The 54493-nt window shown below is 66.2% G+C and carries 59 protein-coding genes and 2 pseudogenes (1 of these 61 cut by a window edge); 18 read left to right on the top strand and 43 right to left on the bottom strand.

Translation table 11 applies throughout. The features are described 5' to 3' along the window. Positions 1–43 precede the first annotated feature (43 nt). Positions 44–949 carry an ABC transporter permease gene (locus tag ADT71_RS14335; protein WP_054437843.1) on the bottom strand — a complete coding sequence of 302 codons (906 nt, stop codon included), beginning with the start codon at positions 947–949 and terminating at the stop codon, positions 44–46. A 96-nt stretch (positions 950–1045) separates the two neighbouring features. Here ADT71_RS14335 and ADT71_RS14340 point away from each other — a divergent pair, with 96 nt between their 5' ends. The 3 genes from ADT71_RS14340 (at position 1046) to ADT71_RS14350 (ending at position 3192) form a co-directional block, all read left to right on the top strand. Continuing rightward, positions 1046–1747, top strand: coding sequence for a GcrA family cell cycle regulator (locus ADT71_RS14340; protein WP_054437845.1), 702 nt, complete (start codon positions 1046–1048; stop codon positions 1745–1747). Between the two features lie 13 nt (positions 1748–1760). Then, entirely contained in the window at positions 1761–2447 is a 687-nt protein-coding gene (locus tag ADT71_RS14345; protein WP_054437987.1) for a peptidylprolyl isomerase, read from the top strand. 448 nt (positions 2448–2895) lie between these two features. Further along, on the top strand, positions 2896–3192 hold the full coding sequence (locus ADT71_RS14350; RefSeq protein WP_054437846.1) for a hypothetical protein: 297 nt from the start codon (positions 2896–2898) through the stop codon (positions 3190–3192). Between the two features lie 62 nt (positions 3193–3254). Here ADT71_RS14350 and ADT71_RS14355 read toward each other — a convergent pair whose 3' ends face one another. The 8 genes from ADT71_RS14355 to fliG all read right to left on the bottom strand — a co-directional run bounded on the left by ADT71_RS14355 (position 3255) and on the right by fliG (position 12010). After that, complete coding sequence (locus tag ADT71_RS14355; RefSeq protein ID WP_054437849.1) at positions 3255–3926, bottom strand: flagellar hook assembly protein FlgD; 672 nt, start codon at positions 3924–3926, stop codon at positions 3255–3257. Between the two features lie 12 nt (positions 3927–3938). Further along, complete coding sequence (locus ADT71_RS14360) at positions 3939–5345, bottom strand: flagellar hook-length control protein FliK (protein ID WP_054437850.1); 1407 nt, start codon at positions 5343–5345, stop codon at positions 3939–3941. A gap of 100 nt (positions 5346–5445) precedes the next feature. Beyond that, complete coding sequence (gene flhA / locus ADT71_RS14365; RefSeq protein WP_054437852.1) at positions 5446–7545, bottom strand: flagellar biosynthesis protein FlhA; 2100 nt, start codon at positions 7543–7545, stop codon at positions 5446–5448. Between the two features lie 23 nt (positions 7546–7568). Further along, complete coding sequence (locus ADT71_RS31405) at positions 7569–7904, bottom strand: helix-turn-helix domain-containing protein (protein WP_231635887.1); 336 nt, start codon at positions 7902–7904, stop codon at positions 7569–7571. A 106-nt stretch (positions 7905–8010) separates the two neighbouring features. Next, positions 8011–8373, bottom strand: a complete 363-nt coding sequence (gene fliN, locus ADT71_RS14375; protein WP_054437989.1) for a flagellar motor switch protein FliN — start codon at positions 8371–8373, stop codon at positions 8011–8013. Between the two features lie 11 nt (positions 8374–8384). Beyond that, complete coding sequence (gene fliF / locus ADT71_RS14380; protein WP_054437854.1) at positions 8385–9998, bottom strand: flagellar basal-body MS-ring/collar protein FliF; 1614 nt, start codon at positions 9996–9998, stop codon at positions 8385–8387. A 96-nt stretch (positions 9999–10094) separates the two neighbouring features. Then, the gene (locus tag ADT71_RS14385; RefSeq protein WP_231635888.1) at positions 10095–10754 is read right to left on the bottom strand and encodes a flagellar biosynthesis protein; all 660 of its coding nucleotides are present in this window, start codon (positions 10752–10754) and stop codon (positions 10095–10097) included. A 227-nt stretch (positions 10755–10981) separates the two neighbouring features. After that, positions 10982–12010, bottom strand: coding sequence for a flagellar motor switch protein FliG (gene fliG, locus ADT71_RS14390; protein ID WP_054437859.1), 1029 nt, complete (start codon positions 12008–12010; stop codon positions 10982–10984). A gap of 105 nt (positions 12011–12115) precedes the next feature. Here fliG and ADT71_RS14395 point away from each other — a divergent pair, with 105 nt between their 5' ends. From ADT71_RS14395 to ADT71_RS14410, 5 genes are all read left to right on the top strand, one after another. Beyond that, on the top strand, positions 12116–14821 hold the full coding sequence (locus tag ADT71_RS14395) for a hypothetical protein (protein ID WP_054437991.1): 2706 nt from the start codon (positions 12116–12118) through the stop codon (positions 14819–14821). A 12-nt stretch (positions 14822–14833) separates the two neighbouring features. Further along, positions 14834–15259 (top strand): flagellar biosynthesis protein FlgB, encoded by a 426-nt coding sequence (locus ADT71_RS14400; protein WP_054437862.1) that lies wholly within the window; start codon positions 14834–14836, stop codon positions 15257–15259. A gap of 178 nt (positions 15260–15437) precedes the next feature. After that, positions 15438–15731 carry a hypothetical protein gene (locus ADT71_RS31410; RefSeq protein ID WP_156336598.1) on the top strand — a complete coding sequence of 98 codons (294 nt, stop codon included), beginning with the start codon at positions 15438–15440 and terminating at the stop codon, positions 15729–15731. Positions 15732–15932: 201 nt separating this feature from the next. Beyond that, positions 15933–17051, top strand: coding sequence for a helix-turn-helix domain-containing protein (locus ADT71_RS14405; protein WP_082370352.1), 1119 nt, complete (start codon positions 15933–15935; stop codon positions 17049–17051). A gap of 148 nt (positions 17052–17199) precedes the next feature. Then, positions 17200–18480 (top strand): bifunctional diguanylate cyclase/phosphodiesterase, encoded by a 1281-nt coding sequence (locus ADT71_RS14410; protein WP_054437866.1) that lies wholly within the window; start codon positions 17200–17202, stop codon positions 18478–18480. 82 nt (positions 18481–18562) lie between these two features. Here ADT71_RS14410 and ADT71_RS14415 read toward each other — a convergent pair whose 3' ends face one another. The 8 genes from ADT71_RS14415 to flgC all read right to left on the bottom strand — a co-directional run bounded on the left by ADT71_RS14415 (position 18563) and on the right by flgC (position 23384). Continuing rightward, positions 18563–18985, bottom strand: a complete 423-nt coding sequence (locus ADT71_RS14415) for a flagellar biosynthesis protein FlgN (protein ID WP_054437868.1) — start codon at positions 18983–18985, stop codon at positions 18563–18565. Continuing rightward, complete coding sequence (locus ADT71_RS14420) at positions 18975–19286, bottom strand: rod-binding protein (RefSeq protein WP_054437870.1); 312 nt, start codon at positions 19284–19286, stop codon at positions 18975–18977. Before ADT71_RS14420 ends, ADT71_RS14415 begins: the two co-directional genes overlap by 11 nt. Positions 19287–19288: 2 nt before the next feature. After that, positions 19289–20401 carry a flagellar basal body P-ring protein FlgI gene (locus tag ADT71_RS14425; protein WP_054437872.1) on the bottom strand — a complete coding sequence of 371 codons (1113 nt, stop codon included), beginning with the start codon at positions 20399–20401 and terminating at the stop codon, positions 19289–19291. An 82-nt stretch (positions 20402–20483) separates the two neighbouring features. Beyond that, positions 20484–21554, bottom strand: coding sequence for a flagellar biosynthesis protein FlhB (gene flhB / locus ADT71_RS14430; protein WP_054437874.1), 1071 nt, complete (start codon positions 21552–21554; stop codon positions 20484–20486). Between the two features lie 3 nt (positions 21555–21557). After that, complete coding sequence (gene fliR / locus ADT71_RS14435) at positions 21558–22343, bottom strand: flagellar biosynthetic protein FliR (RefSeq protein ID WP_082370354.1); 786 nt, start codon at positions 22341–22343, stop codon at positions 21558–21560. Between the two features lie 4 nt (positions 22344–22347). Next, positions 22348–22611: a flagellar biosynthetic protein FliQ gene (locus ADT71_RS14440; RefSeq protein WP_054437876.1), complete on the bottom strand. Its 264-nt coding sequence runs from the start codon at positions 22609–22611 to the stop codon at positions 22348–22350. A 15-nt stretch (positions 22612–22626) separates the two neighbouring features. Continuing rightward, entirely contained in the window at positions 22627–22965 is a 339-nt protein-coding gene (locus ADT71_RS14445; RefSeq protein WP_054437877.1) for a flagellar hook-basal body complex protein FliE, read from the bottom strand. An 11-nt stretch (positions 22966–22976) separates the two neighbouring features. Next, positions 22977–23384 (bottom strand): flagellar basal body rod protein FlgC, encoded by a 408-nt coding sequence (gene flgC, locus ADT71_RS14450; RefSeq protein WP_054437879.1) that lies wholly within the window; start codon positions 23382–23384, stop codon positions 22977–22979. A 118-nt stretch (positions 23385–23502) separates the two neighbouring features. Here flgC and ADT71_RS14455 point away from each other — a divergent pair, with 118 nt between their 5' ends. Genes ADT71_RS14455 through fliP form a run of 3 tightly spaced genes read left to right on the top strand, consistent with a single transcriptional unit; the run spans position 23503 to position 24809 of the window. Then, complete coding sequence (locus ADT71_RS14455; RefSeq protein WP_054437881.1) at positions 23503–23736, top strand: FliM/FliN family flagellar motor switch protein; 234 nt, start codon at positions 23503–23505, stop codon at positions 23734–23736. A gap of 4 nt (positions 23737–23740) precedes the next feature. After that, positions 23741–24070 (top strand): flagellar biosynthetic protein FliO, encoded by a 330-nt coding sequence (locus tag ADT71_RS14460; RefSeq protein ID WP_054437883.1) that lies wholly within the window; start codon positions 23741–23743, stop codon positions 24068–24070. Next, positions 24063–24809, top strand: a complete 747-nt coding sequence (gene fliP, locus ADT71_RS14465; protein ID WP_054437884.1) for a flagellar type III secretion system pore protein FliP — start codon at positions 24063–24065, stop codon at positions 24807–24809. The genes ADT71_RS14460 and fliP overlap by 8 nt, the downstream gene beginning before the upstream one ends. Positions 24810–24871: 62 nt before the next feature. Here the strand turns inward: fliP and ADT71_RS14470 are convergent, their stop codons facing one another. From ADT71_RS14470 to motA, 14 genes and pseudogenes are all read right to left on the bottom strand, one after another. Beyond that, positions 24872–25504 carry a PilZ domain-containing protein gene (locus ADT71_RS14470; RefSeq protein ID WP_054437886.1) on the bottom strand — a complete coding sequence of 211 codons (633 nt, stop codon included), beginning with the start codon at positions 25502–25504 and terminating at the stop codon, positions 24872–24874. A 13-nt stretch (positions 25505–25517) separates the two neighbouring features. Then, complete coding sequence (locus ADT71_RS14475) at positions 25518–25955, bottom strand: hypothetical protein (RefSeq protein ID WP_324696765.1); 438 nt, start codon at positions 25953–25955, stop codon at positions 25518–25520. A gap of 27 nt (positions 25956–25982) precedes the next feature. Beyond that, positions 25983–26849: a flagellar motor protein MotB gene (locus ADT71_RS14480; protein ID WP_054437888.1), complete on the bottom strand. Its 867-nt coding sequence runs from the start codon at positions 26847–26849 to the stop codon at positions 25983–25985. A 12-nt stretch (positions 26850–26861) separates the two neighbouring features. Further along, positions 26862–27173: a hypothetical protein gene (locus tag ADT71_RS14485; RefSeq protein WP_231635889.1), complete on the bottom strand. Its 312-nt coding sequence runs from the start codon at positions 27171–27173 to the stop codon at positions 26862–26864. Between the two features lie 35 nt (positions 27174–27208). Next, positions 27209–27739: a chemotaxis protein CheD gene (locus ADT71_RS14490; protein WP_054437892.1), complete on the bottom strand. Its 531-nt coding sequence runs from the start codon at positions 27737–27739 to the stop codon at positions 27209–27211. Between the two features lie 5 nt (positions 27740–27744). Next, positions 27745–28134: a response regulator gene (locus ADT71_RS14495; protein ID WP_054437997.1), complete on the bottom strand. Its 390-nt coding sequence runs from the start codon at positions 28132–28134 to the stop codon at positions 27745–27747. Between the two features lie 12 nt (positions 28135–28146). Continuing rightward, a pseudogene (locus tag ADT71_RS14500) lies at positions 28147–29177 on the bottom strand (chemotaxis response regulator protein-glutamate methylesterase). Further along, a complete protein-coding gene (locus ADT71_RS14505; RefSeq protein WP_054437894.1) occupies positions 29174–30061 on the bottom strand; it encodes a protein-glutamate O-methyltransferase CheR in 888 nt (295 codons plus the stop codon). Before ADT71_RS14505 ends, ADT71_RS14500 begins: the two are co-directional and overlap by 4 nt. After that, positions 30061–30552 carry a chemotaxis protein CheW gene (locus ADT71_RS14510; RefSeq protein WP_054437897.1) on the bottom strand — a complete coding sequence of 164 codons (492 nt, stop codon included), beginning with the start codon at positions 30550–30552 and terminating at the stop codon, positions 30061–30063. Before ADT71_RS14510 ends, ADT71_RS14505 begins: the two co-directional genes overlap by 1 nt. After that, the gene (locus ADT71_RS35745; RefSeq protein WP_369818263.1) at positions 30549–31847 is read right to left on the bottom strand and encodes a chemotaxis protein CheA; all 1299 of its coding nucleotides are present in this window, start codon (positions 31845–31847) and stop codon (positions 30549–30551) included. Before ADT71_RS35745 ends, ADT71_RS14510 begins: the two co-directional genes overlap by 4 nt. A 5-nt stretch (positions 31848–31852) precedes the next feature. After that, positions 31853–32767: an Hpt domain-containing protein gene (locus tag ADT71_RS35750; protein ID WP_082370357.1), complete on the bottom strand. Its 915-nt coding sequence runs from the start codon at positions 32765–32767 to the stop codon at positions 31853–31855. After that, positions 32764–33129, bottom strand: coding sequence for a response regulator (locus ADT71_RS14520; RefSeq protein ID WP_054437898.1), 366 nt, complete (start codon positions 33127–33129; stop codon positions 32764–32766). Before ADT71_RS14520 ends, ADT71_RS35750 begins: the two co-directional genes overlap by 4 nt. Continuing rightward, positions 33126–33464: an STAS domain-containing protein gene (locus ADT71_RS14525; protein ID WP_054437901.1), complete on the bottom strand. Its 339-nt coding sequence runs from the start codon at positions 33462–33464 to the stop codon at positions 33126–33128. Before ADT71_RS14525 ends, ADT71_RS14520 begins: the two co-directional genes overlap by 4 nt. Further along, complete coding sequence (motA, locus tag ADT71_RS14530; protein WP_054437902.1) at positions 33448–34332, bottom strand: flagellar motor stator protein MotA; 885 nt, start codon at positions 34330–34332, stop codon at positions 33448–33450. Before motA ends, ADT71_RS14525 begins: the two co-directional genes overlap by 17 nt. A 140-nt stretch (positions 34333–34472) precedes the next feature. Here motA and ADT71_RS14535 point away from each other — a divergent pair, with 140 nt between their 5' ends. From ADT71_RS14535 to ADT71_RS14545, 3 genes are all read left to right on the top strand, one after another. Then, complete coding sequence (locus ADT71_RS14535; RefSeq protein ID WP_369818264.1) at positions 34473–34886, top strand: flagellar biosynthesis regulator FlaF; 414 nt, start codon at positions 34473–34475, stop codon at positions 34884–34886. A 185-nt stretch (positions 34887–35071) separates the two neighbouring features. Beyond that, entirely contained in the window at positions 35072–37771 is a 2700-nt protein-coding gene (locus ADT71_RS14540) for a PAS domain S-box protein (RefSeq protein WP_231635890.1), read from the top strand. Next, positions 37768–38388 carry a response regulator transcription factor gene (locus ADT71_RS14545; RefSeq protein ID WP_054437906.1) on the top strand — a complete coding sequence of 207 codons (621 nt, stop codon included), beginning with the start codon at positions 37768–37770 and terminating at the stop codon, positions 38386–38388. The genes ADT71_RS14540 and ADT71_RS14545 overlap by 4 nt, the downstream gene beginning before the upstream one ends. A 101-nt stretch (positions 38389–38489) precedes the next feature. Here ADT71_RS14545 and ADT71_RS14550 read toward each other — a convergent pair whose 3' ends face one another. From ADT71_RS14550 to ADT71_RS14575, 6 genes and pseudogenes are all read right to left on the bottom strand, one after another. Next, positions 38490–39920, bottom strand: a complete 1431-nt coding sequence (locus ADT71_RS14550) for an alginate export family protein (RefSeq protein ID WP_082370359.1) — start codon at positions 39918–39920, stop codon at positions 38490–38492. Between the two features lie 234 nt (positions 39921–40154). Next, a complete protein-coding gene (locus tag ADT71_RS14555) occupies positions 40155–41033 on the bottom strand; it encodes an RNA polymerase subunit sigma-70 (RefSeq protein ID WP_054437908.1) in 879 nt (292 codons plus the stop codon). A 169-nt stretch (positions 41034–41202) separates the two neighbouring features. Next, the gene (locus ADT71_RS14560) at positions 41203–42219 is read right to left on the bottom strand and encodes a hypothetical protein (RefSeq protein WP_054437909.1); all 1017 of its coding nucleotides are present in this window, start codon (positions 42217–42219) and stop codon (positions 41203–41205) included. Beyond that, on the bottom strand, positions 42216–42644 hold the full coding sequence (locus tag ADT71_RS14565) for a hypothetical protein (RefSeq protein WP_054437911.1): 429 nt from the start codon (positions 42642–42644) through the stop codon (positions 42216–42218). Before ADT71_RS14565 ends, ADT71_RS14560 begins: the two co-directional genes overlap by 4 nt. Further along, the gene (fliI, locus tag ADT71_RS14570; RefSeq protein WP_054437913.1) at positions 42641–44002 is read right to left on the bottom strand and encodes a flagellar protein export ATPase FliI; all 1362 of its coding nucleotides are present in this window, start codon (positions 44000–44002) and stop codon (positions 42641–42643) included. The genes ADT71_RS14565 and fliI overlap by 4 nt, the downstream gene beginning before the upstream one ends. A gap of 19 nt (positions 44003–44021) precedes the next feature. Next, a pseudogene (locus tag ADT71_RS14575) lies at positions 44022–44458 on the bottom strand (flagellar biosynthesis repressor FlbT). 179 nt (positions 44459–44637) lie between these two features. Here ADT71_RS14575 and flgE point away from each other — a divergent pair. The 3 genes from flgE (at position 44638) to ADT71_RS14590 (ending at position 49033) form a co-directional block, all read left to right on the top strand. Then, on the top strand, positions 44638–45945 hold the full coding sequence (gene flgE / locus ADT71_RS14580; RefSeq protein ID WP_369818265.1) for a flagellar hook protein FlgE: 1308 nt from the start codon (positions 44638–44640) through the stop codon (positions 45943–45945). Between the two features lie 72 nt (positions 45946–46017). Then, positions 46018–48114, top strand: coding sequence for a flagellar hook-associated protein FlgK (flgK, locus tag ADT71_RS14585; protein WP_054437915.1), 2097 nt, complete (start codon positions 46018–46020; stop codon positions 48112–48114). Between the two features lie 10 nt (positions 48115–48124). Next, positions 48125–49033 carry a flagellin gene (locus ADT71_RS14590; protein WP_054437917.1) on the top strand — a complete coding sequence of 303 codons (909 nt, stop codon included), beginning with the start codon at positions 48125–48127 and terminating at the stop codon, positions 49031–49033. 107 nt (positions 49034–49140) lie between these two features. Here the strand turns inward: ADT71_RS14590 and ADT71_RS14595 are convergent, their stop codons facing one another. Further along, the gene (locus ADT71_RS14595) at positions 49141–50907 is read right to left on the bottom strand and encodes a hypothetical protein (protein ID WP_054437919.1); all 1767 of its coding nucleotides are present in this window, start codon (positions 50905–50907) and stop codon (positions 49141–49143) included. Between the two features lie 49 nt (positions 50908–50956). Beyond that, a complete protein-coding gene (locus tag ADT71_RS14600; RefSeq protein ID WP_054437921.1) occupies positions 50957–51232 on the bottom strand; it encodes a hypothetical protein in 276 nt (91 codons plus the stop codon). A gap of 88 nt (positions 51233–51320) precedes the next feature. On the opposite strand from ADT71_RS14600, the gene ADT71_RS14605 reads away from it, so the two are divergent. Continuing rightward, positions 51321–51752, top strand: coding sequence for a hypothetical protein (locus ADT71_RS14605; RefSeq protein WP_231635891.1), 432 nt, complete (start codon positions 51321–51323; stop codon positions 51750–51752). A 112-nt stretch (positions 51753–51864) separates the two neighbouring features. Here ADT71_RS14605 and ADT71_RS14610 read toward each other — a convergent pair whose 3' ends face one another. The 4 genes in view from ADT71_RS14610 to ADT71_RS14625 are tightly spaced (each overlapping or abutting the next) and all read right to left on the bottom strand, a layout consistent with a single transcriptional unit that may run on beyond the window. Then, complete coding sequence (locus tag ADT71_RS14610) at positions 51865–52515, bottom strand: MotE family protein (RefSeq protein ID WP_231635892.1); 651 nt, start codon at positions 52513–52515, stop codon at positions 51865–51867. Continuing rightward, on the bottom strand, positions 52512–53123 hold the full coding sequence (locus ADT71_RS14615) for a DUF6468 domain-containing protein (RefSeq protein ID WP_054437923.1): 612 nt from the start codon (positions 53121–53123) through the stop codon (positions 52512–52514). Before ADT71_RS14615 ends, ADT71_RS14610 begins: the two co-directional genes overlap by 4 nt. Continuing rightward, positions 53120–54139, bottom strand: coding sequence for a flagellar motor switch protein FliM (fliM, locus tag ADT71_RS14620; RefSeq protein WP_054437926.1), 1020 nt, complete (start codon positions 54137–54139; stop codon positions 53120–53122). The genes ADT71_RS14615 and fliM overlap by 4 nt, the downstream gene beginning before the upstream one ends. Beyond that, positions 54136–54493: the 3' portion of a flagellar basal body-associated FliL family protein gene (locus tag ADT71_RS14625; protein ID WP_054438003.1), read on the bottom strand. 146 nt of this gene lie beyond the right edge of the window; the window shows 358 of its 504 coding nt (coding positions 147–504); its start codon lies off the right edge, out of view — the gene reads right to left on this strand; it ends in the stop codon at positions 54136–54138. The genes fliM and ADT71_RS14625 overlap by 4 nt, the downstream gene beginning before the upstream one ends.

The raw sequence follows: 54493 nt of genomic DNA on the forward strand, positions 1-54493 counted from the left end.
GTCCGAACGGGGCGTTTTCGCATGTGGCGAAGGGGAAAGGATGTCAGCCCTTGAGCTTCCAGCCCGAACGCAGGACCAGATAGATGATGCCCGCCAGCACCGCGTCCAGCAGACCCATCCCGATCGCGCTGTGGAGCACGGCCATGTTGGTATCGCCGATATCGCTGACACCCAGGAAACCGAACCGGAAGCCCGAGATCACGTAGAAGAACGGATTGAGGCGGCTGATCGCCTGGAAGGTGGGCGCCAGGTTGTCGATCACATAGAACGTGCCGGAAAGCAGCGAGAGCGGCGCGATCACGAAGTTGGTGACGGCGGCGTTGTGATCGAACTTCTCGGCCCAGATCGACGACAGGAAGCCGAGCAGCGCGAGGAATACCGAACCGGTGAGGCCGAACCAGATCACGGCCCAGGGATGCGCCATCGAAAGGCTCACGCCCGGCCACAGCAGCATAGCGCCCGACAGCGCGAGCCCGACCAGAACCGCGCGGGTCACCGCCGCGGCGACCATGGCCAGCATGAGTTCGCCTTCGCTCAGCGGCGGCATCAGGTAATCGATGATCGTTCCCTGGATCTTGCCCGCCAGGAACGAGAAGCTGGAATTGGCGAACGCGTTCTGCATCATGCCCATGACGATCAGGCCGGGCGCCACGAAAGTCGCGAAGTTGACGCCGAGCACTTCCCGGCCGCCGCGCCCCATCGCCACGGTGAAGATCACCAGAAACAGCAGGGTAGTGATCGCCGGTGCCCAGATCGTCTGGGTCTGGACCTTGAAGAAGCGGCGGACCTCCTTCATATAAAGGGTCTTGAGCCCCTCCCAGTTCACCTGGTGGATCAGGGGTTCTCCCTTCGCCGGGAAATGGCGGGCCGGGATCGTCCGGGGCACGATGTGTTCTGACACGCTCCCGTCCTGTGTCGGCAGTTCGGTCGAATTCGTTTGATCGGGCATGGACCGGCGAGTATCGGCTGCGGCTTTCCAAGGCAAGCCGCGCCACGGAATTTTGGGGCGATTCTTGGTTCGCCCGATGAAGAGATGGAACACCGAATGAGCTGGACGGACGAGCGGATCGAGAAGCTGACCAAGATGTGGGAGGGCGGAGCCACCGCCAGCCAGATCGCGGACGAGCTTGGCGGCGTCAGCCGCAATGCGGTGATCGGCAAGGCACACCGCCTCGGGCTCAAGGCACGCCCTTCCCCGGTCAAGGCCAACGAAAAGCCGGCCCGCCCGGCACCCGCCCCGAAGAAGCCCAAGCCCGTTGCCGAGGCCGCGCCAGCCGCGCCCGCGCCGCAGGTCGAAGCGCCCGTCGTGCGCGCCGCGCCGCAGCCGCCCGTGGCGCCGGCGCCCCGCAGCCCCGCTCCGGTGGCACCGCCGGTCGCCGCCAGCGAAGATGCCCCGGCCGCGCCGAAGGGCCCGCGCGTCGTCTCTGTCGGCCCCGGCGGCTTCCTGCGCCAGGGCCCCGGCGATCAGCAGCAGCCGATTCCGCCCGCGCCGCCCCGCCGCCTGGTGCCTGCCAAGCCGAGCGCGGAAATCGCCGACAAGACCAGCCTCCTCGACCTCAGCGACCGCGTGTGCCGCTGGCCGATGGGCCACCCCGGCGAACCGGACTTCCACTTCTGCGGAGAAAAGGTGAACCCCGGGTTCCCTTATTGCGTCGAGCATTGCGGCCGGGCCTATCAGGCACAGCTGCCGCGCGGCGCGCGCCGTCCTCCTCCGCCGCTTCCCTTCGGCGGCCCGCGGGTTCGCTGATCCGATGAAGACGATGGTGCGGCGACGGGCCCTGAATGCCTGGCTCATCGCCGCACCGTTCGTTCTGGCGCTCGCCGCCCCTGCCCTCGCGCAGAACGCTCCGCCCTCCGGCGAAACCGCCGCATCGAAGCCTGCCGAGCCCAAACCTGCAGAACATGTCTACGTTGCGCTGACGACCAGCGCCGGGACAATCACCCTCGATCTCGACAAGGCCCACGCCCCGCTCACGGTCGCGAACTTCCTCAAGTACGTCGACAGCCGCAGGTTCGACGGCGCCAACTTCTACCGCGCCATGCATCTCGACTGGGGCGACCAGCCCAACGGATTGCTGCAAGGCGGCCTGCAGGGCATCAACGTGCTGCCGCCGGTGCCTCATGAGCCCACCAGCGCCACGGGAATCACGCACAAGGCCGGCACCATCTCCATGGCCCGCTACGCGCCCGGCAGCGCCACGGCGGACTTCACGATCATGCTGAGTGACATCCCGTCCCTCGATGCGCAGCCCGCTTCGGACAATCCCGAAGCCCGCGCAGGTTTTGCCGCCTTTGGTCATGTCGTCTCGGGCATGGACGTGGTGCGCAGGATCTGGGACCAGCCCCGCTCGCCCACCAAGGGCGAAGGCGTCATGAAGGGCCAGATGCTCGAACCGCAGGTGAAGATCGTGAGCGCGCGCCGCGTTCCCCCGCCCGCCACGCCTTGAGACTTCCGGCGCCTGCCGCCATTTCCACAAAGACAATAGCGCTGTGCGTCGCCCTAGCGCGTAAAGCCGGCAGCCTGCCGAAGATTGTGGATTAAATTTCTGGCATCTCCCTGAACACAACCACATCGGCGTTAGCTTTGGGTAATGCCGCCGCCTGTCGATTCGCTCATAATCCGCGGGTTTCCGCCCTTATTCGGCGCTCCCCGTTTGCCAGACCAACTGTCTCGCCTTCCACGGTAAGAGAACATTTACCCAATCGCCAAATCGAATACGGGAAATCCCTTAGTTGGTCCCAGTGACCACGGGAGCCATTGAACTTTCAGGGGTTGTGGGACTCCCTCTCAGGTCCGGGGGCACGGACTGCATCTATTCGGTTCGATGTACTTTTGAGAGTGCGATGATAGAAAATTTACCTTGGAATTGCGCCGGCGAGGCCGGTCCAACTGTCGTGTCGCACGAAGAGTTCTGGTTCTCGCTCAAGTTGAGAGTTGAATCGACTTCTCAGCTTTGGCAGGCGGCCGCGCTTCGCTGCATGAGTCAATCGGACGTCTCCTATGAGGAGGTGGACGAACTGATCGGTCCGATCGACGATCCGTCGATCGCGGATTGCCTGATGATCCTGGCGTTGCCCGAACGTATTCCGGGCTGCACCAGGCTCGACGTCTCCCTCCAGTCGGCGGAGAGCGTGGAGCCGGCAACGGGCATCGGAAATGCCAACCGTCACAGCACGGTCGGCCAGGCCTGAAACGAGAAAGGCCCCTGAACCGGCTGGTTCAGGGGCCTTTCTCGTTTTCGGGGCCGTTCCGGTCAGCTATCGGTGCTGGCGCCGGCAGCCGCGAGGGCGACGAGGCCGGAGGCGGACATGCGGATACCGTTGACGCCCAGCATGATGTTGGTGCCGTCGGTCACCACGTCATCCACGATCGCCACCGAGTTGATCGTCGTATCCAGCGCATTGCCGGCGGCATTGGTGGCCGTGATCGACAGCGTATAGGCGCCGTCCGCGGCCTTCGTGCCGTCAGCCTTGGTTCCGTCCCACTCGTAGGAGCCCTGCGTGGTGGGATCGAGCGTCACGGTGTTCACCACGGTGCCCGAGGAATCCTTGATCGTGGCGGTGATGGTCGAAGGCGTGCCGTCCACGTAATAGGTCCAGTGGGCCGGTGCGCTGCCGAGCCCGGCAACCGGGGAATCGAAACGCGCCTCGCGCCCGATGTAGCTCGATGCCTGCGCCATCTGCTGCGAGGTGAGCTGGCTGAGGATGTCCTCCAGCTTGCCGGTCTGCTGGATCGACTGCTCCACCTGCGAATACTGCACGAGCTGCTGCGTGTATTCCGAGGTATCCATCGGATCGAGCGGATCCTGGTTCGTCATCTGCGTCGTCAGCAGCTTGAGGAACAGGTTGTAGTCAGTCAGCAGCCCCGAAGTGGAGGCCGCCGTGGTGTCGCTCGTGGTCGACGTCGTGCTTGAAACCGTGGTCATTGCTCTTGTGCCTTATGCCATGAGATCGACATGACCGCTGCTCCTGAGCGGTCGGTAGATCGGGTCGTCGCTCCCGCCGAATGTGTCGGACAGGCTGCCCTGCGCCTGCCGCTGCCCTTGCTGGTCACCCTGCCAGCGCTGTCCGCCCTGCCCGCCCGAGCGGCTGTCGAAGCGCAGGGACTGGCCGTCGGCACGGATACCGGCGTCGGCCAGCGCACGATTGAGATCGGTGCTTTCGCGTCGCAGCATGTCGAGCGCGGAAGAACTGTCCGCCGACATGACCGCGCGCAGGACGCCCTCGTGGTCGAAGGATAGGCGCACGTCGATCCGGCCCATGTGGCGCGGGTCGAGACGGATGAGCAGGTCGTCGCTGCCCTTGTCGAGGGCGCGGGCGATCTCCACGCCGATATCGGCGCCGAACTGGCCCTCCTGAACGGACACTGCCGCGCTCTGGGTCGCCGACTGCGTTGCCGGGTAAGGCAGCGCGGCCGGGCGCGCGGCCGTGCCGGTCAGCGTCTGCGACAGCAGCGGGGTCGAAAGATTACCTTCGCCCTGCGCGGCGGACTGATCCGGCGCGAAATCGGCCTGCTGCATCGCCGCCGAGCCGGCGCCCTGTCCGCGCGTTGCCGCCGGCTCCGGGGCGAGACGGTCGGCATTGCCCGCCGAACGGTCGGCAGCGGATGCCCTGCTCGCTAGCTTGCTGCCGGACTTGCCACCGATTTCGCCGCTCTTGGTGCCGCCTTCGGTCTTTTCGGCCTTCACGTCCGGGACCGCCTGCGGCGCCACCGCCAACGCGGGCTGCGTCGCAGCGGGCACGGGCATGTTCTGAACTTGCGCGGTCTGGACAAGGCTCGCCGGATCCACGTCCGCATCGCCGGCATCCGGCGCGCTGCCGTCCTCGGCAACCGGCGCATCGGCAGCCGCGCCATCGGCCGGTACTGCCGTGTCGGTGCCGGAGGGAACCTGCGAAGCGGCGGCCTGCGCCGCAAGCTGCGCCAGCGTGGTCTTTGCCGTTTCCGCCTGCGGAGCGAGCTTGTCGGCCACCGTCTTGTGTGCGGCCGCCGGCTTGGCGCCCTGTTCCGGCTTCCCGGCGAGCGCCGCGCCCGGTGTCGCTGCCACTGCCGCCTCTTCAAGCGAAGTCGCCGCGGTCCACGGCTGCTGGACGAGCTTGCCGTTCTCGGCAGCGTCAGTGGGAGCGGCCAGTGCCGGGTCGGCGGCGGGAACGGTTTCCGCTCCGGTCCCCGCCGCCTCGCCCGCGATCATGGCAGAAGCGGCAGGCGCGGTCTTGCGGGTCGCGCCGAGCAGGGTTCCGAACGCGACCGGCGCCTTCTGTCCGCTTGCGGCCAGGCTGTCGGCGCTCGTTGCGGCGCCTGCCGCCGGTGCGGAGGTGGGAAACAGGGCATTCATGGAAACCGGCATTATGGAGCATCCTCCGGCCGGCGATACGCGGCCATGTTGTTATCATAGAGGGTTTGCACCGGTCCCGGTCGCACCCTCGCCTTCACTCGGGCCTGCCGCTTCAGCCGATCGTGCCGAGGCTGCGCAGGCGCGCGCGCGGATGGATTTCGTTCTGCGAGAGCACCACCGTTGCAGGGCGGACGCGCTCGATGATCGAACGCACGAACGGCCGCAGCGGCGGGCTGGTGAGCAGGCAGGGAATTTCGCCCTGCGCGGCAAGGCGGTCGTAGCCCTCGCGGACGGCGGTAATGAAAGCCTGGAGATGCGAGGGCGCCATGGCGAGGTGGCGGTCGTCGCCCAGGCCGACGATGGCCTCCCCGAAAACCTCGTCCCATTGCCCGCTGAGCGTGACGATGGGGATCGTCCCGTCGAACGTCTGCTGGGCGGAGATCTGGCGCGAAAGGCGGGCACGGACGTGCTCGGTCACTTGCGTGAGGTTGCCCGACATCGCGGTTGCCTCGGCAATGCCTTCGAGGATCGTCGGCACGTCGCGGATCGACACGCCCTCGGACAGCAGGTTCTGGAGAACGCGCTGCACGCCAGAGATCGAGATCTTGCCGGGAATGATGTCGGAGATGAGCTTCTCCGATTCCTTGTGGACCTCGTTCAGCAGCTTCTGCGTCTCGGTATAGGAGAGCAGGTCGGCGATGTTGTCCTTGACGATCTCGGTCAGGTGCGTCGTCACCACGGTGCCGCAATCGACCACGGTAAGGCCGCGGAATCCGGCTTCCTCGCGCATGTCCCGGTCGATCCAGAGCGCCGGAAGCTGGAACACTGGCTCCTTGGTGGCCTCGCCCCGGATGCCCATGTCCTGGCCGGAAGCGTTGATCACCAGCAGCTTGCCGATGCGCAGTTCGCCGCGCGCGATCTCGGTCTCCTTGACGAAGACGATATATTCGTTCGGCTTGAGCGCCATGTTATCGAGAATGCGGACCGAGGGCAGCACGAAGCCGTAGTCGATCGCCATCTGCCGGCGCAGCGCGCGCACCTGGTCGTCCAGGCGCGGCTCGGCCTGCGAATCGTTAATGAGCGGCAGCAGGCCGTAGCCCAGCTCGATGCGCAGCGAATCGATCGCAAGCGTGCGCGAGATCGGCTCCTCGGCCTGCGCCTCCATCTGCTGCTGGTGCGTGAGCGCTTCCTGCATCCGCTCCTGCGCGGCCTTTGCCTCGGCCTTGCGCGACATCGACCAGGCCAGCCAGCCACAGGCCGCGCCAAGCGATGCGAACGGGAAGAATGGCAGGCCGGGCATGAGCGCCAGCACGCCCATCAGCACGCCGACGATGCCGAATGCCTTGGGATAGCGGCCGAGCTGCTCGCCGAGTGCGGCGCCGGTCTTGCCGACCACGCCGCCCTTCGAGACCAGCAGGCCCGCCGCCGTCGAGACGATCAGCGCCGGAATCTGGCTGACCAGACCGTCGCCGACGGTCAGGATCGTGTAAGTGGTGAAGGCCTCGCCGAAGGGCACGCCGTGAATGGCCACGCCGATGATGAGGCCGACGACGATGTTGATCGCGGTGATGAGCAGGCCGGCAACGGCATCGCCCTTAACGAACTTCGAGGCACCGTCCATCGCGCCGTAGAAGCCGCTTTCCGCCTCGATCTCGGCGCGGCGTTCGCGGGCCTGCGCCTCGGTGATGGTGCCCGCATTGAGATCGGCGTCGATCGCCATCTGCTTGCCGGGCATGGCATCGAGGCTGAAGCGCGCCGCCACTTCGGCGATGCGCCCTGCGCCCTTGGTGATGACCACGAAGTTGATGACGATCAGGATCGCGAAGATGGTGAGGCCGATCACGGTCTCGCCGCCCATCAGGAACTCGCCGAAAGCCGCGATAACGCCGCCCGCCGCGTGATGGCCTTCATGCCCGTGCCCCAGGATCAGGCGCGTCGAGGCAAGGTTCAGGCCCAGCCGCAGCATCGTCACGATCAGCAGGATCGTCGGGAAGCTGGAAAGCTGGAGCGGCTTTTCGATGAACAGCGCCGTCATCAGGATCAGGACCGAGGCCGTGATCGAAAGCGCCAGACCCATGTCGAGCATCCAGCCCGGCATCGGCAGGATCAGCATGGCGATAATCGCGCTGACACCCAGCGCCAGCGCCAGGTCGCGGCTGGGGCCGAGGCGCGTCAGGAACTGGTCGAGCCTTGCAGAGACGAGTGCGTTCATCGCTTCACCGGGTTCCGAAAGCTTCAGTGGCGGATCAGGCCCGGCGGCACCACGAGGCCGTCGGACAGGAAGGTTCGCAGCTTGTTGCGCATGGTCCGCACCGAGATGCCGAGCATGGACGCTGCGGTCGTGCGGTTGCCGCGGCAGCGTTCGAGCGTCTGCAGGATCAGCTCGCGCTCCACTTCGGCGATGTTCTGGCCCACCAGTTCCGACACCGCCATGGTGACGGACTGATTACCGGCCCGTTCACCACGCAGGCGCGCCATGACATCCTGAAGGTTCACCGCGATATCCACCACGACGATATCGCCGTTGGCACGGTGCCACGCTTCGAGCACGGCCGGGTTCGCGGTTCCCACCGCGATGCTCGCGGCGACCCGCGCACCATCTCGACCGCGAGGCCCATGGCGTTGCCAAGGTCGCCGACCAGCATCAGACGGGTCGGATCGTGATCGGACACGGGCATCATGCCTCCTGCCGCACGATTTCGGTCAGCGTGATGCCCAGCGTGCTGTCGATCAGGACAACTTCGCCGCGAGCGATCAGGCGATTGTTGACGAAGATGTCCACCGGCTCACCCACCCGGCGGTCGAGTTCGACGACCATGCCGGGCTTGAGGCGCAGCAGTTCGCCGATGTCCATGCGCGAGCGGCCAAGCACGGCCTGGACCTTCACCGGCACGTCGAACACGGCGTGCAGGTCGTCGGGCGTGGGCGGCGTGGTCGGGCGCGGGGACCGTTCGGTCGTTCCTTCGCCGCCCATGTCAGCGGGGTTCTCTTCGGTCAGGTGAGCAGGCGCCAGCTGGCGCGGCTCGAGCTCGTCGCTCATGGTCATACCTTTCAACTGTTCATCCACTGACGGATTACGGATGCGGATTCTGCGGGACTGGCCGAGATGGCGTCACCGATGCGGCGCAGGGCGGAAAGCTTGATGCGGCCATCGACCTGAGCAAGCGCGATCTCCTGGTCGAGCAGGGGTTCGCCCTCTCCAGCCCGCATTTCCTCGAGCTGCCGCATGGCGTCCTCGTCGCCGTCGGCCGCCCGTTCGCTCAGCGAGATCATCTCGGCATCCGGAGCGGGCAGGCGCTGTTCCACCACGCCTTCTACCAGCGGCGGTTCGCCGAGCTTGGGCTTCAGCATGCGGATGGCGAAGAGGATGATGCCGCCCACCAGCAGGATCTTCAGGACGTCGAAGATGCGGTCGGTGGTGATGCCGAAGGGCAGGCCGGAATCGGCGCCATCGAGATCGGTCGGCGCGTTGAACGCCATGTTCTCGACCACCACGCTGTCGCCGCGATCGGCATCGAAGCCCACGGCGTTCTCGACCAGCCGCTGCAGGCGCTGGACCTGCGCGGCAGGAAGGCCCTGCGGACCGCCGTCGACCATGACCGCAACGGTCAGGCGCTTGACCTGCCCCGGCGTGCGGACCGCGACCTTCTGGGTCCGGCTGTTCTGGTAGGTCGTGTCTTCAGACGTCTCGTTCTGCGCCGAACGGCGGTTTTCGCCGCCGTTGCCGGCCACGTTGCCCTGGTTGTCCGGCAACTGCGCGCCCACGGTCACGCCTTGCGCGCCGGCGGAGTTCTCGTCGTTCTGGTTGTTGGATTCCACCGTCACCTGATGGGCGACGACCTGGGTATCGGGATCGAAGACTTCCGATTCCTCGCGTACCTGATCGCGTTCGAGCACGGCGGCCACTTCGGCGCGCACCTTGCCCTGGCCGACGATCGGCTCGATCATCGATTCGATCTCGTTGCGCAGGCGCGCCTCGACGGCGTTCTGGCGATCCTCGAGATTGCCCGCGCCCGCATCGCCGCCCTCACCCGCACGCGCCAGAAGCGCGCCGGTCTGGTCGACGATCGACACGGCCTCGGGATTGAGATCGGGCACGGCGGAGGAAACGAGATAGCGGATCGCCTGGACCTGCTCGCCGGAAAGACGGCCATTGGTCTTTACCGTGACGGAAGCGCTGGCCTTGCGCGGTTCGGTCTCGAACATCGCGCGGTCGGGCATTACGACATGGACGCGTGCCTTGGCCACTTTCTCAAGGCTCTCGATCGAACGGACGAGTTCGCCTTCGATGGCGCGGGTCTCGTTGAGCTTGGCGCGCGAGGACGAGATGCCGAAAGGCTCCTCGGCATCGAGCACCTCATAGCCGATCTTGCCGCCGAGCTGCTCGGACGCCATCGACATGCGCAGTTCGGCCAGCTTGTCGACCGGCGCCATGACCGACGTGCCGTCCGCCGAAAGCTGGAAGGGCACGTTCTGCCCCTTCAGCTTCTCGGTGATCGACTGTGCGGCCGAAGGATCGAGATCGGTATAGAGGTAGCCCATCTCGGTCGTGGGGCTGCGAAAGGCCATCCACCCGAGACCCGCCAGCATGGCAAGGGCCACGCCCCCCATCAGCAGGGCCCGGCGCGGACCGATCTGCTCGATAAAGTTCCGCAACGCGTTCAAAAGTCGCCTCTTACATCAGCAGCGGCACCCCCCTGGCGTCGCTGCTGACATTATAGGATAATCGGCTAGGCAACTCTTGCCGGTAACAGGAAAAGTTTACGCAGCGCCTTCCGGCGCGAGGACGCCCGCGAGTTCGCCCATGACGGCGGCGCGGCGGGAAGCGGAATCGACGTTGAGGCCGCCCTCGGCCCAGCCGATATGGGCATCGTTCATCGGCAGCGTCTCGTCGTCGATCACGACGATCGCAAGCGCGCGGCGTTCACGGCTGCGGCGCTCCTCCACCAGACGCTCGATATCCTCGCGCATGGCGGGATTGGCCCGGATCGAAAGCGCGGTATCGCGGGAAACCTGATCGAGGGCGCGGGTCAGCGCTTCATCGATGGCGCGCGCGGGCTCGGCGGCGATGGCATGACCGGCGAGCAGTTCGGCGGCCTGGAGCGCAATCGCCCCGGCCTCGGAAATGACCTGGTCCATCACGGCATCGAAGCGTCGTTCCACTTCGTCCACCGAAGCGTGAAGTGCGTCGGTCGCCGCCAGCATCGCCTCCGCACGCTCGCCCCGCGCCTGCTCCAGCCCGGCGTCGAAGCCGTCGGACCTGGCCCTTGCGAGTTCGGCGACATGGTCCTCGTGAAGACGTTCGATGCGCGCCTGAAGCTCCGCGACATGCTCGCGCAGTTCCTCGTGCCGCCGTTCGTCCACGGGCTCATTGGTCGGGAATCGAAACACCCTGTCGAAACCGAATGGCTGAATGGTCATGGGATCCTCCATCATCGCCGCACCCTCGGAATCTCTATACGTCTTCATCAGGTCTAACTCATTAATGACGCCAGCGAGGCTTGCGCTGATCCATTCTGCCCCAAACCTCGACGGCCTCTTGGCGAGTTTACGACTTCGCCCGGACTTCCCCGCGCGGAACCGGCAAGCACCTGTTTCCGCGAAGAACTCTTCAGGAATATGACGCGCGTACAAAATCGGACATTTCATCAATAGATCATCGCATCGTCGCTCTTGGGATCGACCAGCATGATTTCGCCGCGATCGCCGAGCGACTTGGCAAGGCGGACCAGCGCGGTCTGCGCCTCCTCGCATTCGCGTGCGCGCACGGGGCCCATCGCCGACATGTCGTCGCGCATCAGCTTGGCGGCGCGTTCGGTCATGCCGTTGAAGAAGATCTTCTTCATCTCGTCCGGCGCGCCCTTCAGCGCCAGCGCCAGCTCGCGCTTGTTGCAATTGCGCACGATCGTCTGGATCGCACCCGGCAGCAGATTCGCCAGATCCTCGAAAGTGAACATCAGCGCACGGATGCGCTCGGCCGATTCGGGGGCCTTCTCGTCCAGCGCGCCGAGCATCGCTTCCTCGGTGGAGCGGTCGAGCGCGTTGAACATTTCGGCCATGGTCTCGTGCGGATCGCGGCGCTGCGCGCGTGAGAGGTTGGTCATGAACTCGCTCTTCAGAGTCTGTTCGACCTGGACGATCACGTCCTTCTGCACCGTATCCATGCGCAGCATGCGCATGACGACATCGGTGGCGAATTCGCGCGGCAGCTCGGACAGGACGCGCGCGGCGTGATCCGGGCGCAGCTTGTGGAGGATGACCGCCACCGTCTGCGGATATTCGTTCTTGAGATACCCCGCGAGCACCGCCTCGCTGACGTTGGACAGCTTGTCCCACATCGTGCGGCCGGAAGGACCACGGATGTCCTCCATGATTTCCTTGACCCGGTCCGCCGAAAGGATGCCTTCGAGCAGCCTTTCGGTAGTCTCGTAGGAACCGTGAAGCGTCGCCATGCTCGAGACCTCGCCCGAGAACTGGACGAGCAGATGCTCGACGACGACCGACGGCACCCGGCCGAGCTGGGCGATCGTGGAGGACAGCTCCTTGATCTCCTCGGTGGTGAGCTGCTCCCAGATCGGACCGCCATGATCGCGGCCGAGCGCGAGCATCAGCGCGGCAGCGCGCTGCATGCCCGAATACTTCTTGAGCTCCGGCGGCTCACCCACCGCGGCCATCATCGTCACTTCGATACCCCCGAAAAATTGCTCGGTCCCGTACGGTCAGGGCCTCGTTCCTTCTATTTATAGGAGCAAGGTCAGCGCAACCGCCCGATGGAGACACAATTGGCGATAAATTTAAACAATGGGTTGATAGGCCTGTCGGTTCTCGGCGGATCGAGCGCCTATTCCGCCCTGTCGTCGTCCCTCGCCTCCATGGACAGCGCGGCGGTTATGGCTGCGAAGAAGAACTTCACGCTGGAGGTGCCCGATACGACGCCTCCCTGGCAGGAGGACGCGGACACCAGTTCCGTCAGTTCGCAAATCCTCGCGATCAAGAAGATGCTGTCGATCGTGGACACCACCAAGGACAGCTCGCTGGAGGACCTGCCGGACGTCCAGACCGCCTTCACCACCTACAAAGCACTCGACAAGCTGCGCATCCTTGCCGAAAGCGCGGCCAAGACCACCACCTCCTCGACCGAGCGCGCCTCACTCCAGAAGGCCTTCGCGAAAGGCCTGGCCGATCTCCAGACCTACCTGGGTTCGGCTGACACCGACCTTGTCACGCTCAATTTCGGCACGCCGTCCAGCAATGCGACCTCGGTGGCGATCAAGGCCGCCAATTCCAGCGGCGCGGTGATCGGCGAAGGGGTGTCCACTTCGCGCGATGCCGCCATCGCCGGGATGACCGGCAGCGAAGTGCTCGAAATCAAGCTGACCAAGGGCAGCGCCGCACAGACGGTCACGGTGGACCTGTCGCAGACGACGCAGCCGCCCACGCTCGATTCCGTGGCCGCCGCGATCAACGCCGCGATCGGCGCCAGCCAGGCGACAGATACCAGCGGCAATCCGGTCGTCGATGCCGACGGCAATCCGGTCAGCAAGTGGAAGTCCAATTTCACGGTCGAGAAGAACGACGGCAAATGGGGCCTCGTCTTCAATCCGGCGGGAAGCGAAAAGGTCGCGATCGACCAGATCGGCGGCAGTGACGCGCTGATGGTCGCCAGCGGCGAAACCGCCTCCTCCGCGGTGACCGCCGCGCGGGTATACCGCATCGACGACCTCGACGCGTCGCTGTCCTGGCAGCGCCTCAGCAAGATCAACGCCGTGGACGGCGCCGCCACCGCAACCGCAGTGGCTTCCGCCTCGGCCGACGATTACGAGGACAAGGATTACACCGTCTCCTCGGCGACCCAGGCCAAGGCCATCGCCACTGACGCCGAAGGCTTCAGCTATGTCGTCGGCACGACCGCCGGCGACGTGGGCACGCATCTGACCGACGGTTCCGACGACCTGTTCCTCACCAAGGTCGACAGCGAGGGCAACGTCGTCTGGCAGCGCAGCCTCGGCGCCGCCGGCAGCGCGCAGGGCGCGGCCGTAACGATTGCCGCCAATGGCGATATCGTCGTGGCCGGCACCGTCAGCGGCGCCTTCAACGGCGGCGACGACAGCCAGACCGACATGCTCGTCGCGCGATACAACGTGAAGGGCGAGGAGCTCTCCGCCACAGTCATCCGCCAGGTCGGCAACGAAACGGCCAGCGCGGTCACCGTAGGCGACGACGGCAGCATCTATGTCGCGGGCAAGGCTTCTACCGGCGGCGGCGATGCCTTCATCGCCAAGCTGGACGCCACCGGCAAGTTCGTGGAACGTCGCACGATCGACAGCGGCGGCGCCGATTCCGTCACCTCGCTGGCCATCGACGAATCCGGCAACCTGCTGGCCCTGACCAGCGAGAACGGCGTGGCCACGATCCGGCGGATCGATTCCTCGTCCCTGTCCTCGGACCTTGGCTCGATCTCGCTCGGCAATGTCACCGCCCGCGCCATCGCGGTCTCTGACACCGGCGAAATCGCGGTCGTCGGCACCACCGCCAACGCGGTCAACGGCGCGCAGGTCAACAGTATCAACGGCGGTCAGGACGCCTTCGTCACGCGCATCGACGCGGCGATGTCCTCTGCCACCACGACCTATATCGGCACCTCGGCCACCGATCAGGCCGACAGCGTCACGTACCTGAACGGCACGCTCTACGTCGGCGGCCGCACGGCGGGCGACCTGTCAGGCGCGAAGACCGGTTCCGTCGACGGCTTCGTCGCCCGCATCGACGCTACGACCGGAGAGATCGAGAAGATCTCGCAATGGGGCATGCGCACCTCGACCACCGAGCCGGTGAAGATCTCGGCCGTTTCGGGCGGCTCCACCGTGCTGGGCGCGCTCGGCCTCAGCCGGGGTACGCTCAACCAGCAGGAATCGACCACCCTCACCTCGCAGACCAGCCTTCGCGCCGGGGACCAGTTCACCCTGCGCGTGGACGGCGGCGCAACGCGCACGATCACCATCGACAAGGACGAGACGATGGCCTCGCTCTCGCTGAAGATCCAGCGGATCACCGGCACCAAGGCGACCATCACCACACCCAAGATCGATGGCCAGACCACGCTCAAGATCCAGGTCAAATCGGGCTACAAGATCGAACTCGGCGCCGGAGCCGAGGGCAAGGATGCCCTTTCCAAGCTCGGTATCGATCCCGTCCGCCTCGTGGCCTCCAAGGCGGCCGATCCCGACGCGCCCAAGGTCACCCCGGGCGGCACTTACAGCCTCGCGCTTTCGGACACCCTCAACCTGTCCGATGCCAAGACCGCCGCGGTCGCGCTCTCCAAGATCAAGTCCGCGCTCTCGATGACGCAGACCGCCTATCGCTCGCTCTACTGGGACTCCACGAAGGCCTCGCTGGTGGACGGCACCGTGACCGGGGGCGGTACCGCCTACCAGCAGAAGCAACTCGCCAACTACCAGGCCGCCCTGTCGCGCCTGACCGGCTCGTAAAGGATCGCAAGCATGTCCTCTCTTCCCCCGATCTTCGACGGCATGGGACAGGCGATGAAGTTCATGGCCGAACACCAGCGCGTGATCGCCGAGAACATCGCCAATAACGAGACGCCGGGCTTCAAGGCCCGCACCGTCGAGGCGCCCGACTTCTCCTCCCTCGTCGCGCAATATGGCGAGGCGGGCGGCGCCCCGCGCGTGTCCCGGCCCAAGGTCGAACTGTCGGGCGGCATGACCGCGCTCGGCGCCCGTCCGCCGCAGGCCGGCAGCCACATCGTGCTGGACAGCGACACCAGCGAAACCAAACCCGACGGCAACAACGTCACGCTGGAAGACCAGCTTCTCAACCTCGGCGAAGTCCAGGCGGACTTCGCGGCCATGACCAATCTCTATCGCAAGCAGATCGGATTGATGAAGGCCGCCCTCGGCCGGGGCTGATCGCGCTTTCAGCCGGCTCGAAAAGGGGGGGCGCGCTCCAAGGCGGGGCGTGCCCCCCTTTCGTTGAAGGATGCCTGGCGGCAGGCTGAATTATTGGACTGATTTACAGGAACGAAATCGCCGCATCGTCGTTCAAGGATAAACGGGAGGATCCAAAGGTGAAAAGCACAGCCGTTCCATGCTCAACGGCATGATGAAAAGCCTCTTTCCGGGCTCTTTACCCGAAAAGCCGTTCATCCCCGCTTCAAACACATCCTGCTTCATCCCGAAAAATGCTCCGATCCCGAGGCAATTGCCCCGTGATGCGATCACAGGGCAATGGGAAATACAAAACTATATGTATTTCAAAAATTTAACTCCGCTCCTTTTAGAGCAGCAGCGAGGCGAGTTGCATGGCCGAAGTGGGAAAAATTTGCCTGCAATGAAGCTGAAATTCGCTGGAAACATGACAAGCTTAACCGTTCCGGCGTAAAAGTAGGAGCAATAACATCGGAATTTATTGCCGCATGCATTATTCCGACCCACTTTGGTACGACATGGATCATGGAATATTGACCAAATGGCAATTCCATGGAACAAATTCGCCAACCTTAGCTAAACAAGAGCTTCAATGACCCAAAAACCGCTTAGATCGCAAAAGCGGACTGGGAAGGGCCCTGCCGCGGCAGAGACCATGATCGAGATCGATGCTTACCGCACGCTGGTCTTTCCCAACCGGATCAGGAAATATCGCAAGCAGCTGAATATCGGATCGCTGCTGGAATTGTCGGAACAGCTTCCGACAATAACCTATATTCGCCTCTCGAAGATCGAGCGGGGCGAGATTTTCGCGCGGGCCGGTGAGCTTCGCGAAATCGCGCGGGCGCTGGGTATCGATCCGCAGGACCTGCTGATCGATGTCGACGACCCCGAGTTCGATATTGCCGCCTGGGCCGAACCGCTGCACGGCGCCGACCGCTCCGATCCCGAGGCGGAGCGCTTTGCCGTCCTGCTCGCCGCGGCCCTGCGCGTGCGCCGCGCGGGCGATCCCGCCCTGACGATCGCCACCCTCGAACACGAGCATGGGCTTGCGCCCGTGATCCTTTCGCGGATCGAAAACGCGCTGAAGCCCTACAACCGCTGGAACGACGATGTGCGCGCAACCTTGCGCCGCCTGTTCGATGTGTCCAACGACAGGCAGCTCGCCGAACACATTGCCGCCGTGCATTCGCGCGGCGAACTCGATGCGGTCCTGCCGATGATCGCCAATCCCGAACTGCGGATCGGCAAGACCCGCGTGCGGGTCGCCTCGCTGCGCGACGAACTGGATGCCGGTTCGGGTTCCATCATCGCCCGGCCGCGCAGGCTCAACATTCCTCACCCCTTGGGCGAACGCCTCATACCGGTCCAGGACGCCGCGCCGGCCGTTCTTGCCGACGATGCTGCCGGACATCGCATGGTCGCCGTTTTCGGCACACCGCTTCCCGATGGCCTGATCGCCAGGACGCCCGTCGATGCCCATGTCGAAGCGCCCCGCAATGCCGGCCCGAGGGCCTACGGGCTGCGCATGGGCCGGCCGACGCTGGGCGCAGGCCTGCCGGGGCGGGCCACGCTGATCGTCGATCCAGACCGGTTCCCGTCGGCCGGTGGGCTGGCCGTCATCACGAACGAACAGGGCCTGCGGGTACTGTCCGTCACGTTCGACCGCCATGGCCGGATGCTCGGCTACAGCGAAAATCCCGATCTCGAAATCGAGATCGACGGACTGGACCCTGCCAATGTCGCCACAGTACTGGCCGCCGTATTCGAATGACGTAAAAATACAAATAGTGTGACAGTCGGGCCGTTCGCCCGGTTATCCCGATATAATGGTATGAGTAATATGCCCGGAAGGCAGGATGCTCATACCCAGCCTTGTGAAATCGATCGGAAAGCGAGCGGGCCCGTCCCGCGCAGCCTCCATGCGCGTCCCCCCGTTGCGTCTCATCGAGCATGCAATCGCGCATCTTCGGGCACAGGCCGGCCGCGACCGAGCCCTGCCGATCTCCTTGCTGATCGTGAACGTCGATCGCTTCAAGCTGGTCAACGACTTGTGCGGACATGCCGCAGGTGATCGCCTGATCGAGCACATCCGCGATCGCTGCGCGCGGTCTTCCCGGAACCTTCAGGTCATTCATATCGGCGCGGACGAATTCGCCTGCCTGCTCCCCGTCACCGCATTCGATTCCGGCGATGGAGACCGCATCGCTGACAGGATCGCCGAGCGACTTCTGGAAGCGGTCGGCGATCCGGTCAGCCTTGGCCGCCACATCGTCCACCCCACAGCGTCCGTCGGCATCGCCACCGACCGTTTCGGAACGCTTTCGCCCGAGGAACTGCTGCGCGGCGCGTCGATCGCACTGTCCCACGCCAAGCAGGCGGGCGGCGGCACGGTGCAGCGCTTCTGTCCGGCCATGTTCGCAGACCTGAGCGACCGGGCGACGCTGGAAGACGACTTGCGCGGCGGATTGCTGCGCGGAGAGCTGCTTCCCTATTACCAGCCCATCGTGTCGCTCGGCTCGCGGAAGATCGCGCGGTTCGAGGCGCTCGTGCGGTGGCACCACCCCCATCGCGGCCTGCTGGGACCGGACCAGTTCCTGACGATCGCCGAGGAAGCCGGGCTGGACGACGATCTCCTGTTCTCGATGGTCCGCCAGGCCTGCCGCAACGCGGGCGAATGGGAGGGCCGGCTGGGCCTGTCGATCAACATGACGCCCCGTCAGGTCTGCGACCCCACCGTGGCCTTGCGCCTGCTGCGGATCGTCTTTGCCAGCGGCATGCGTCCGGATCGCTTCACGGTGGAGATCACCGAGGATGCGATGATGCACAATGTCGTCGCCGCGCAGGAGACCGTATCCACCTTGCGCGAAGCGGGCATCCGCATCGCGCTGGACGATTTCGGCACCGGCTACACCAGCCTCAGCCGCATCTGCCAGCTACCGCTCGACATGATAAAGATCGACCGTTCGCTGATCCAGTCGCTGGATACCGACGCCGGGCGCAAGCTGGTCAAGGTGGTCGTGGACCTCGGGCAGAGCCTTTCCATGCCGGTCACCGCCGAAGGCATCGAGACCCCGCGGCAGGCGCGCCTGCTGAACGAGATCGGCTGCACCTTCGGCCAGGGCTACCTGTTCGGCCGCGCCGCACCGGCATCGCTGGCCGCGCGTCTGGCCGGGGCAGCCCCGCTCGCGATAGCGTCCTGAATTCGCTCTCCGCCCCTGCGGCGGGCATGGAAAAGGGGGCAGGAGCGCATGGCCCCTCCCCCTCTTTTTCGATCTCGGCCGATCAGTATTCGGTGTTGAACGAGATCGGCGTCGTCAGGTCGATCCGCGCGAGATCGCCCTTGGCGCCGTAAGTGTAGGCACGGTTGCCCGAGAGCCGCTTGGCCTCGTTGGCGATGGCCCCCATCATTTCCATCGAAAGTTCGATCTGACGTTCGAGCAGGGCCGAATTGACCAGCGACGCGGCGCGCAGTTCGCCCAGCGCTTCCGCGAAACGCTCCCGCGTCTCGTCGTCCATCTGATCCGTCCATTCGGGTTCTAGCCGGTTCCGGCGCGCCAGAACTTCCTCCAGCGAGCCGACCAGACGGGCCTTGGCCGCCGCCAGTTCAGCAAGGTCAAGCGCCCGCTCGCGCCCTTCCAGCCGTTCCGTTTCCTCACGCATCACCATCGAGAGCGAGGTCATGATCTCGATCATTTCATTCGGCACGGCCGCTACCTCCCTGCAGACGGATGATCTGCGCCTCGACGGCGGATGCGATGCCGAGGCCCTTTCCATTGGCGATCTGGTTGCCGATCTGTTCGGCCAGCACGCCGCGGAAGATCTCCTCACCGTGGCCGCCGGAGAACTCTTCCCCCTGCTCCACGGTTTCGAGCATGATCTTGGTGACCTGCCCGGCGAAGACACCCTCGAACTGGCGTGCGACGGCAGCCGGGCTGCGATCGGGTGTCTGGACTGTCGTTCGCGCCGGCAGCGAGGCCGGGCCTTTGGGAAGAACGGAATCTGCCATCGTCACTGTACCGCTATTTCCGCCTGAAGCGCACCCGCCGTGCGGAGCGCCTGAAGGATGGTGATGAGATCGCGCGGGCTGACGCCCAGCGCGTTGAGGCCGGCAACCAGCGTTTGCAGCGAGGTGCCGCCGGTGAGCAGGGCCAGCGAGGCGCCGCTGCCGTCGTCCGCCTCGATGCGGGTGCGCGGCACGGTCGTCGTCTGGCCGTTGGAAAGCGGAGCGGGCTGCGAAACCACCGGCGTTTCGGTGACGCTGATGGTCAGCCCGCCCTGTGCGATGGCCACGGGGCTGACGCGTACGTCCGCCCCCATGACCACGGTGCCCGCCGCTTCGTTGATGACGATCCGCGCGGGTTGGTCCACCTGCACGGGGAGATTCTCCACCCGGGTGACGAGATCGATCACCGTACCGCCGTTCGGGGTGAGTTCGACCGTGCCGGGATCGAGCACTTGCGCCGAGCCGGGCACCTCGCGGTTGATGGTCGCCGCGATCTGCCGGGCGGTGGTGAAATCCGGGTTCTTCAGCGCCAGCTTGAGGCTTTGCGCCGAGCGCAGGTCATAGGCCACCTCGCGTTCGACGATGGCCCCGCCCGCGATCCGCGCCGTCGTCATCACGCCCCGGCTGAGCTTCGCCGCCGCGCCCTGCGCCTTGAAGCCGGAAACCGCGACGGGGCCCTGCGCCACGGCATAGATCTCGCCGTCGAGCGCGCGGAGCGAGGAAACCAGCAGGATGCCGCCCTGAAGGCTGGAGGCGTCCCCCAGGGCCGAAACCTGCACGTCGATGGTGGAACCCGCGCGTGCGAAAGGAGGCATCGTCGCCGTCACCGTTACCGCCGCGACGTTCTGGGTCAGCATCTGGGTGCCGCGAATGTTCACGCCCATGCGCTCCAGCATCGCCTGAAGCGTTTCCTCCGTGAAGGGGATGTTGCGGATACGGTCGCCCGTGCCTTGAAGACCCACCACCAGACCGTAGCCGACCAGCTGGTTGGTCCGCACGTTCTCGACATCGACGATGTCCTTGATGCGCGGCTGCGGCCCCGCGAGCGCCGCCGTGGGCGACAGCAGGGCCAGCCCCGCCGCGAAAGCGAGCGCGGAGGCGAAAATCGGACCTTGCATCCTCGATTTCAAAGGCTTGGGCATCACTGTCCTTATAGGAAGAAAGAGGCTGCGGGCGGCGGTGCGGGCAGGCATTTTCGCGCTACTTCCGGGCGCCGCGCGCCAGGCGCATGACGTAGCCGATGATCTCGGCGACGGCGGCGTAATGCTCGATCGGGATCGGGCGGTCGATCTCCACGGCGGCGAACAGCGCACGCGCCAGCGGCGGGCTCTCCACGATCGGCACGTTGGATTCGGTGGCGATCGCGCGGATGCGCAGCGCGATAGCATCCACCCCCTTGGCCACCACGACCGGCGCGGCCATGGCGCCGTGGTCGTACTTGAGCGCGACGGCATAGTGCGTGGGGTTGGTGATGATGACGCTGGCCTCGGGAACCGCCGCCATCATGCGCTTGCGGGAGCGCTGCATCTGGATCTGGCGGATCTTCGCCTTGATCTTGGGATCGCCGTCGCTCTGCTTGTGCTCGTCCTTCACCTCCTGAAGCGTCATGCGCATGCGCTGGAGGAAGGCCCGCCGCTGATAGATGAAGTCGAACAGCGCCAGCGCGACCACCAGCAGCACGACGGCGCGGATCGCCTCGTAGGCCATCTGCCCCGCCGCCGCCCCCACCGCCCCCGGCGCATAGCCGACAAGCTGGTCGAACCCGGTGAGGCGCGGTTTCAGGACCATGAAAACCACGATGCCGATGGCGCTGAACTTGGCGAGCGTCTTGGCGAATTCCACCAGGGCGCGCTGCCCGAACATGCGCTTGAACCCGCTTGCCGGCGACAGCTTCGACCACTTGGGCGCCAGGCGCGACCAGCTCAGCGTGGCGCGGCTCTGCAGGAAGATCGTGGCCAGCGCGCAGAGCAGGAGCACGCCGAAGATCGGCAGCAACGAAAAGGCGGCATGGCGCATCACGCCGGTAATCAGGTTCTGCGCGCCGCCGGAATCGAGCGGATAGTCCTCGGCACTGCCCCAGAGCCGCATGAGCATGGTGCCGAGATGACGGATCGCGGTAATGCCGAGCCAGCCGGTGACGATCAGCGCGCCGGTCATCATCGTGGCGTGGCGCACCTCCGGCGCCATCGCCACTTCGCCGCGCTTGCGGGCATCCTCCAGCTTTTTCTGGGTGGGCTCTTCGGTCCGCTGGTCCTTGTCGCTCTCGGCCATGGCTCAGAAGCTCCATCCGTTCTGCATGAAGGTGCCCATGGCGGTGGCGAAGGCCGTCAGCATCGTGCCGAGCGTCATCGCCAGCACCGAGAGGCCGAGCAGCAGGTTGAGCGGCTGAGTAATGAAGAAGACCTGGATCGAAGGCGCCACGCGGGCGGCAAGGCCGAGCCCGACGTTGAACAGCGCGCCGTAAAGGATCAGCGGCGCGGCAAGGCTGACGCCCAGCGACATCGCCTGACTGGTCACCTTCACGGCAAGATCCGCGAACTGGGCGGAGGGCGGAAGCCCGCCCACCGGGAACACCGCATAGGACTGGAAGATCGAGGCGATCCACAAGTGATGGACGCCCAGGCTCATGCAGACGATCACCGCGACGATGCCGAACAGGCGCGACAGCAGCGGGGCCTGCCCGCCCATCGACGGGTCGGAAACGAGGGCGGATGCAAGGCCCACCTGCTGGCTGGCGATCGAACCGGCAATGGCAGCCGCGCTGAACAGGATCTTCACGATCATGCCCATGGCGATGCCCACCAGCGTTTCGCCGATCACCAGCAACGGCAGGGAAACGTCGGACTTCACCGCCGGTGCGACGTGGCCCTGCAACATGCCGTAAAGCCCCGCGGTGAAGCCCAGCGACATCACCAGCCGGATCTGCGGCGGCACCGAATCCTCGGAGAAGGCCGGCAGCAGCATGATGACCGCCCCGACCCGGCAGAACAGGATCAGGAACGTCGCCGCATCGATCGGCAGTGCGGCCAGGGCAGCCATGTCCAGAGCGGCGGCGTTCATGACGCTATCCGGAAACGATGGCGTCGGCGATGCGGTCCATGAAGGCACCGAGGGCATGGCCGATCATCGGCAGGGACAACAGCATGACCACGCCGAGAACCAGGATCTTGGGCACGAAAGTCAGCGTCATTTCCTGCACTTGCGTAAGCGCCTGGAACAGGCCGATGACGACGCCGACGATCAGCGCCGCCATCAGCATCGGGCCGGCGATGGTCAGAACCAGCACCAGCGCGGCGCGCGCGATCTCGATGGCTTCGGAGGAGGTCATGACGCGCGGCTCCCGTCAGATCTGCATGCGCATGATTTCGGAGTAGGCGCTCACCACCCGGTCACGCACGGCAACGACCGTATCGAGCGCGGTCTCGGCGGCGCCCATCGCGGTGACCACGTCGATCAGGTCGCCCTTGCCGGCCACCTGCTTCGCGCTTTCGGCTTCCGCCGTGCGCAGCGAGGACGAGGCATCGGTCACCATGGATTCCACCATGCTGCCGAAGCTGCCGCCGGCGCCGCCAGCCGCGCCCGAACCGGCGCTCGCCATGTCGCCCAGACCGCCCATCGAGGGGCCAGCCGTCTTCATCGCGCGGCCATAGGCGGCCGCGGCGTCGAGTGCTCCGATTGCCATGAAGTGTTTCCTTACTTGAGCAGGTCGATGGTGCGCATGGTCATGCCGCGCGCGGATTCGATGGCGTTGAGATTGGCTTCGTAGGAGCGCTGCGCCGCCTTCATGTCGGCCGCCTCGATCAGCGGATTGACGTTGGGCTGGTCGACATAGCCCTGCGCGTCGGCAGCGGGGCTTCCCGGCTGGTAGATGCGCGGGAACTGGCTCTTGTCGCCTTCGATGGACTTGACCGCCACTTGCGTCGCGCCCGATGCGCGGTCGACTTCGGCGGTGAAAGTGGCGACGCGGCGGCGATAGGGATCACCTTCCGGCGTGGTCGCCACGGAATCGGAGTTCGCGAGGTTTTCCGCGATCACGCGCATCCTCAGCGACTGGGCGCGAAGGCCCGAGGCCGAGACGCCGATCGAATTCTGAAGTTCCATCAAGTCTGCTCCTGCCCCGCCTCTGCGGGGGACAGCATCCTTATAGGCATTTTTTGCCTAGCGGCGGCATGATCCTATAAATTTAATTCCTATAAGCAGGCTTGAAAGGAGACGCGCCATGTCCGTCCTCGAAGGCATTCCCATCGAGCTGTCGATCGTTCTCGGATCGACCAGCATCCCCATCCGGCAGGTCCTCAAGATGAGCCGCGGCGCGATGATCCCGCTCGACACCGGGCACAGCGATCCCACCCGCATCTACGTCAACGACCAGCTCGTTGCCGAAGGCAAGATCCTGGTGGACGGCGAGATCATGTCGCTGGAAATCACCCGGGTCGTCGAGCGAGAGCGCTGAGGCCATGGACCTGCTTTCCCTCCTGCGCACGATCGGCGCGCTGGGCGTGGTGCTCGGCATGCTGGTCGGCGCGCTCTGGGCGGTGCGCCGCTACGATCTCCGGCTTCCGCAGAAGTGGCTGAACGGTCAGCTTTTCGCAGGGCTTGGCCAATCGGGTTCGGAGCGCCGCCTCGAACTGGTGGAACGCCTCGCCATCGATCCGCGCCGCTCCGTCGTCCTGATCCGGCGCGACTACCGCGAATTCAGCCTGCTCATCGCGCCCGAAGGCGTGGTCCTGCTCGATTCAGCGCCCTGCATCGCCCCCGCAAATCCGAAAGCTCCCACTGATGCCTAAGCGTTATGCAGTCCTCGCCGCACTGGCCGGGGCGGCAATTCTTGCCGTGTTGCCCGAAGCGGCCATGGCGCAAAAGGCCGCCGCCGGCCCGCTTGGCGAAGGCGCGATGTCGGGCCGGGTGATCCAGCTCGTCCTGCTGATGACGGTGCTCAGCCTCGCGCCGGGCATCCTGATGACGATCACCTCGTTCACGCGCATCATCGTCGCCCTTTCGCTGCTGCGCTCGGGCCTCGGCGTACAGGGCGTGCCGCCGAACCCGGTGGTCATCAGCCTTGCGCTGTTCCTTTCCTTCTTCGTCATGGCGCCGACCTTCGACGCCGCCTGGAAGGACGGGATGGTTCCTTACAACCAGGGCCGCATCAACGAGACGCAGGCGCTGGAGCGGGCCAGCAAGCCGTTCCACACCTTCATGCTCAAGCAGGTCCGCGACGACGACGTGAAGCTGTTCGTCCAGCTTTCTGGCAAAGTTCCCGCCTCGCGCGCGGAACTGCCGATGACCACGCTGATGCCGGCCTTCATGATCTCGGAACTGCGCCGCGCCTTCGAGATCGGCTTCCTCTTGCTGCTTCCGTTCCTGGTGATCGACCTGGCCGTGGCGGCAGTGCTGATGGCCATGGGCATGATGATGCTGCCACCGGCGACGATCTCGCTGCCGATGAAGATCATCTTCTTCGTTCTGGTGGATGGCTGGGCGCTGATCGCCGGATCGCTGGTGAAGAGTTTCGGCGGGCCGGGGTAATTCCTTCTTCCCCCGGCAACGCTGGAAGGGCGCGTCCGAAACCGGGCGCGCCCTTTTTCGTGTCACGCGCGGTAGCGTTGACGATGGTCGATCAGCCACGGGCCGAATTCGGCGAAGGACAGCGGCTCCAGAAACGAAAGGCCGTGGGCGCCCTCGCCTACCCAGCGCACCGCGGCCTTGCGTTCGCCCAGTCCCGGCACGGCAAGGGCGATCAGGCTGTCTCGCTCCATCGGCGCGGCGCAGGAAAGGCGTGCACCACCCTGCGAAAGGTCTTGCAGGCGGGCCTCGTGCCACTGGTGCCGGGCAAAGACTTCCGCGCCGCAATCGACATCGAAGCGCGGGCCACGGGCCACGCCTTCCGGCCCCATGCGGTTGGCGACATGGGCAAGAAGCGCGCTGACATGGACCACTTCGCCGAACTCCACGCCGATCCGTCCGTTCAGCGACCAGCGCACCTCACCGCGCAGCACGTCGCCCGCCTTGAGAGTGATGGCCACGGCCTGGCCTGCCGCGTAGACTCCGTGGACCTCGGCCATGAGGCCGTTGTCCGAAATGTTGCGGATACGACAGATCGTCTCGCCGTTTTCGCTGGCGAGCTTGCCGATCAGCAGGATCGTGGTGACGCGTGGTCCACGTGGAACAATCGGGTTCGCCGCGCCCGCCGATGGCGACAGCGCGAAGGACGAATTCGGCATTTCCGCTTCCCCCTCAGACCGGCGCGGCCTGCGTGACGACTACGCGCCGCACCAGATCCTTGCCGTAGACCTCGACGGCGGCATCCATCACCACCCGGCGGAAGGCGTCGACGCTCGGGATCATGCCGTCCGGCCCGCTGGCGAGCGGCGTGCGGTAGGTCCGCATGTTGACCGCGTTGAGCAGGAGCGGAAGCTGGCCCGTCACATCCTCGGCCTTGCCCTTGACGACTTCCACCTGGCACTCGAACGAGACATAGCCGGCAAGCCGGCCATCCGGGAAAGTGAGCGGCGCAAGCATGGTGCCGGTGGGCACGAATTCGGTCTCCACCTTCACGGGGCCGAGATCGGGCATGACCTGCGGGAGGAACTGTCTGGCGGCATAGGCGCCGCCCACGCCGACCCCGGTGCCCACGACAAGGGCGACGAGGCCGATCACGATCCGCTTGATCACGGTAATCTCCAGTCTTTGCCCATCACGTCAGAACTTGAAGCTCGCATCGCGCGGAAGCGCGGAAGGCTCGGCCATGACGACGATGGTGATGCGGCGGTTTTCGGGGCGGTCCGGGCGGTCGGGATAGACCGGCTCGGTCCCCGCCTTGGCGACCACTTCGGCGAAGCGATCCGCCGGCAGTCCCGAGGCGACCATCGCCGCGCGCGCCGATAGCGCGCGCTGGGCGGAAAGGGTCCAGTTGGCCTCGCTCTGGCCGCCGGTGCTGTCGGTATGGCCCTCGATCGCGACCTGAGCGCCGGTTCCGGCGAGCTTGCGGGCGATCCGGCCAAGCAGGTTGCGGGCATAGTCGTTGAGCTCGGCAGTGCCGCCCTTGAACATGGAGCGGTTGGCATTGTCCATGAGATGGATGCGGAAACCGTCGCGATCGGGCTCGACGTCGATGTTGCGCTTGCCCTGCGAAGGGTCAACCGGCGGGTCGAGCGAGAGCTGCATTTCCTGGGCCATGACGCGCAGCGCCGCCTCGGGAATGTCGGCGGTGCCGCCGCGGGCCGCGCCCTTGGTGCCCGCTTCGGCCGAGGGTTCGCCCAAGGCCTCGCTGTCGGAGGACTGGTTGCGGCGGCTGTGCCCGCCAAGCCCGGCCTGCGAACCGGGAAGGCTGGTCAGCGTCGTGGCCGGGGAGGATTTTTCGGCATTGGGCGAGAAATATTCCGCCAGCCCCTTGAGCTGCTCCTTGTCCGGGTTGGCCAGCAGCCAGAGCAGCATGAAGAAGGCCATCATCGCGGTCACGAAGTCGGCATAGGCGACTTTCCACGCACCGCCGTGATGGCCGGCATGCGCGTGTTTCTTGACCTTGCGGATGACGATAGTGGGATGTTCGTCGTTGCCCCGTGCCACGCTCCGAATTCCTCAGTCGAGAGCGGCGCGAAGCCGGTCCTGCATCACGCTCAGGCGTACCTGGCCAACCGCGTCGCCCACGCTCTGCCCGCCCGCCACGCGGTCGAGCAGCGCGGCGCTCTCGTCCACGTGCTGGGCGATCAGGTCGAAGGCCTGGAGCTGGTCGATATAGTCGAGGACGAAACGCTCATCGGTCACGAGCACCCCGGCCAGTTGCTCCAGCAGTTCGCGGGCCACGCGCATCTCGCGCGCCAGGGCCTGCCAGAGCGGCGCGGCCGGCCCTTCGACCGATCCTGCCGCCAGCCCCTGATTATCCATTGTCATTGCTTCCCCCTGAATTTCCGTCCGCTGTGCCATGGTCAGAACAGCTCCAGTTCGCCGGTCGGCTGGAAGACCGGCATGGGCTTGGGACGGACGACCGGCGGCAGCGGCTGGTCCTTCACCAGCGTCGCGCGTACGCGGCCCTCGTAAGGCATGAATTCCACCTTGCGCGCCTGTGTGCCGCCAAGATCGCAGTGATCGAGCGCGATCCCTTCGGTCTGCATGAAGTTCCGCGCGAACTGCCCGTTCTTGGTGCCGATCCCGCCCAGTCCGGCCACGATGTTGGCGCCGCCGTAAAGGTGGCCCCGCAGGCGCGAACGCTGTGCGCCGCGCTTCATCAGGGCATTGATCAGCAGTTCCATCGCATGGACGCCATAGCGCTGCATGTCCGCCGGATTCACCGGCGCATCGGCGCCCGGCTCCCCCAGCAGGAAGTGGTTCATACCGCCCACCCGCGCGACCGGGTCTTGCAGGCAAGCCGATACGCACGACCCCAGCAGCGTCGAGATGACGACGCCGGGCTGGTTGACGACATGATATTCACCCTGGACGATGGCAACGCGGCGCATGTCGGTCAGACCAGTTCACCAAAGACGCGTTCGATCTTTTCCTTCAGCGCGGCAGGCGCGAAAGGCTTCACGACGTAGTTGTTCACGCCCAGTGCCGCAGCTTTCTGGACGACTTCCTTGTCCGCCGAGCCGGTGAGCATGATGAACACCGTCTTGCCGATCACCGGGTCCTGACGAACCGCTTCCAGGAACTCCAGCCCGTCCATGTCGGGCATGTTGTAGTCCGAGATGATGAGGTGAACCCGGTCGGACTTGATCGCGGCCAGCGCTTCCGCCGGCCCCGCCTTGTCGCGAATATCCTTGAAACCCAGATCCTGAAGCGTGCGACGGATCATCGCGCGCATACTCGTCTGATCGTCGACCACCATTACTTTTATTGCAGACGCTGCCGGCATGAACCGCTCCATTTACCGCCGACACGCGCCGAGGATAGCCTCGGGCATGGCGGACAAACTGAATTCCTTCTCGACCGCGCCCGCCTCGAAGGCGGCGCGCGGCATTCCGTAGACCACGCAGTTTCCCGGCTCTGGCCGAGCGTGCGGGCCCCGGCGTCGCGCATGGCCTTGAGGCCAAGGGCGCCGTCCGATCCCATTCCGGTGAGGATCACCCCGACCGCGCGCGAACCGAGCCGCGAAACCGACCGGAACAGCACGTCGACCGAAGGCCGGTGACCGCTGACGGTATCCCCCGCGACCAGCTTGACCTGGCCGCTGGTGCCGCCAAGCAGTTCCATGTGCTGGCCGCCGCCCGGAGCGAGGTAGACCGTGCCCCGGCGCAGGTTCATGCCGTTCTGGGCCTCGACGACCTGCACGCGCGCTGCCTTGTCCAGGCGCACGGCGAAGCTGCCGGTGAAGATCGCGGGCATGTGCTGGACCACCAGCACCGGCGGGCAATCCGGCGGCAGGGCGCCGATGATCGAGAACAGCGCTTCCACGCCGCCGGTGGAGGCGCCCACCGCGATCACCACGTCGCGCAAGCTGCCCTGCGCGGCGTTGACCGGCGTGGGCGGGCTCGCCGTGCGGCGCACCGAGGAGCGCGCCGCGGCCTTGACGATCTTGCGCAGCAGCGCACCGTCCTGCGCGATTTCCAGCGGATTGCCGGAAGGCTTGGCGATGCAGTCCACCGCACCGAGACGCATGGCCTCGATGGTCGCTTCCGTCCCGCGCGCGGTCAGCGTCGAACACATGACCACCGGCATCGGGCGCAGGCGCATGATGCGTTCGAGGAAGGACAGGCCGTCCATCCCCGGCATCTCGATATCGAGCGTGACCACGTCGGGATTGAGCGACTTGATCATCTCGCGCGCGGCATGGGGCTCGGGCGCCATGCCGACGACCTCGATGCCCGGATCCTGGCTCAGCAGCTTGTTCAGCAGCGCGCGCATCGCGGCGCTGTCGTCGACGATGAGGACACGGGTCTTTTCGGGCGCTACCGTCATGCGGCGCCTCCGTCGTTGCGGGCGTAGATCGTCTGGCCGACAGGCTTCATCAGCCGCGCGGCGGGACCGATCAGGCGTTCCGAATGGCCGATATAGAGATAGCCGCCGGGCGCCAGCATCTCGACGAAGCGCGCCTCCAGCTCGGCCTTGGCGGTATCGTCGAAATAGATCATCACGTTACGGCAGAAGATCACGTCGTACTTGCGCCGCATCGGCCAGGGCTCGAACAAATTGAGCACGCGGGCCGCCACCAGCTCGCGCAGCGGCTCGACCACGACGTGCTCGCCGCCGGCTTCCTCGCGCATCCAGCGCTTGCGATAGGTTTCCGGGATCGGCTCGACCGTGGCGGCGGGATAGCGCGCCTCCTGTACGGACTGCACGACATGCGGGGCAATATCGGTGGCCAGCAGGCGCACATCGCCCTGCCGCAGCCATGCCGCGCTGGTCGGGCCGTCTCCGGCAAGGCACATGGCGATGGAATAGACTTCCTCACCGCTGGAGCAGCCGGCCGACCAGATGCGCACCTTTTCGCCCCGGCGCGCGCGGTCCTGCAGCATCGGCAGGACATCGCGGCGCAAGTGGTCGAAGTGGTGGTTCTCGCGGAAGAAATGCGTGTGGTTGGTGGTCAGCGCCACCACCATGGCATGACGTTCCACGGCATCGCGCTGGACCAGCGCGACGTAGTCCACGAAGCTGGACAACCCATGCTCGCGCAGGCGGCGGCTCAGGCGCGAGTGGACGAGCGTCATCTTGGCCTCGACCAGATGGATGCGCGCCTCCCGCTGCATGATCGCGGCGATGTCGCGGAACTGCGCGGGGCGCAGTTCGGCCGTGCCGGACAGCGCGCTCCCGCTCATTCCTTCAGGGGCAGCCAGCGTGCTCATCAGGCCACGAAGTCCGGGACCTGCCGGGTCAGGCTCAGCGCGTCGAGGTCGAGCAGCAGGCACATGGCTTCGGCATTGGCCGCGTCATGCGTGCGGCGCTCGATCTTGACAAGGCCGGCGATGGCGCCCTGTTCGTTGATCTCGACATCCGGCGCAGGCTGGATCTCGCTGCCCTGGATCACGACGATGTCCTGCACTTCGTCCACCAGAAAGCCGGCGTGACGACCGGCAATGGTGACGACGAGGATGCACGAGCGCGAATGCAGTTCGCTCGGCGCCCAGCCCAGGCGCTCGGACAGGCCGACCACGGGAACCACCGAACCACGCAGGTTGGTCACGCCCTTCACGTAAGGCGGGACACTCGGCAGCGGGGTCGGTTCTTCCCACTCGCGGATTTCCAGCAGCGAACGCATGTCGATGCCGAACAGGCGGCTGCCCAGCGTGAAGGTGACGATCTTGCGTTCGTCGAGTTCGGTGTCTTCGGTGCTCATGCTGCCATTCCTTTCAGCGCATACTTGGAAGAGCCGCCGGTCGGCGCGACCAGGGCATCGATGTCGAGGATCAGCGCGATCGAGCCGTCGCCGAGGATGGTGGCGCCGCCGAGCCCGCGGATCGGGTGGAGGTTGTCCTCCAGGCTCTTGATCACGACTTCGCGGCGGTTATCGATCGTGTCGACCATGAGGCCGACGTTCCCGGCCGTCTCGCTTTCGACGATGATGACGAGCGATTCCTCGGGCGGACGGTTCGAACCGACGCCGAACATCTCTCCGACCCGGCGCACCGGCAGGTACTGGCCGCGCAGTTCGATGACCTCCGAGGTCGGCGAGGTCGCCTGCACCTGTCCCGGTTCGGGCTGGACGGTTTCCACCACGTTGGCGAGCGGCAGCACGAAGCGCTGGTCGCTCAGGCGCACGATCATGCCGTCGAGGATCGCCAGCGTCAGCGGCAGGCCCATCGAGAAGGTCGTCCCCTCTCCCGGCACCGAGTGGATTTCCAGACGGCCGCCCAGCGCCTCGACGTTCGAGCGGACCACGTCCATGCCGACGCCGCGACCCGAGATGTTCGAGATCGTCTCCGCCGTGGAGAACCCCGGCGCGCAGATCAGGCCGTCGATCTCCTCGTCGGAGATCTGGGCGTCCGCCGCGATGATGCCGCGCTCGATCGCCTTGGCGCGCACCCGTTCGCGGTTGATGCCGCGCCCGTCGTCACGCACGCGCACGATGATGCGCGCGCCTTTCTGCTCGGCCGAAAGGTGGATGGTGCCTTCGGCGGGCTTGCCGGCGGCGAGGCGCTCCTCGGCGCTTTCGATGCCGTGGTCCACCGCGTTGCGGATCATGTGAGTCAGCGGATCGCCGATCTTCTCGATCACACCCTTGTCCACCTCGGTCATCTCGCCGATGGTTTCGAGCACGACCTTCTTGCCGGTTTCGGCCGAAAGGTCGCGCAGCATGCGGGGCACGCGCGAGAACGCCTGCTTGATCGGCTGCGCGCGCAGCGACATGACGTTGTCCTGGATCTGGCGCGTCAGGCGCGACAGTTCGGGAAGCTCGACACGTTCCTGGTCGGCGGGCGAAAGCCGGTCCGACAGGATCGATCCCCGGATCACCAGTTCGCCCACGAGGTTCAGCAACTGGTCGAGCTTGGACAGATCGACGCGGATGGACTGCGCCACTTCGACGCTGGCCTGCCGCGCTTCCGCCTTCGGCTTCCCCGGCGCTGCCGCCGGCGAAACCGCCGCCGCCGGAGACACCGCAGCAGCCACCACGGGGGCCGGTTCGACCGGCACGAGCGTCAGCAGCTCTTCCGGAGCGGCAGCGGTTCGAACACGCCGAAGCCGTCGAATTCATCGGCGACGGATTGTTCCACCACCACCATGGTAACGACCGCTTCCTCGCGCTCGATCTCGATCAGCGAGTCCGGTGCCACGAAGTCGAAACAGTCGCGAATGTCCTGTTCGCCCACGGTGCCGGGAACGTGCAGGGTCCAGACGAAATAACTGTCCTCGGGGTCGAGGTCGCGCAGGCCGGGCAGCGTGTCCATCTCGACACCGGTAACGGCAGCGCCCATGTCCTCCAGTTCGCGGATCACCAGCATCGGCTCGCCGCCATTGGCCAGCGCGCCGCGCGACGGGCCGAAGCGAACCGTCCATCCGGCGGGTTCGGCGGGCTCGGCCGGGGCGAAGTCCTCAAGGTCGACCGCCACCGGCTCGAAGCCGAAGGGATCGAAGTCCTCGATCACCGCGGCAACCGGGGTGAAGCCGAAATCATCCGCCTCCGCAGCGGGAACGGGTGCCGCGACCGGCTCTGCCGCCGCGACCGCACCCTTGCTTTCCAGCACCGCGTCGAGCTGCTCGAGCATCGCGGCGTCCGCCGGCGGCTCGGTGCCGCTCTGCGCGGCGGTAACGTGGTCCGACAGGATATCGAATGCGCCCAGCATGATCTGGGTCACTTCGGCGCTGGCCGGGATGCGCCCGCCGCGCACTTCGTCGAGCACGTTCTCGAACCGGTGCGAGAAGGCGAGCAGCGCGGCATGGCCGAAGGCGCCCGAACCGCCCTTGATCGAGTGGACCGCGCGGAACACGCCGGCGATCGTCTCGGACGAGACATCGCCCTCGGCCATGGCCGAAAGACCCTGCTCGGCCACGGCGAGACCTTCGACACACTCCTCGAAGAAGATGCCCTGGATTTCGTCGAGTTCGTCGCTCACGGGCAGACGCGGCGCACCGCCGCCCCCAGTTTGGCCGCTTCGAACGGCTTGGTGATCCAGCCGGTGGCCCCTGCTTCGCGCGCACGGGTCTTCTTCTCGTCCGAGAATTCGGTGGACAGCACCAGGATCGGGGTCCCCCGGAATTCCGGCACCGCGCGCACCGCCTCGATCAGTTCGAAGCCGTCCATCTTGGGCATGTTGATATCGGTGATGAGCAGGTCCGGCTTCACTTCATGCATGCGCTCGAGGCCGTGCTCGCCGTCATCGGCGACTTCGACCTGGAAGCCCTGCGCAGCCAGCGAGGCCTTTAGAAGCATCCGCATCGAGGCGGAGTCATCGACGGTCAGGATGAGTTTGCTCACGACGGAAATTCCTCTTCAGAAAAGCCGACGGCTTCTGCCAGTCCGCAGGCCTGCACGCGCTCGACGAAGGCCGTGCTGGGATTGACGATCTCGAATTCATGGCCGGCCTCGCGCGCTTCGGCGCGGGCGGCGACAAGCAGTTGAAGCACCGCCTGTCCCACGGTCTCGACCTGGCTCGCATCGATGTGCATCGCGCCATCGAAGTCGCAGGCAAGGACCATGCGGACCCGCAGGTCCTCCGCGGTCACGGTGGACCCATGGACAGGCAGTTGCAGCGAGCGATCCTCGCTGGCCAGCCCGGCTTCGGGGCTGACGGTTTCAGGCAGGCTTGGCATTGAGCTGATCCTTCACTTCGTCGAGCGCGGTCTCGAGCTGCGTGAACGAGGGCGCGTAAGGCGAAGGGGTCATGCGGCGCGCCAGTTCGATGGCGACTTCCGTAGGCTGGCCCTGCGCGTGCCCGACGATGGCGGTCTTGACGATGAGATATGGCTTGAAATCGGAATCGATGATCTGCTGCAGCTTCTGCGCGATCGGGCCGACGAGACAGTAGGCCAGAAGAACGCCCAGGAAGGTGCCGACCAGGGCGCCGCCGATCATCGCGCCGAGGATCTCGGTGGGCTGGTCGATCGAGCTCATGGTCTTGATGACGCCGAGAACGGCGGCCACGATGCCCAGCGCAGGCAGGCCGTCGGCCATCATCTGGAGCGCGTGCTGCGGCGCCATTTCCTCGGCGTGGTGGCGCTCGATATCGCCTTCCATCGCTTCGGCAAGCTGGTGCGGGTCCTCGAAGTTGACCGTCATCATGCGCAGGTAGTCGCATGTGAATTCAATGAGGCCCCGGTCGTCCAGCAGACGGGGATAGCGCATGAAGATCGGGCTTTCCTCCGGCGCGTCGAGATGCTTCTCGATCGAGTTCGCGCCTTCCTTGCGGAAGGTGGCAAGCAGCGCGAACAGCAGCGCCAGCAGATCGCGGAAGTCCACTTCGGTCCAGCGACCGCCCTGGAACACGCGCTTCACGCCGGCCCAGGTCTTCTTCACCGTGGTCATCGAATTGCCCAGGATGAAGGCGCCGACCGCCGCGCCGGCGATCGCCAGCATTTCGTGCGGCAAGGCATGGAAGATGACCATGATATTGCCGCCCGACATCAGGAAGCTGCCGAATACGCACAGCAGGATGACGACGAGGCCGATGGCGTTGAGCATGAAAAAGGTCCGCGAATGGTGGCCGCAAAAGGTTAGGAGGCTCTCGCCTTGCGTTAGTTATAGGATGCTTGCGCCGGGGCCGGTGCCACACCACCGGATTTTCCCGAGGCCATGCGGCTCACCGCAAACCCGCGACCGTTTTGCCCCGCTTCGTCCTATATGGAGAAGGCAGTCGTCCTCGCGGGAGCCAACATGTCACTCAATGCCTATCAGCGCGTGCAGCAGATCGCGGCCACGCCACGCCGGAACGAATACCGGCTGATGAGCCAGATCACCGGCGAGATGATCGCCGCGCGCGATGCCGGCCTTCGCGGCGCGCGCTCGCGCCGTCCCTGCACCGCAACCGTCAGGCGTGGACCACGTTTTCGACGATGTGTGCAACCGAAGGCAATCAACTTCCCGATGACTTGCGCGCCCGGATCATTTCTATCGGAATGTGGGTAGAGAAGTACACATCGCAGGTCATTACCGGCCGCGATACCATCGACGATCTCATTGTCGTTAATCGCGCGATTATCGAAGGACTTGCAAACGAGAACGGGACCGGCAACTAAGGAATCATACTTATCCGCGGTTAGTAATTTTTTCGAAAAGATTATCAATCGCTTACTGGCTGCCCCGGGGAGATTGGCCGAGGACCGTCTACCCCGTCTATTTACAAACACGTCCAAACCCTTAATGGCCCGAACGTCCTGATACTGGAAAGTCAGGGCGCAATAAGCGGGTCGGAATGCAGGAATTGAATCCTCCGCCACAGCGCATGGGCGGGTCGCTTCCTGTAAGGATGGTTCCGGCCGTTCCCGTCTTCGTCGCCGTGGCGCACCTTGTTTGCGTGATCGTCCTGTCCGGCTGGTATCTCGGGAAACCGGGCCTTGCCGGATTGGGCGGAAGCGACTTCCTGATGCAGCCGCAGACGGCGGTTTCCTGCCTTGTCATCGGCATATCCGTTATTCTCGCCGGTCTGGGCAGGCGCGACGCCAGCCGCTGGGTTCTGGCGCTTCCCCTGCTTATAGGATCGGCGGCCCTCGTACAGGAATTGTCAGGGTACTCCTTCGGGACCGACCCCTTGCTCTTCCCGGAGAGCATCCGCCACCAGTTGCGCCCCTTCCCCGGCCGCCCCGGCATGCTGCCCGCCATCACGATCGTGCTGGTCTGCCTGGCCGCCATGGCAGTGGCCTCCCGCAGCGGCATGTTCCGCCGGATGACCGTCACGTTCGCCTGCGTGGCGATCGCCATCGCCGCTATCGCCGGAAGCCTGGTCCCGCTGGGCATCAGCAACCTCGCGCCCGCCACCCGCCATGCGCTCATGTCGATCCCGACTGCTCTTGCCCTCAGCCTGCTGGCCATCGGCATCATCGCGCTGCGGCGCCAGTACGCCTGGCCCCGCAACCCCGCCTGCGGGTTCGGTTCGGGCACGCTCCAGTGGTGCCTGATCCTGTGCGTCTCGGTGCCGGTAATTTCCGCGCTGCTCCGCTTCTGGGGCGAACGCTCGGGCCAGATCGGGCCGGAGCTTGCCCAGATCGTCCAGGTCGTGGCGCAAGTCACGCTGTCCTGCGCGCTGATCGCCTGGGCCTGGATGCGGATCGCGCGCGAAAGCGGAGCGCGCTGGGCCGTCAATCTCGCGCTGGACGAAGCCCCGATCGCGATCACCGATCCTGACGGCAAGATCCTGCGCTGGTCGCGCGGCTGCGAGCGTCTCTACGGCTGGTCGTCCGAACAGGCGCTCGGCCGTTTCGAACACGAGCTGACCGGCGCGCCCCCGCTTTCGCCCGGGGAAGAGGAGAGCCTGCTCGGCGGCCAGCGGCAGGAGTGCGAAATCAACGCCTTCCACGCGGACGGCACATCCCTGCGCATCCTGCTGGGGCGTCAGGCCGTGCAGCCCCGCTCGGACCTGCCGGCAATGGTGGTCCTGTCGATGACCGACATCACCGCCCGCCAGCAGGCCGAGGATGCCATGCTGGCCAGCGATGCCCGCCTTTCTCTGGCGGTGGACCTGCATGAGCTGGGCATCTTCGAATGGTCCAGCAAATCCGATTCCTTCGTCTTCCACGGCCATGCAGAACGCCTGTTCGGAGTGGAGCCCGGCGCCTTCCAGGGCGGCATGTCGGACTGGATCGGCCACCTCGCCACCACGTTCGACACGACATTCCTGCCGCCCGCCACGCCCGAACACTGGCAACCGGGACGCCATGCCTTCCGCTTCCGCTCGATCCGGCCGGACATGCCCGACATCGTGGAGGGCACTGTCCACATCCACCGGGGCGAAGCGGCATGGGACGTTTCGATGATCGGCATCGTGATGGATGCCAGCGAGCGAGAGCGGCATGCGGAAATGCTCCGCTCCCGCGAATCCGAGCTGCGCTCGATCCTGGAGACCGTGCCGGAAGCGATGATCACCATCGACGGGAACGGGCAGATCCGCTCCTTCTCGGCCACGGCGGAAACACTTTTCGGCTATGCCGCGCATGAGGTGCTGGGCAAGGATGTGCGGATGCTGCTGCCGCAATATGTCCGTCCTTCGCCCGAACCGGCGCTGCGCAGCCTCACGCCCCCGGCGCCGCCCCGGATCACCGCGGGGCTGGACCGCGAAGGCAACGAACTTCCGATCGAGATCGCGGTCGGCGCCGCGAACATCGGCAACGAGCGCATTGCCATCGCCTTCATCCGCAACCTGCGGGAGCAGCTGGCGACACAGGCGCGCCTGAACGAATTGCGCGAACAGTTCCTCCACGCCTCGCGGGTCAGTGCGATGGGCGAGATGGGGGCCGGCCTTGCGCATGAGCTCAACCAGCCGCTGACCGCGACGTCGAACCTGCTGGGCGCCGTGGACCTCCTGATGGAGCGTGACGGCGATCCCCGGCAGCTTCGCTACATGCTCGACCTCGCACGGCAGGAGGTGCTGCGCGCCGGCGCGATCATCCGCCGCATGCGCGCCTTCGTCACGCGGGGAGAACTGGATATCCGCGCCGAACCGCTGGAGGACGTGATAGCCGAGACGCTCCAGCTCGCCCGGGCCCGCAGCCGTGCGCCGGGCGTTCGCCTGCACTACCTTCCTCTCGGCGCGGCACCTTGCATCCTTGCCGATCGCATCCAGATTCAGCAGGTTCTGGTCAACGTCATCAACAATGCCTTCGACGCCCTCGAAGGCCATAACAACGAGTCGCCCGAAATCACCATATCCACCCGCCAACTGCATGATGGCCACATCATGGTCAGTGTTGCCGACAACGGCCCCGGAATGCCCGAGGCCATCATCAGCCGCCCCTTCGAAGCCTTTGCCTCCACCAAGGCCAACGGCATGGGACTGGGGCTTTCGATCTGCCGACGTATCGTGGAAGCGCATGGCGGGCGCTTTTCGGTGCGCAATGTCGCGGGCGGCGGCGCGGCGGTCGACTTCACCCTGCCCACTTATTCAGAGCTGGAGCTGAAGACCGGATGACGTCGCGACGCATCTATATCGTCGACGACGATCTCGCCGTAAGGACCTCGCTCGAATACCTGCTGTCGATGATCGGCAACAGCCGGATCACCAGCTTCGATTCCGGCGACGCCTTTCTGGAGGCGGCGGCCACGCTCGAACCGGGGTGCCTGCTGCTGGACCTGCACATGCCGGGTACCACCGGCATCCAGGTCCTGAGCACCGTGGGCGGGCGCCCCACGCGCTTCGTGCCGATCGTGCTCACCGGGGAAGGCGACGTCTCGGTGGCGGTTCAGGCCATGAAGCTGGGTGCGGTGGACTTCATCGAGAAGCCCTGTGACCATCTCAAACTGATGGGGGCGGTGGAATCGGCATTTTCCCAGCAGGCGGCCTCCACTGTGGAGGAGCGGCGCAAGGAAAAGGCGATCTCCCTGCTGGAGCAGCTTTCACCGCGCGAACTGGACGTGCTCAAGGGATTGATCGACGGTCAGTCGAACAAGGTCATCGCCCACGATCTCGACATCAGCCCGCGCACGGTGGAAATCTACCGCGCCAAGCTGATGGAAAAGCTCCAGGTGCGCAGCCTGTCCGAAGTGCTCCGTATCGCTTTCGCGGCCGGGCTCGTACCGATGGACTGAGGCGGCAGCGCTGGCTCAAGAGGAACCGTGGAAGCGCCTGCTCCGCCCGGCTCAGGAGAGTGACGGGCGGAGCAATGCTCGGGGTACGGTTCTATTATAGGTCAGAAATCGAAGTAGAGATCGACGTAGCCATATTTCGTGTCGCCGCTCTGCGGTGCATTGGGCGCCTCCTTCAGGAAACGACCCTTGGCGAGATAGGCCACACCGGTATCCACACGCAGCACATCGGGGATCAGGGTGCGGCGATAGCGCGCCTCGATCTGGTGCCCGCCGAAGCGACCGCTCTCTCCCGCCGCGTCACGCACGCCTGTCGAGGAGAAGCTGTCCGTCTTCGAATCCAGCCAGAGCGCGCGGTACATGACCATGATATCGGAAACCTTGTCCGGCTTCACTTCGCCGCGCACGCCGCCCGACATCAGGTTGAAGCGGCCGATCGCGCCATAGAGGCTGGTGGGGCCGAAATCGAAGCGACGCGCGCCGAACAGGGTGTCGAAGCGGTTGTAGCTTTTCGATCCCGCCTTGTCGCCGCTGCCCAGGTCAAAGTCCGCCGAAAGGCGCGGCTGCCAGCCGCCGCCGAAGGTGCGCCCGAACTCGGCATGGATCAGGTAGGCGGAAACGTCGAGGTCGGTCACGTCGGCGCCGGAGGTCGTCAAGCGGGTGGAGCCGAACTGGTAGGCGCCTTCCAGGTCGTAGTCGAACTTGCCGGCGGTCGGCTTGCGCCATGCCCGCAGGCCCGGCGTGTAGAGATGGCGGTTGCGGGTCGGCCGGTCGGCTCCGTCGCGCTCGTCGAGGCCATAGGCGTAGACTTCAAGCGTACCGCCCAGAACTCCGCCCTTGGTGAAGCTGGCGCCGTAGAACTGGAGGCCGGTGGTCTCCTTGTCCCACTTGACCGAATTGTCGTGGATGCCTTCGCGATCATCGGGCAGGCGCAGTTGCGGCATCGCCCAGAATGCAGTGAACTGATCGCCGCCGTGGCCCTTCCACTGGAAGTTCGCCCCGGTGAAGGCATTGGTGGTGTTGCGGAAGGCCTGCCGCGCAACCAGCCGGCGCGAACCCACGTTCATGGTGAAGCGCCCGGCAGTCAACTGTCCCTTGGTGCCGCCCGCCATATCGAAGTCCAGCCCGACATAGGCCTGGACCAGTTCCATCGCATCGACCTCGTTGGTGCCCGCCGAAGAGTTCGACTTCTCGCCATAGGCGCGCGCATCCCACAGTTCCCCGCCAACACGCCATGGGCCGCCGTCATATTCCACCTGGAGCGTGGTCTTGAGCGCGAGCAGCGCATCGTCCTGCGCCGCGTTGGGGCGGAACTGCCCGTCGATCCCTTCGACGCGGGCGCGCACTTCGCCCTTGACCGTCAGCCCTTCGGGCGCACCGAGCGCCGTTTCCAGCCACCCCTGCGCCAGCGCGGCACCGGCGTTCCCGGCCAGCAGCACACCGCCGCCGACCACCGCCAGCGCAGTGCGGCCGGCCCCGGACAGCAGAAAGGAAACCCGGCCCTTGCGGACCGGGTCGGGGAAACCGAAAATCATGAAAAACCTCCCGATACTTGCGGTCCATTATAGAGAATGGACGATCATCTACCGGGCTGGAAAGCGCAATTTTGTCCCGATCCATGGAAGGCCTGAGTATAGAACCGAAATTCCGGCCTGATCCCAGTTACTTGCAAGGAACCAATAGTTTGCAGGCGGCGTAAGCGCCCCGTACAAGGCCGCACATCAGCGCGGCGGCGAGATCCGGCCTTGCCGGATCTCGCGGGAAATCCATCAGTGCGCGGAAGCCGGTGCCACCATGGACTGGCGGTATTCCGCCATCATCAGGAAGCGCGGATCGGCGCCGGCAAGGTCGCTCATGGTCTTGGCCGCGCGCTTGGCGATCTGGCGGACACGCTCCTTGGCAACGCCGGTCTCGTCCTCGATCATGTCCAGCGTGGCGATGTCGAACAGGCGCCCTTCCACGACCTTGCGGTTGTGCTCCAGACGCTCCTCGAGTTCGGCCAGTTCCACCGGATCGATCGCCGCCTTGCCCGTGCGCCAGACCGAACGCCGGGTGCCCGCTTCTGCCCGCACCGCCTTCTTCGGCTGGGCGCGGCGCTGGATGCGCTCGATGCCGATATTGCGCAGATGCTCGACGTAGCTTTCCGTCAGCGAGGCCATGGCCGAGCGCGCGAGATAGTCCGAAGCACCGGCTTCGGTGCGGTTCAGAGCGTCCTCATCCTCGATCGAGGCGACGATCGACTGGCCTTCGCCGTCCTCGCCCACGCTGATCGCGTCGAGAGAAACCGTGGTCGCCTCCACCTTCCGCGCCGAAGGGCGCTGGTCGGTCATAAGGCGGAAGCGCAGGCTCTGGAGTTCGCCCCGGATCTGCCAGTTCACGAAAGTGGTGAATTGCGCCTTTTCCGGTTCATAGGCCTGGATCGCGCGGTGAACGGCGATCGCACAGACCTGTTCGGCATCGTCCCAGTGAGCGACGAGCCCGTACTGGCGGATGAAGTGGCGGATGCGCGGTGCGATCAGCTTGATGATCCGCCCGAAGGCGCGATCGACGACGACCCGCTGGCGCGGTGACTGCGCCTCGCCCTCGGCCGGCATATTGTCCCGGACGGTCGCAACCGCGGCTTCCAGAGCAACAGTGATCTTCGACATGGTGAACCCCCGGTCAGTCGGGAAGCGCCGGGCGCCCATCGCCGCCGCTGCCCCTTCAACGAGACCGTTGTCTCGTGAATTTCTGAACGAGAGGTTAATCCTATATCGGTTTTCCTATATTTCCTATATTTTCTGCCGCAACCGGAGCACGGCGCAGCCGGGAAAGGCTTCAACCGGCAAACTTTTCCGGCCTGATGTTGCGCCCTACATAATCCATTAACCACGAGCGGTGCGCGGCAACCGCGCTTCCGGCCATCTCGATTCGGTGAGTCGCGCTGGTCGTGCCGACCTGGGCATTGAGCAGCTTGCGCGCACGCCCGGGATCGAGACCGCCCTTGAGGAAGCGAACCGCGTCGCCCAGCCCCAGGTGGTGACCGAGATAGGCCGACTGTGCGAGTTCCACGACGCTGCCGCCGATGCGCACGCCCGAGCCGCGCAGGGCATCCAGGTTGGCCCGCGCATAGTCCGCCGTCGTCTCGATCGCGGCCTGCGGATCGTAACGCAGCGCCAGCAGCGCGCCGCGACTTTCGCCGCGCACATGGCCCCGCTCGTTGAGCCAGCCGTTCTGCTGCGCCATGGCGTGGAGCCAGGTCCCTTCGCGTTCGGCCTGCCCCTCCCAGGTACCATTCAGGAATTGCCCGAGACCGGCCGCGCTGGAGCGGGGATTGCGGGAATAGGGCAACCAGCGCCCGTCCGCGCCCTTGGCCGCTTCGGCGTTGACGATCGTGGCGAGCGCCGCCGCCGGTATGCCGGTGCGCGATGCCGCCGCCCCGAGAATACCGGAATATCGGGCGTTCGGTCCGCCCTGCATCGCCAGTGGGCCGCCGCCGTCGGAACCCGCATCCGCGCCGTCCCCGCCGCCATCGCGGCGCGGGCCGCGCTCCCCGTCCTGCCAGTCTTCGGAAGCGCCGGAACAGGAAGGCTGCCGCTCCGCAGCAGGCACGGCCACAGGCTGCGTCGCCGCTTTCGTGCGTTCGTCCAGCAGGGCCAGAAGCCCGTCGAGACCCAATGGATCGGAGCGCTTGTCGACCAGGCCGGCGGCCTTCTCGTCGTCGCCGCCGCCCAGCGCCGCACGCCAGAGCCGGCCGGACAGTTCGCTGCGGGCCTGGGTATAGATCACTTGCGCCTTCTGCGCGGGCGTAAGCCCTTGAAGCGCCGCGCCCTGAAGCGCCGTACCTTCGATCATGCCGGACGCCCGCGCCGCCGGGCCTTGATGAACGAAATCGCGGAGAAATCGTCGATCCCGGCCTGTTCGGCATTGGCGATCACGCGCTCGGCATCCTGACGATAGCCGTCCGCCGCCGTCTCGATCGCACGGAAAGTGCCATAGGCATCCACCGCCATGTCGCGCAATTGTTCGAGCCGGGCCTTCAGTTCGGCCTGCCTGACGGAAAGCTGCCGCCGCTCGCCGCGCATGCGCTGGAGATAGGCGTGCGAACAGACGCCAAGGTCACCCGCCGCCAGATCGGCCTCGCGCCGCATCGACACCGAGACCCGCTCGCGCGCCTGTTCGACTTCGCCGAGCGCGCCGGCCTGGGTGCTGATCGCCCTGCTCATCTCGTCGATCTCGCGCTGCTGCACGCGCAGCGCGGCGTCGTAAGGGGTCTTCATGCGATTTCTTCCTCGGGCGCGTCTTCGGAGGCTTCACCGGGCGGGGCCATGAGCGATGCCAGCATCTCGAAGCTCTCCTGCGCGAAGCCCCGCTCTCCCTTGCCCTGCTTGAGCAGTTCCTCGATCATCGGGGCAACCGCCACGGCGCGGTCCACCTCGGCGCTCGATCCGGCGCGGTAGGCGCCCAGCCGGACCATTTCCTCCATGTCGTTATACGTCGCCATTTCGCGCCGCGCGGCAAGGCGGATGCGATTTTCCTCATCGCCCAGCGCGTGCGGCAAGGTGCGCGAGACCGACTTGAGCACGTCGATCGCCGGATAGCGACCGCGCTCCGCGATCTTGCGGGTAATGACGATATGCCCGTCGAGAATGCCGCGAACGGCATCGGCGACCGGCTCGTTATGATCGTCGCCGTCCACCAGCACGGTGAACAGGCCGGTGATCGCGCCCTGCCCCGGCAGTCCGGGCCCGGCGCGCTCCAGCAGGCGCGGCAGTTCGGCGAAGACGGTGGGCGTATAGCCCTTGGTGGCGGGCGGCTCGCCGCTGGCCAGGCCGATCTCGCGCTGCGCCATGGCGAAGCGGGTGACCGAGTCCATCAGGCACAGCACGTTGAGCCCCTGATCGCGGAAATGCTCGGCCACGGTCAGCGTGGTCCATGCGGCCTGGCGGCGCATCAGCGCAGGCTCGTCCGAAGTGGCGACGACGACGACGCTGCGGGCAAGGCCTTCCTCGCCGAGATCGTCCTGCACGAATTCCTGGACCTCGCGGCCGCGCTCGCCGATCAGGCCGATCACCGCGACATCGCATTCCGTCCAGCGCGCCAGCATCGAGAGCAGCACGGACTTGCCGACGCCGGAACCGGCGAAAAGTCCGAGGCGCTGGCCCCGGCACAGCGGCGCGAACAGATCGAGCGCGCGAACGCCGGTGGAAAGGCGCGAGCCCACGCGCGCGCGCGCGGAGGCGGGGGGCGGCGAGGCCTTGATCTTGCGCAGCATCGCCCCTTGTTCCAGCGGCCCCTTGCCGTCGATCGGCCGGCCGAGCCCGTCCACCATGCGGCCGAGCCACTGGCTGGAGGGACGCAGGGCGAACTGGCTGGCGGAAAGGTCCGCGCGGGAACCGGACGCGATGCCCTGCGGCTCGCTGAAAGGCATGCAATGGGCGATCCCGCGGTCGAGCCCGGTCACTTCCGCCTCGACCGTGCCGGTGGGCGAATTCAGAGTGACGCGCGAACCGATCTGGGCGGCGCCCGAAAGCCCCTCCACCTCGATCAGCGCCCCGCGCACGGCAACCACGCGGCCATAGCGCTGGTCAGGCGTGAGCAGGCGCAAACCGGCGGCGGCGGCGGCAAGACTGGCCATGGGGCGGGTCCTGCGCCGGTCAGGCAGCGGAAACGGAAACGGGCTCGGCGGCGGCCTGCGCCGTCGATTCGAGCCGCGCCAGGGCGTCGGTCTCGTAGCCGATCAGCCAGCGGCAGTCGGCCAGCGCCGCATAGAACTGCCCGGTCGCCACTTTCTGCGCGAAACGGATGCACACCGCTTTCGCTCGTGCGACTGCAAGGCGTCCATCAGCGTCTCCAGCCGCTCCAGCAGCGCCTGCTGGTGGCGCGGCAGGTCGGCCTGGTCGATATAGGCCATCATGCAGGCGAAGTAGAGCTGGCGCGCCGGGGTGTCTGCCTCCTCGGGCTTCATCACGTCGCGCCCGCGCAGGATCGTCGCCCCGTTCTCGACCATGAGATCGGTACGGCCAACCGCGCGCAGAACCGCGCCGTTGACGATAACCGGCTCGCCATTGCGAAGCGAAATGCGAAGAGTCATGCCGAAAGCCCCCGTGACATCTTTCTCCGTTATAGGATGACCTGCGACAGTACGGCGGCAGTCGGCACAATTTTTCACGCCATCACGCACGGTTGCCCCTCCATTTCTTCCTACAATGGCACTGTTCGGTGGCCGGTCCAATGCGTTGACCTCCCGGCCGACACGCACAGGAGAATGACATGAGCCTTTATTCCGCTCTCTATGCAGGCGTATCGGGCCTCGGCGCGCAGGCGAGCGCGATGGCGACCGTTGCGGACAATATCACCAACGTGAACACCATCGGCTACAAGGGCGTCTCGGCACAGTTCCAGACCCTCGTCACCGACGGCAACATCAAGAGCAGCTATTCGGCGGGCGGCGTCACCGCGGCCCCCAAGGCTCTCATTTCCAAGCAGGGCCTGCTCCAGGCTTCGAGCAGCCTGACCGACATCGGCATCGACGGCGCCGGCTTCTTCGTCGTGCGTTCGAGCGCCGACGCCAGCGGCGCCATCGCCTATACCCGCGCCGGTTCGTTCACGCCGGACTCCGACGGCTACCTGCGCAACACAGCAGGCTACTACCTGATGGGCTGGCCGCTCGATTCCGACGGCAACTACGTCAACAACGGCGGCACCGGCGCGATGGAGGCGATCCGTCCCGGCGCGCTGACCGGCGCGGCGCAGGCCACCACCAAGATCCAGCTGCGCGCCAACCTGCAGTCGACCGCGGAACCGATCACCGGCACCTATGTCGCCGGTTCGATGACCTCGGGCGCGCTTTCGCCGCAGTTCTCGCGCTCGGTCGAAGTCTTCGACGCGCAGGGCACCTCGCACACCCTGACGTTCAACTTCGTCAAGACCGCCGCCAACGAATGGGCCGCCGAAATCTCGGGCGATCCGTCCGAGATCTCCACCATCGGCGGCGCGGCCGTCACTGACGGCCTGCTGGCCAGCGGCACGGTGAAGTTCAACGCCGACGGCAGCCTCGACCTTGCCGGTTCGGACGCCTCGCTGTTCTCCAACCTCGATATCGGCTGGACCAACGGCGCGGGTTCGAGCCCGATCCGCCTCAACCTCGGCTCGGATGACGGGCTTGACGGCCTGACCCAGTTCGGCAGCGATTCCGCCCTGCTCTCCTCCAGCGTCGACGGCGGCATGCTGGGCACGGTGGCCTCGGTGAACATCTCGGACACCGGCATCGTCAGCGCCGTGTTCGATGACGGCACCACGCGCGCGATCTACCAGCTTCCGATCGCCACCTTCCAGAACCCGGACGGCCTGACCCGCGTCAGCGGCAATGCCTACGTCGCCTCGCAGCAGTCGGGCAACGTGGCCATCAACGAGCCCGGCGCATTCGGCGGCGGCAACATCTCCTCGGGCGTGCTCGAAGCTTCCAACGTCGACCTGGCGCAGGAATTCTCGAACATGATCCTGTTCCAGCGCGCCTACAGCGCCTCGTCGAAGATCATCACCACGGTCGAGACATGCTCCAGGAAGTCAGCAACCTGAAGCGCTGACCGGGCGCGCCGGGTTCCGGCGCCCCATAATCCCAGAACGACGACTTGATAGGAAACCGAGCCAGTGTCCCTGAATGAAATCCTCAATTCCGCCATGTCCGGTCTTGCGGCCTCTCAGGCGGGGATGCGCTCGGTTTCTAACAACGTCGCCAACGTCGGCACCGCCGGTTATGCCCGCGAGGCGGTTTCGCTCAGCACCGGCGTGGCCGGCGGCCGTGTCAGCGGCGTCATCATAGGCGAGCCTTCGCGCGTGGCGGACAAGTTCCTGGAGAACGCGGTCTACCAGCGCGCGGGCAATGCCGGTCGCACCGAAGCGGTGTCGGGCTATCTCGACCGCCTGCAGGCGCTGCTCGGCTCCTCCGATTCCTCGTCCGGCCTTTCCGCCCGCCTCAGCGCCATCACGTCCTCGGTGAACGAGATCGCCGGCCTGCAGGGCTCGGCGCAATCGGTCGCGCTGTTCACCGGCAATGTCGCCGACACGATCGACACCCTCAACCAGTTGCAGGACGATGTCTCGAACCTGCGCGGCGATGTCGAGACCGAAGTCGGCTACACGGTCGACCGCGTGAACGTGCTGCTCCAGAGCATTCACGACCTCAACAACGAAGTCGCCAGCCTTCAGGGCCTGGGGCGCAGCACCGCGGGTCCGGCGGACCAGCGCATGTCGGCGCTGGAAGAACTCAGCGGGCTGATGAACGTCACCGTGCGCGAGCAGTCCGACGGACGCGTCACCATCGACACCGCATCCGGCCAGGTCCTGCTCGACAAGCGGCTGCGCCAGCTCAGCTATCCGTCCGGCGCAGGCGCTTCGCAGGCGACTTACCCCGCGATCGACATCCGTTTCGCCTCCGACAACGGCACCATGGGCGCCTCCACCGGCGAAAAGATCGATTCCACCGCGATCGGCGGCAAGCTGGGCGGCCTCATCGACATGCGCGACCGCGCGCTTCCCAATTTCTCCGAACAGCTCGGGCAGCTGTTCTCCGGCCTCGCCGAAACGCTGAACAAGGCCTCGAACGAAGGCACGACGATGCCGCCGCCGCAGACGCTGACCGGCGAGAAAAACGGCCTGATCGGCAGCGACCGGCTCGGCTTCACCGGCAAGGCGACCTTCGCGGTTGTCGCCAAGGACGGCACGCTCGTTTCCAAGACGACGATCGATTTCGACGCGCTCGGCCCCACTGCCACCGTCGATGACGCGGTTGCCGCCATCAACGCCCAGCTTTCGCCCGATGCCACCGCCAGCTTCGTGAACGGCGTCCTTTCGTTCAGCGCCGCATCGAGCGCCAACGGCGTGGCGGTGGCGCAGGATGCCGACACCCCCAGCGACCGTGCGGGCGTGGGATTCTCCCAGTTCTTCGGGCTCAACAACCTGGTCCGCTCGGACAGCAGCGCACTGGCGCCTTCGGGCTTCACCGAAAGCGATCCCCACGGCTTCGGCACCGGCGAAACCGCGCAGATCGTGCTGCGCGACCCGACCGGCAAGATCCTCGCCAACTATACCATGACCGGATCGGTCGGCTCGACGTTCGGCGACCTCGTGACCGAACTCAATGCCAGCCCGCTCGCGGCATTCGGCAGCTTCGCGCTCGACGACAAGGGCCGCATGGCCTTCACGCCGACCGCCAGCGCTTCGGGCTCGACAATCTCGATCCCCTCGGATTCGACCAACCGCAACGGCACCGGCCTGTCCTTTTCGGCGCTGTCCGGGCTGACCGGCGCGGCCAGCGGCCTCAACAAGGCCGAAGTCAGCCCCGGCGTCCTGTCCGACACCACCAAGCTGCCGCTGGCGCGCCTGCAACTCGATGCGGCCGTTGGCGAAAAGGCGATCGGTTCGGGCGATATCCGCGGCGCCACCGCCTTCGTCGACGCGCTTTCCGGCCTTGTCGATTTCGGCAAGAACGGCACTGCGACGATCGACACTTTCGCCAATCGCCTGCTGGGCAGCGCGGGCTCCGAAGCCTCGCTGGCCAAGACCGCCGCAACCGATGCCTCCGCGCGCCTGAGCGACGCGCTCGACCGCCGCGACAGCTACTCCGGCGTCAACGTCGACGAGGAACTGGCGCAGATGGTCATCCTCCAGAACAGCTATTCGGCTGCGGCGCGCGTGATGACCACCGCCTCGGAAATGTACGATACCCTGATCGGTATGCTGAGATAAGGACCTCCAGATGACCCGCGTTGCGACCATCCCCCTGCAGAGAACGCTTTCGGGCGCGATCCAGCGCTCGCAGGCGAGCCTTGCAAACAGCCAGCTCCAGCTCGCATCGACCAAGAAGGCCACCGACTACGCCGGCCTCGGCCTCGACGCGGTGCGCACGCTCTCGGCCCGCTCGATGCTGGCGCAGCAGCAGTCCTACAAGAACATCTCCAGCCGCGTGACCACCACGCTGCAGATGTACGATGCCAACCTCAACCAGATCGACAGCTCGCTTTCCGACCTTCAGGAACAGCTGATGACGGCGATCGGCACCGGCGATTCCCCCGGCATCCAGTCGATGATCGAAGGCGCCTTCAACGGCGTGCGCACCGCGCTCAACGCCAAGGAGGCAGGCGTGCCCCTGTTCGCCGGGTCGCAGACCTCGGACGAGCCCTTCGCGCCCAAGACGCTGAACGACACCATCGGCCTCGACGCGGCCGACGCCTTCACCAACGACCAGGTCCGCCAGTCCAGCCGCATGGGTGACGGCGTGGACGTGGAATACGGCATCGTCGCCAGCGACGTGGGCACCGGCCTGATCCCCGCCTTCCGCACGCTCGCCGAAGCAGGGCCTTACGGCGACAAGCTCACCGATGCGCAGAAAGTGGCGATCCAGCAGGCGATCGACCAACTCGACACCGGGCTTGTCAGCGTGCGCGCGGTGAATGCCGAGAACGGCCGCAAGCAGAACCAGGTGGAAACCCTCAACGACCGCGCCGTCGACCGCGCCAACCTCCTGACCGAAGTGATCGGCTCGGTGGAAGACGCCGACCTCGGCCAGGTGGCGATCGACATCACCCAGCGCCAGACGATCCTGGAAGCGAGCTACTCGGTCTTCGCGCAGCTCTCCAGCATGTCCCTGGCGAAATTCCTGACCTGATCGGGCAGGAACGCGGACAGCAAAAAGGGCGCGGGATTTCGATCCCGGCGCCCTTTTTCGTTTGCCCGTCCTGCGCGATCAACGTCACGCGGAAAGACCGGCGCGCCCTATCCCTTGGTCGCGCTTCCCGGCGCGCGTTCGAGCAGGTCGGCGAACTCGCCTGCCGGACTGGCCGAAGGCATGGCGGCCATGGCCCGCGCGAGGTTCGGCCCGGTGGCCTCCTCCGGGCGCCCTGTCAGCATTTCGAAGACCGGCGCGGCGGGCAGGCCCCGGAACGCCGCCGCATAGCGTGCATGAAGCCCGGCAAGGCCTTCCTCGCGGCCGAGCATGGCCAACGAGATCGCGTGACGCAGCACCACCGCCTGACCCACTGTGTCCAGCGCCCGGCCGCTTGGCAGGGAGCCCGCCGAAGCCTCCGCATAACGGGCCCAGTCCCGCTGCTTCCAGAGGATCTCGGCACGCAGAGTATCGGCGGAAGGCACGTCCTGAAGCACCGCCATGGCCTCGTCGATGCGGCCGATCTGGCTGAGCGCCGCGGCCTCCACGCGCTTGCGGGCGGCGATCATGGCATCCGGCAGCGAAGGATCCTCGGACTTGCGCAGGGTATCGAGCGCACGGTCGGGCCGTCCGGCAAGGATGAACAGCGTCGCCACGCGGGCCGAGAGCGGGCCGCGCGCCAGATCGCCGGCACGGACGAAGAGCTGGTAGGACAGCAGGTCCGCCGCGCGCTCGTAAAGCCCTGCCTGCTGGAGCCGCTCGGCCAGGTGGCTGGCCATGAGGTCACCCTCGGCCCCGCCCGGCGCAATGTCGCGATAGTCCCAGTAAAGCCCGGCCGCCTTGTCGAGCGGGAGCTTGCGCGCAGGGTCCAGCGCGGTCGCCAGCTTGGCGCGCAGGCCGGGAAGGAAGTCCGCGCCCTGCTGCCCTGCATCATGATAGCGGAACAGGGCCGAACCCGCCGCCAGCGCCCCGGTAAGGTCTCCGCGCGCATCGTAGAGCTTGTAGGTGAGCCGCAGCGCCCGCTCCTCGATGGCATCGCCGCGCCAGGCATAGCGGATCGCATCGAGCCGCTTGAGCGCCGCCTCGGGGCCGACGGTGTGGTGCGCCACTTCGGCTTCCACCTCGCTCAGCCGCGCGTCCATGCGCTGCTCCATCGTGCCCGATTTCTCGACACGGGCGAAGCGCAGCCGCGCCTCGTCGGCATGGCCCTGCGCCAGTTCGGCACGGCCACGGTAGAGGTTCGCCGCCGGATCGCGATCCGGCAGCGGGGCGAGCCACTGCATCGCCTTGGCCGGTGCCCCGCCCTCGACAGCGGCACGGGCGGCGGCAAGCACGAAAGCCTTGGGCCGGGGCGTGGTCAGCGCGCCCCGCGCGCAGTCGAGCTGCGCCAGCGCCTGATCGGCCAGAGCGCTCTGCGCCAGCGCCCTCAGGCGCCAGGCGCAGGCTTCGGGATTGGTGCCCAGCCCCGCCGCGCCGAGCGAGGCGAGCGCATCGGGATAACGGCCGAGCAGGGTCAGCGCCGCCCCTTGCGCCAGCCGGTAGGTATCGACCATCTCCAGGTCGGGATCGTCCTGCCGCATGACTTCCAGCACGCCGAACGCCTCTGCCCCGCGCTCCTGCCCGATCAGGCTTCGGGCATAGTTCCAGCGCGCCTGCTGCCGCTCGGGCTGCGGCGCGCGGGAGAGGCGCATCCACGCATCGTCTTGCGAAATCCTGCCCCAGGCGGCGGGACCGACGATGGCGGGCTGCTGCGCGAGGTCGGCGGCGAAGCCCGGCAGACGCGGCGGGCGCGGCAGTGCCGGCCGCGCGGGCTCGGGCACGCGCATGGGTGCGGCCGTGGCGCTGGTAACGGGCGCGTTCACGGTGGGCGCGGCCACGAGCGCGCGCCCGGGATGAGCGCGGCAGACGCCAGCAGGCGAGTAAGAATCACATCAAGGCTCCGGGAAACATGACCGACATCGTGAACAGGGCCCCGCCCAGCAGGCAGCCGAGCAGGAACAGCAGGGCCGCGCCGGCCGCCCAGAGCAGCCCGCCGCCCTCGCGCGGCCTGGCCGCCGTGCCGCTGTCCACTCCGGCAAGCTGGACATTGTCCGTCCGACGGCGCGCAGGCGAGGCCCCTGGCGCGTTGGCAGCCGCAGGATTGCGCTCCGGAACGCCGGAAGAGAACACCCTGACCTTGGCCGGACGCTGATCGCTGCTCATCTGGACCTGACTCCTGAGGTTTCATCCTATTATAGAAGGACAAACCGCAAGGCGTCCGCGCACGCCGGACCCGATCTGGAGTTGCCGAATGCCCCGTCCCGCCTCCTGCCGCAGTGCAACGACCCTCGCGGCACTGCTTGCGGTGACGCTCGGCCTTGCCGCCTCCGCTCATGCAGAGGACAAGAAGGCCGATCCTCTCCCCCCACCGGACCCCTCGTTCCTGGCGATGGACGACATCGACGCCCCGATCATCGACAGCGGCCGCATCGACGGCGTGCTGCACGTCTCGATCGTGGTGAAGACCAAATCGGCGGAAAGCGCCGCCGAACTGGCGAAGCGAATGCCGGAACTGCGTGCGGCCTCGCTGGCGGCGGCGATCGAATTCGCGCGGCTCCATGCCTCGCCGTTCACGCCCGTCAACGTCGCGCGGCTCTCGGCGATGATGTCCCCCCCGATCAAGCGGCTCGACGCGGGGATCGAGAAGGTCCTGATCGTGAAGGTTTCAGCCACCGAATCCTGAAGCCCGCCCCCGGCCGCACCGCCTGACCCACAAACGAAAGCCCCCCGCCCGTCAGACCGGACGGGGGGGCTTTCGTGTTTCGGAGCGGCTTTCGAAAAAGGGAGGCGCCGTCCTACTGTGCGGCTGGTCCCGCCCCTTGCGGCTTCCCGCCCGAAGCGAGCGCCTGCGGACGCGGCTTTCCGCGCATCGGCGCGGCGGCGGCGGCCGGAGCCTTGATGACCTTGCGCCCCGCCATCGCCATGGAAAGCTCCACGGCCGCGCTGGGAGTCATGTAGGCCATGATCTGCGCGGTGGCGCGTTCGCGCATGCGCTTGGCCACCTGCGTCTGGACCTCGATGTCCAGCTTCTCGAGGATCGGCGCGGCGCGCTGGGGCTTCATCGTCTGGTAGATGCGCGCCAGATTGTCGTAAGGCACGTCGGGCTCGGCCGCGCCGTTACGCCCCGCGGGTTGCTGCCCGCCCTGCGCGGCCTGGTTCTGCTGCATCTGGCCGGCAAGGCGCGTCTCGCCCGCCTTGACCGCCTGCTCCCGCATTTCGAGCTTGCGGCGTTCGGCCGCCAGCACGCGGTCGCGCTGCGAGGTCGCGTCCTGAAGCGAGGCGCCGAGACGCCCGGAATCGCCCTTCCCCGCATCGGCCGGCGGCGCGGCAAGGGCGATGGCATTGGCCACCGCCGCCGCCCCGGCGACCGCGAAGATCAGCCGCGATGGCTGGGTGAGCGAGCGAAGAGGCGACAGCGCGCCTCCAAGCCGGGCGGAAAGCGTCATGCAACCGCGCTTTCACGCGAAGCGCGCGCCGTGGCGATGTCGCGGACCACGCCGGTGGTGTCGCCGCGAACCGCATCGTTGGCCGCCGCTGCGACCTTGCGGCGCGAACGCGTGCGGGCCGGAGCGGGCGCCGCGATCTTCTCGGCCTCGAGGATGCCGGCAACGACCTTCTCGGCATCGGTCTTGACGGTGCGACCGGCGGCCTTGGCGCGGCTGGCCGGCTTGGCGGCGGTCTTGGCGGCCGTGCGCGGCTTGGCGGGCGCACGCTTCTTCGGCGCCTTTTCCTCGACCCTGGGGGTCTGCGCGGCGGCATCCATGATACGGTCGGCCACGGCATTGCCGATACCCACCATCAGCGAGAGTTCGTCGCGAATTTCCTCGGCGGCGGCGATGGCGCTGGCCTGGGCCTTGCCGTCGGTCGCCAGCACGCGCTTGAGATCGCCCAGAACGATGCGGGCCTGGTTGGTCGCACGGTCGATCTGGGTCACGCTGTCGGCAAGCTGGGTATCGCGCATGATCCGCAGGCGGCGGCTCATGCGGGCGCTCTGCACCAGCACGGAGACGCAGAGCAGGATCAGCGCGACGTTGATCACGGTGGTGAAGGTCATTTCGGATACCCCTTGGAAATGTCGGTGGCCATGCGGATGGCGATATTGCTCGAACGCTGGCCGATGTGAGCGCGGCCCAGCGGCACGCCGCCGCAATGGACCTGGAGCGCGTCGTTCGGGCTGTGGCTGAGGGCGATCGTCTGCCCCACCTTGAGGTTCATCACGTCGCGCAGGCTCATCAGCTTTTCGCCGAGCACGACATCGACGGTGACTTCGGTATTATAGAGCTCGCTGGCCATATGCGTGGCCCACATGCGATCGCGGCCGAGTTTTTCGCCCATGAAGCGCTGGAGCAGCTTGTTGCGGACCGGCTCGATCGTGGCATAGGGCAGCAGGACCGAGAACTTGCCGCCGCGCCCTTCCATGTCGACACGGAAAGTGGCGACCGCGGCAATGTTGCTGGGTCCGGCGATGGCGGCGAAGCGCGGGCTCGATTCCATGCGCTCGACCACCATGTTCACCTGCTCGATCGCCTCGAACGCCTGCGACAGGTCGTCAAGCGCGAGCTGCACCATCTTCGAGACCAGCATGGTCTCGATGGTGGTGAAGGCGCGGCCTTCCACCCGCATCGGGCGCGTACCCTTGCGCCCGCCCAGCAGGGCATCGACGACCGCGTAGATCAGGCCGGAATCGACCGTGACGACGCCGTAGTTCTCCCACTCCGTCACCTGGAACACGCCGAACATGGCGGGCAGCGGCACGTGGTTCATGAACTCGCCGAAGCGGGTGGAGGTGATTTCCTCCAGGCTGACGTCGATCGCATCCGAGGTGAGGTTGCGCATGCTGGTGGCGAAAGCGCGCACCATGCGTTCGCAGACCACTTCCAGCATCGGCAGCCGTTCATGGCTGATGACGTTGGATTCGATCACCGCCTTCAGCCCGCTCTTGGGCTGGACCGGCGCGTCACCGTCGAACCCGAACAGGGCGTCGATGCCGGCCTGATCGAAAGTATCGTCGTTGATCGCGCCCATCTTGGGCGGATCGGGCAGGATGAAGTCGTCGAAATCGTCCATCATTGCTGAACGAGGTCCTGGATCAGCACGTCCTTGACCATGCCGGCGCCAAGCGCCTGGGTCGAACGCGTCATCATCTCTTCCTTGATGCGGAACACCGCGGCGGAACCGTTGAGATCGTCAGGCCGCAGTTCGCGCAGGAACGGTTGCAGTGCATCGAGCACGACCGGCAGCTTTTCCTTGACCTTGTCGGCCTTGCCCTCGGCGGCGACGATGATGAAGCGCAGCTTGAGGAAGCGCGCCTGGCTGTCTCCGCCGCGCAGGTTCACGATCATCGGCGGCACTTCGATATAGGATGAAGCACCGCCTTCACCCGCCGGCGCCTCTGCGGCGGCCTCATGTTCGGCGCCGTCGTCG

This window comes from Novosphingobium sp. ST904 (assembly GCF_001298105.1).
Lineage (GTDB): Bacteria > Pseudomonadota > Alphaproteobacteria > Sphingomonadales > Sphingomonadaceae > Novosphingobium.

What these genes read in the sequence shown, in the direction of transcription:
- ADT71_RS14335 (WP_054437843.1), bottom strand. Translation starts at nt 949, where the DNA reads ATGCCCGATCAAACGAATTCGACCGAACTGCCGACACAGGACGGGAGC.
- ADT71_RS14340 (WP_054437845.1), top strand. Translation starts at nt 1,046, where the DNA reads ATGAGCTGGACGGACGAGCGGATCGAGAAGCTGACCAAGATGTGGGAG.
- ADT71_RS14345 (WP_054437987.1), top strand. Translation starts at nt 1,761, where the DNA reads ATGGTGCGGCGACGGGCCCTGAATGCCTGGCTCATCGCCGCACCGTTC.
- ADT71_RS14355 (WP_054437849.1), bottom strand. Translation starts at nt 3,926, where the DNA reads ATGACCACGGTTTCAAGCACGACGTCGACCACGAGCGACACCACGGCG.
- ADT71_RS14360 (WP_054437850.1), bottom strand. Translation starts at nt 5,345, where the DNA reads ATGCCGGTTTCCATGAATGCCCTGTTTCCCACCTCCGCACCGGCGGCA.
- flhA (WP_054437852.1), bottom strand. Translation starts at nt 7,545, where the DNA reads ATGAACGCACTCGTCTCTGCAAGGCTCGACCAGTTCCTGACGCGCCTC.
- fliN (WP_054437989.1), bottom strand. Translation starts at nt 8,373, where the DNA reads ATGAGCGACGAGCTCGAGCCGCGCCAGCTGGCGCCTGCTCACCTGACC.
- ADT71_RS14385 (WP_231635888.1), bottom strand. Translation starts at nt 10,754, where the DNA reads ATGACCATTCAGCCATTCGGTTTCGACAGGGTGTTTCGATTCCCGACC.
- fliG (WP_054437859.1), bottom strand. Translation starts at nt 12,010, where the DNA reads ATGATGGCCGCGGTGGGTGAGCCGCCGGAGCTCAAGAAGTATTCGGGC.
- ADT71_RS14400 (WP_054437862.1), top strand. Translation starts at nt 14,834, where the DNA reads ATGTCCTCTCTTCCCCCGATCTTCGACGGCATGGGACAGGCGATGAAG.
- ADT71_RS31410 (WP_156336598.1), top strand. Translation starts at nt 15,438, where the DNA reads ATGCTCAACGGCATGATGAAAAGCCTCTTTCCGGGCTCTTTACCCGAA.
- ADT71_RS14405 (WP_082370352.1), top strand. Translation starts at nt 15,933, where the DNA reads ATGATCGAGATCGATGCTTACCGCACGCTGGTCTTTCCCAACCGGATC.
- ADT71_RS14410 (WP_054437866.1), top strand. Translation starts at nt 17,200, where the DNA reads ATGCGCGTCCCCCCGTTGCGTCTCATCGAGCATGCAATCGCGCATCTT.
- ADT71_RS14420 (WP_054437870.1), bottom strand. Translation starts at nt 19,286, where the DNA reads ATGGCAGATTCCGTTCTTCCCAAAGGCCCGGCCTCGCTGCCGGCGCGA.
- ADT71_RS14425 (WP_054437872.1), bottom strand. Translation starts at nt 20,401, where the DNA reads ATGCAAGGTCCGATTTTCGCCTCCGCGCTCGCTTTCGCGGCGGGGCTG.
- flhB (WP_054437874.1), bottom strand. Translation starts at nt 21,554, where the DNA reads ATGGCCGAGAGCGACAAGGACCAGCGGACCGAAGAGCCCACCCAGAAA.
- fliR (WP_082370354.1), bottom strand. Translation starts at nt 22,343, where the DNA reads ATGAACGCCGCCGCTCTGGACATGGCTGCCCTGGCCGCACTGCCGATC.
- ADT71_RS14440 (WP_054437876.1), bottom strand. Translation starts at nt 22,611, where the DNA reads ATGACCTCCTCCGAAGCCATCGAGATCGCGCGCGCCGCGCTGGTGCTG.
- ADT71_RS14445 (WP_054437877.1), bottom strand. Translation starts at nt 22,965, where the DNA reads ATGGCAATCGGAGCACTCGACGCCGCGGCCGCCTATGGCCGCGCGATG.
- flgC (WP_054437879.1), bottom strand. Translation starts at nt 23,384, where the DNA reads ATGGAACTTCAGAATTCGATCGGCGTCTCGGCCTCGGGCCTTCGCGCC.
- ADT71_RS14455 (WP_054437881.1), top strand. Translation starts at nt 23,503, where the DNA reads ATGTCCGTCCTCGAAGGCATTCCCATCGAGCTGTCGATCGTTCTCGGA.
- ADT71_RS14460 (WP_054437883.1), top strand. Translation starts at nt 23,741, where the DNA reads ATGGACCTGCTTTCCCTCCTGCGCACGATCGGCGCGCTGGGCGTGGTG.
- fliP (WP_054437884.1), top strand. Translation starts at nt 24,063, where the DNA reads ATGCCTAAGCGTTATGCAGTCCTCGCCGCACTGGCCGGGGCGGCAATT.
- ADT71_RS14470 (WP_054437886.1), bottom strand. Translation starts at nt 25,504, where the DNA reads ATGCCGAATTCGTCCTTCGCGCTGTCGCCATCGGCGGGCGCGGCGAAC.
- ADT71_RS14485 (WP_231635889.1), bottom strand. Translation starts at nt 27,173, where the DNA reads ATGACAATGGATAATCAGGGGCTGGCGGCAGGATCGGTCGAAGGGCCG.
- ADT71_RS14490 (WP_054437892.1), bottom strand. Translation starts at nt 27,739, where the DNA reads ATGCGCCGCGTTGCCATCGTCCAGGGTGAATATCATGTCGTCAACCAG.
- ADT71_RS14495 (WP_054437997.1), bottom strand. Translation starts at nt 28,134, where the DNA reads ATGCCGGCAGCGTCTGCAATAAAAGTAATGGTGGTCGACGATCAGACG.
- ADT71_RS14505 (WP_054437894.1), bottom strand. Translation starts at nt 30,061, where the DNA reads ATGAGCACGCTGGCTGCCCCTGAAGGAATGAGCGGGAGCGCGCTGTCC.
- ADT71_RS14510 (WP_054437897.1), bottom strand. Translation starts at nt 30,552, where the DNA reads ATGAGCACCGAAGACACCGAACTCGACGAACGCAAGATCGTCACCTTC.
- ADT71_RS14525 (WP_054437901.1), bottom strand. Translation starts at nt 33,464, where the DNA reads ATGCCAAGCCTGCCTGAAACCGTCAGCCCCGAAGCCGGGCTGGCCAGC.
- motA (WP_054437902.1), bottom strand. Translation starts at nt 34,332, where the DNA reads ATGCTCAACGCCATCGGCCTCGTCGTCATCCTGCTGTGCGTATTCGGC.
- ADT71_RS14545 (WP_054437906.1), top strand. Translation starts at nt 37,768, where the DNA reads ATGACGTCGCGACGCATCTATATCGTCGACGACGATCTCGCCGTAAGG.
- ADT71_RS14550 (WP_082370359.1), bottom strand. Translation starts at nt 39,920, where the DNA reads ATGATTTTCGGTTTCCCCGACCCGGTCCGCAAGGGCCGGGTTTCCTTT.
- ADT71_RS14555 (WP_054437908.1), bottom strand. Translation starts at nt 41,033, where the DNA reads ATGTCGAAGATCACTGTTGCTCTGGAAGCCGCGGTTGCGACCGTCCGG.
- ADT71_RS14560 (WP_054437909.1), bottom strand. Translation starts at nt 42,219, where the DNA reads ATGATCGAAGGTACGGCGCTTCAGGGCGCGGCGCTTCAAGGGCTTACG.
- ADT71_RS14565 (WP_054437911.1), bottom strand. Translation starts at nt 42,644, where the DNA reads ATGAAGACCCCTTACGACGCCGCGCTGCGCGTGCAGCAGCGCGAGATC.
- fliI (WP_054437913.1), bottom strand. Translation starts at nt 44,002, where the DNA reads ATGGCCAGTCTTGCCGCCGCCGCCGCCGGTTTGCGCCTGCTCACGCCT.
- flgE (WP_369818265.1), top strand. Translation starts at nt 44,638, where the DNA reads ATGAGCCTTTATTCCGCTCTCTATGCAGGCGTATCGGGCCTCGGCGCG.
- ADT71_RS14590 (WP_054437917.1), top strand. Translation starts at nt 48,125, where the DNA reads ATGACCCGCGTTGCGACCATCCCCCTGCAGAGAACGCTTTCGGGCGCG.
- ADT71_RS14600 (WP_054437921.1), bottom strand. Translation starts at nt 51,232, where the DNA reads ATGAGCAGCGATCAGCGTCCGGCCAAGGTCAGGGTGTTCTCTTCCGGC.
- ADT71_RS14605 (WP_231635891.1), top strand. Translation starts at nt 51,321, where the DNA reads ATGCCCCGTCCCGCCTCCTGCCGCAGTGCAACGACCCTCGCGGCACTG.
- ADT71_RS14610 (WP_231635892.1), bottom strand. Translation starts at nt 52,515, where the DNA reads ATGACGCTTTCCGCCCGGCTTGGAGGCGCGCTGTCGCCTCTTCGCTCG.
- ADT71_RS14615 (WP_054437923.1), bottom strand. Translation starts at nt 53,123, where the DNA reads ATGACCTTCACCACCGTGATCAACGTCGCGCTGATCCTGCTCTGCGTC.
- fliM (WP_054437926.1), bottom strand. Translation starts at nt 54,139, where the DNA reads ATGATGGACGATTTCGACGACTTCATCCTGCCCGATCCGCCCAAGATG.